Here is a 57175-nt window from a genome sequence, read left to right as displayed (position 1 = left end):
ACCGGCACGGCCTGGTCGCGGGGGCGACCGGAACGGGAAAGACCAAAACTCTCCAGCTCATCGCCGAACAGCTGTCCGCGAACGGCGTGCCCGTCTTCCTCGCCGACGTCAAAGGCGACGTCTCGGGCATCTCCGCCCCCGGCACGGACGACGACCGGGTGCGCGGGCGCGCCGCGGAAGTGGGCCAGGAGTGGGCCCCGGCGGCCTTCCCCGCCGAGTTCTACGCCCTGGGCGGGCTGAGCCCCGGCATTCCGCTGCGGGCGACGGTCACCGACTTCGGGCCCGTCCTGCTGGCGAAGGTCCTCGGGCTGAACCGCACCCAGGAGCAGTCCCTGGGCCTGATCTTCCACTACGCCGACGCCAAGGGCCTGGAGCTGGTCGACCTCAAGGACCTGCGGGCCGTCGTCGCCTTCCTCACCTCCGACGAGGGCCGCCCGGAGCTCACGGACATCGGCGGGCTCTCCGCCCAGACGGCCGGCGTCATCCTGCGCTCGCTGACGGCCTTCGAGCAGCAGGGTGCCGGGCCCTTCTTCGGCGAGCCCGAGTTCGACACCCAGGAGCTGCTGCGCACCGCGCCCGACGGCCGCGGCCTGGTGTCGGTGCTCGAGCTGCCCGCCGTCCAGGACAAGCCGCAGCTGTTCTCCACGTTCCTGATGTGGCTGCTCGCCGACCTCTTCCACGGCCTTCCGGAGGTCGGGGATGTCGCGAAGCCCAAGCTGGTCTTCTTCTTCGACGAGGCGCACCTGCTCTTCGCCGGTGCCTCGAAGGCGTTCCTGGAGTCGGTCACCCAGACCGTGCGGCTGATCCGTTCGAAGGGCGTGGGCATCTTCTTCGTCACCCAGACGCCCAAGGACGTCCCGTCCGACGTCCTGGGCCAGCTCGGCAACCGGGTGCAGCACGCGCTGCGCGCCTTCACACCGGACGACGCGAAGGCGCTCAAGGCCACGGTCAAGACCTTCCCGGCCTCGCCGTACGACCTCGAGGAGCTGCTGACGAACCTGGGCACGGGCGAGGCGGTGGTGACGGTCCTGAGCGAGCGGGGCGCGCCCACGCCGGTCGCGGCGACGCGGCTGCGGGCGCCGTGCTCGCTGATGGGGCCGGTCGACGCGGCGGCCATGGACGCGGCCGTACGGGCGTCCGGGCTGTACGAACGTTACGCACAGGCTGTGGACCGCGAGTCGGCCTACGAGAAGCTGGCCCGGCCCGCGGCGCAGGAGGCACCCGCGCCCGCCCGGGCCCCGGCGGAGCAGCCGGAGAAGGAGGAGCCCTCGCTCGTGGAGCAGGTCGTGGGCAGCGGCATGTTCACGTCCCTGGCCCGTTCGGTGGGCACCCAGATCGGCCGCGAGATCACCCGCTCGCTCTTCGGCACGACGCGCCGGCGCCGGCGGTGAGCGCCCGGCGGGCTATTCGGCGATCTCGGTGCGCTCCCACCACTCGTAGACGGGCAGCCGCCCCACCTCGGTGTCCTGGTGCCGCGAGGTGACCTTGAAGTGCTCGTACCCGCCCCGGAACCGAATCTTCAGCTCGACTCCGGGAGGCGTGATCGGCACGATGCGCTCGGGCAGATCGTCCGGGCCGCCTTCGAGGACTGCTTTGGTGCCTGTCATGGCGACAGTCTCGCGGTGGTGCGTGCCGACGGCCCGACGACGCGCCGGATTCACGCTTTCCTGTCGGCCCCGGCGGCCTTGGCCGCTTTGGCGGCGCGTTTCGCCTCCTGCTTATATGCCCGTACTTTCTCCAGGGATTCGGGCCCGGTGATGTCGGCCACCGACCGGTGGGAGCCCTCTTCGCCGTACGGGCCGGCCGCCTCGCGCCAGCCTTTCGGCGTCACGCCGAACTGCTTGCCCAGCAGGGCCAGGAAGATCTGGGACTTCTGCTTGCCGAATCCGGGCAGGGCGTTGAGCCGTTCCAGCAGTTCCCCGCCATCCTCGACGTCGCGCCAGACGGCGCTCGCGTCGCCGTCGTAATGCTCGACGAGGTACTGGCACAACTGCTGCACCCGGGTGGCCATGGAGCCCGGATAGCGGTGCACGGCGGGCTTTTCCGAGAACAGCGCGACGAACGCCTCGGGGTCGTATTCCGCGATCTCGTGCGCGTCCAGGTCGTCGCGGCCCAGGCGCTGGGCGACGGTGTACGGGCCGGTGAAGGCCCATTCCATCGGGATCTGCTGGTCCAGCAGCATTCCGGTCAGGGCCGCGAGCGGGCTGTGCGTCAGCAGCGCGTCGGCCTCGGTCTGCTGGGCGAGCCGGAGAGGACGGTCCATAGGCCGATGGTCTCCCCGGCCGGCCCCGCCCGCCACGCGTCCGCCCGCGGCTTTCAGGTGATGCCGGCGATCCGCTCCGCCAAGGCCTTGGGATCGGCCAGCCATTCGGCCTGGATCTCGAGGGCGAAGGGGTCGGGGAAGATGTCCTGCTCGCCTGCCTGCAGGCCGTCGAGCGTCGCCCGGGCCACCTCGTCGGGGGTCGCCCGGGGAAAATCGCCGAAGGTCGGCTCGTGGCCGATCACGTAGTCCATCATCGCGGTGTCCACCGGGCCGGGGAAGACGGCGTGGACGCTGATGCCGCGCGGCGCGAGGTCCTGCCGGACGGCCTGGGTCATGGAGAGCAGGGCCGCCTTCGACGCCGGATAGCCGCCGAGGGCGGGCGTCCCGCCGAACGCGCCGACGCTGATGACGTTGACGACCGCGCCGCCGCCGTTCGCCTCCACGACCGGCGCGAACGCGCGCATGACCCGCAGCGTGCCCAGGACATTGGTGCTCAGCACCTGCTCGACGAGGCCGAAGTCCATGTCGAGCAGGTGCCCCACGCCGTGCGTGGCCGCGTTGTTGACCAGGACCGTCACGTCGGGGGCCGCTTCGGCCGCCGCGGTGACGGTCTCCGGGTCCATGAGGTCCAGCGCCAGCGGAATCACCCGTCCGGGCTCCTCGGCGGCCAGCCGCTCCAGCTCCGCCGGGCGGCGCACGGCGGCGTAGACGCGGGCCGCGCCCCGTTCCAGGAACCCGGTGAGCAGCGCGCGCCCGATGCCGCGGTTGGCACCGGTCACGAGCACGACAGAACCCTCGATCCGCATGGTGGTTCCCTTCCGCGGCGGTGGACCGTTTCTCCCCCTCAGGGGGATTTCACCTGACCCCTACCCCTTTCGCGCGGCGGTCGCCGGGCGCGGCGCGTCCCGCCCGGTCAGGGCCGGGTGCCGATGACGACGGTGGCGTCCAGCTCGTCGCAGGAGACCACGCGCGTGGTCAGGCCGCTGCGGGTGAAGGCCTCTATGGTCCGCGACGCCTGGCGCTCGCTCGTCTCGATCAGCAGATGGCCGCCCGGGGCCAGCCACGCCGGTGCCGCCTCGGTCACGCGCCGCTGGACGGCCAGGCCGTCCGCGCCGCCGTCGAGCGCCACCTGCGGCTCGTGGTCGCGGGCCTCGGGCGGCAGCAGCCCGATGGCCTCGGTGGGGACGTAGGGGGCGTTGGCGACCAGCACGTCGACGCGGCCGCGCAGCGTGGCGGGCAGCGGGTCGTAGAGGTCGCCCTCGTACACCCGGCCCCCGGCGGCGGCGACGTTGCGGCGCGCGCACCGCACCGCGGCGGGGTCGATGTCGGCGGCGTGCAGTTCGATGCGGCCCAGGGCGGCGGCGAGCGCGGTGCCCACCGCGCCCGAGCCGCAGCACAGGTCGAGGACCACGGCCTCCGGCGCGGCGGGGTCCCGGCGGGCGAGGCCGGCGGCCTGGCGGGCCAGGAACTCGGTGCGGCGGCGGGGGACGAAGACCCCGGGGTCCACGGCTATGCGCAGGTCGCAGAACTCCGCCCAGCCGACGACGTGTTCGAGGGGCAGGCCGGCCACGCGCCGGTCCACCATCGCGGCGAGTTCGGCGGGCGTACGGGCGGTGGACAGCAGCACACGGGCCTCGTCCTCGGCGAAGACACAACCGACGGCGCGCAGCCGGGTGACGACGGCGGAGCGCAGGAGGGAAGAAGAGAAGACAGACACAGGGAAAGACCTTTCGGGAAGCCACTGGGGCTCCCTCCGGTCACCTATGCCGGATCGACCACATGGCCGCAGAAGGGGAGCACCCGACCGAATACAGCGGTAATGGGTCCCACCTCCTTAGCTACGCCCACTGTTGGGACCGGTCACATTACCTGATCGTTCACGCCGGCGATCAAGGCGCCACAAGGAAGAGGCAAGGCGGTGCAAGGGGGACGCAAGCGAGGGTCAAGACCGGGGGCGGGAGCGGGCCAGCAAAACGTCAGACGGTCCGCAAGGGGGCGGCCTTACGTTCGGGGCGAGCCGATCTCATCCCCCCAATGGAGTTCCCATGCCCGCAGCGGTCCCCTCGTTCGGCGTGATATCCGGCGCCCAGGTGCAGGAAGTCCTGACCGGACAGGAAAGGAAGATCGTCGAGCTGGTCGAGTCCGCCTACCGGCTGCACGGCGCCGGCGACACGGTCAATCCGCCGTCGTACTTCCTGCGCTTTCCCGACCGGCCGACCTCCCGCATCATCGCGCTGCCCGCGTCCCTGGGCGGGCAGTCGCCGGTGGACGGCCTGAAGTGGATCTCCAGTTTCCCGGAGAACGTGAAGGCGGGGATTCCGCGCGCCTCGGCCGTGCTGATCCTCAACGACCACGAGAGCGGATATCCCCTGGCGTGCCTGGAGAGTTCCGTCATCAGCGCCGCCCGCACGGCGGCCTCGGCGGCGCTCGCCGCCGACTGGCTGAGCCGTGACCGGGACCGGCCCAAGCGGATCGGATTCATCGGCAGCGGTCTGATCGCGCGCTACATCCACACCTATCTGGCCGGCACCGGCTGGTCCTTCGACGAACTCGGCGTGTTCGACCTTTCCGCCGAATCCGCCGACGGTTTCCGCGGCTATCTCGAGACGTCCGCCGACGGCGGCCGGATCACTGTCCACCGCAACGCGGAGAGCCTGATCCGCTCCTCGGACCTCGTCGTGTTCGCGACCGTCGCCGGAACCCCGCACGTCACCGACCCGGCCTGGTTCGCGCACCACCCGCTCGTGCTGCACGTGTCCCTGCGCGACCTCTCCCCGGAGATCGTGCTGGACTCCGTCAACATCCTCGACGACGTCGAGCACTGCATGAAGGCCGACACCTCGCCGCACCTGGCCGAACAGCAGGTCGGCAACCGCGACTTCGTGGACGGGACGCTCTGCGACGTCATGAACGGCACCGTGGAGATCCCGGCGGACCGGACCGTCGTCTTCTCGCCCTTCGGCCTCGGAGTGCTGGACCTCGCCGTCGGCAAGCACGTCTACGACGAGACGCTGCGCGCCGGCCGGCTGAACGTCGTCGACGACTTCTTCTCGGAGCTGCGCCGGCACGGATAGCCGCCATTCGGACCCACAAGCCGTTTCGAATGGAGGTTTCCGTGCCGATCGTCTCCCGTCCCGACGACTTCAACGTCGAGGACCTCTACGTGGACCTGCGACCCGCGTTCGCGTCCCCGCTGTACCTCAAGTGCGAGGGGTTCAACTTCGCCGGGTCCGTCAAGCTGAAGGCCGCGACCGAGATCGTGGACGCGGCCGAGCGGGACGGCCTGCTGGCGCCCGACTCCGTCATCGTGGAGTCCTCCTCGGGGAACCTCGGCGTGGCGCTGAGCATGATCGCGGCCAGTCGGGGCTACCGCTTCCTGTGCGTGACCGACACCCGCTGCAACCTGGCGACGCGGCAGCTGATGGAGGCGCTCGGGGCCCGGGTGCACACCGTCACCGAGCCCGACCCCGAGGGCGGGTTCCTCGGCGCCCGGCTGGCGTACGTACGGCAGTTGTGCGAATCCGACAGCCGCTACGTCTGGATGAACCAGTACACCAACCCCAGCAACTGGAAGGCGCACTACCGGCGCACCGGGCCGGCCGTCGCGCAGCGGTTCCCGGAGCTGGACGTGCTGTTCGTGGGCGCCGGCACCACCGGCACGCTCATGGGCTGCGCCCGCTACTTCCGCGAGACGCGGCCGGAGGTCACGGTCGTCGCCGTCGACTCCGTCGGCTCGGTCTCCTTCGGTGGCCCGCCCGGACCGCGCATGATCCCCGGGCTCGGCGCGGGAGTGCGGCCGCAGATGCTCGACGAGTCCTACGTGGACGACGTGGTGCTCGTGCCGGAGGTCGACACGGTCCGCGCCTGCCACCGGCTGGCCTCCCAGGGCTATCTGTTCGGCGGCTCCACCGGGACCGTCGTCAGTGGCGCCGTGCGCTGGCTGGCCGAGCACCGCCCGGGCGGCGCCACCACGGCGGTGGCCATCGCGCCCGACCTCGGCGAGCGCTATCTCGACTCGGTGTACCAGCCCAGCTGGGTGCGGGAGATCTACGGCCCGGGCGCGCTGGAGGAGTCGCCGCTCCCGGAGCGGGTCGCCGCGGCCCGCGCGGCCGGGTGAGCCCGGCCGGCGAAGCGCCCGGCGGAGCCCTGTCCCCGCACGTTCCCGACCTACAAACCAGAAAGCCGAGTGTCCGCGATGTCTGATGCGCTCTCCAGCCCGCCGTGGCCCCGGCGCACGCTCCACGAGCTGGTCGCCGAACAGGCGGACCGCACCCCCGACCGGGTCGCGGTGCGCTGCGGCGACCGCTCGCTGACCTACCGGGACCTGGCCGCGGCCGGCCGCCGGGCCGCCGCCCGTCTGGCGGCCCGCGGGGTGGGGCCGGGGCACACGGTCGCGGTGATGGTCGACCGTTCCGTGGAGCTGCCGGTCGCCCTGCTGGCGGTGCTCGCCTCCGGCGCCGCGTTCGTGCCCGTCGACCCCGGCTACCCCCGGGAGCGGCAGGCGCACATGCTGGCCGACTCCGGGGCCACGACCACGCTCACGGTCGGCCGGCTCGCCGACCGGGCCGGCACGGCGGACGTCGTGGTGCTGGACGCACCGGACGAGGACGACGCGACGGCCGCCGCCGACGTGCTGCCTGCCGTCGCGTCCGGTGACCTCGCCTACATCATGTACACCTCCGGCTCCACCGGCCGCCCCAAGGGCGTGGCCGTGGACCACGGTTGCCTGGTCAAGGGCGTGCTGACGATGGGCGCCGCGGTGCGGCCCGAGCCGGGCGACGTCTGGCTGTCGGTGACCTCCGCCTCGTTCGACCCCGTCCTCATCGAACTGTTCCTGCCGCTGGTCCACGGCTCCACCATCGTGATCGCCTCCGAGCAGCAGGTGCTCGACGGCGAGGCGCTGCACGAGGTGCTGGCCGCGAGCGGGGCGAGCGTGCTCCAGGCCACGCCGCTGACCTGGCGGATGCTGCTGGACGCCGGATGGGCCGGCGGCCTGCGGGTGGGGCTGTGCGGCGGCGAGACGCTCGCGCCCTCGCTCGCGGCGCAACTTGCCGAGCGCTGCGGGCAGGTGTGGAACATCTACGGGCCCACCGAGACGACCGTCTGGTCCACCGCCCACCTCGTCACCGGCGACGAGCGGGACACCGTTCCCGTCGGGCGCCCGCTGCCGGACACCACCGTCCACGTCCTGGACGCGGAGCGGCGTGCGGTCGCGGCGGGGGAGAGCGGCGAGGTGTGGATCGGCGGCGGCGGGGTGACGCGCGGCTACCACGGCCGGCCCGAGCTGACCGACGAGTGCTTCGTGGCCGACCCCTTCGGCCCACCCGGAGCCAGGCTCTACCGCACCGGCGACCTCGGGCGGCTCCGCGAGGACGGCGCGCTCGAACTGCTGGGCAGGGCCGACCACCAGGTGAAGATCCGCGGTCACCGCGTCGAACTCGGCGAGATCGAGAACTGGTTGCAGGAGCACCCCTCCGTGGCGGGTGCGGCGGTGGTGCCGCAGCCGGACGGCGAGGAGCAGCGCCTGGTGGCGTACGTGCGCCCCGGCCGGGAGCACCTCTTCGACGAGGCGGAGCTACGGGCCCACGCGGCGCTGCGGCTGCCGCGGCACATGGTGCCCGGCACGTTCGTCCGGGTCGACGTCTGGCCGCGCACCCCCAGCGGCAAGATCGACCGGCGGGCGCTGCCGGTGCCCGCCGCCCCGGCCGCGGAAGCCGCCGCGCCCGCCGCCACGGCCTGGGACGACGAGCTGACGGCCGCGCTGGCCGGCATCTGGCAGGACGTGCTGGGCGCCGCGCCGGACGGCGAGGAGGCCAACTTCTTCGGCCTGGGCGGGCATTCGCTGCAGGTCATGCAGATGGTCAAGCGCATCCGGGCCGCCTTCGGGGTCCGCATGAACGCGGCACGGCTGATGCAGGCCCCCACGCTCGGCGAGCAGGCCGCCCTGCTGAGGGCCGCCGTCACGGCTGCCGGCACCCCGGACCCCGTACCGGCCGCCGAGCGGTAGCGGACCCCCCACCCCCCACGCCCGTACGACCGCCGCCGAAAGGTGACTGACCAATGGAAACGGACCAGGCGCTCTCCCCGCTGCCCGCGATCCAGCGCCCGATGTGGCTCGCCTGCGCGATGGCGCCGGACGTGCCCGTCTACAACGAGGCCGAGTCCTTCCGGCTGACCGGGCCGCTGGACCGGGACGCGCTGGCCGGGGCGCTGGACGAGCTGTACCGGCGCCACCCGGCGCTGCGCACGGTCATGGTGGAGGGCGAGGACCACCTGCCCCGGGTGGCGACGCTGCCGGACGGTCCCTTCCCGCTGGAGGAGGTGGACGTACGGGCCCCGGGCCGTTCCCTTAAGGAGGCCCGCGGCCTCGGTGAGCGGGCCGCGCAGGAGGCCGTGAGCCGCACCTTCGACCTTGCCGCCGGGCCGCCGGCGCGGGCGTGCCTGGTCCGCTGCGCGGACGAGGAGTGGATCCTCGTCCTGGCCCTGCACCACCTGGTGTCCGACGGCGACAGCTTCCGGGTGCTCCTCGACGAGCTGGGCGAGCTCTACGCGGGCACCCCCCTGCCCGCCCCCGAGGGCGATCCCCTCACGGCCCAGCGCTCCCTGGAGGTCCCGGCCGCGGACCCGTCGGCCCAGGAGGACCTGGCGTACTGGCGCGAGCAGCTGGCCGGCCTGCCCGACCGGCTGACGATCCCCACCGACCGGCCGCTGTCCGCCTACCCCGACGACCTCGGGCGGCGGCACGACCTGCCCCTGGACGGGGACTGGTTCGCGGGCGTACGGGCCACCGCCTCGGCCCTGCACGCCTCGCCGTTCGCCGTGGTGGCCGCGGCCGTCTCGGCCGTCCTGGCGCGGCTGGCCCGCACCGACGACGTGGTGCTCGGCACCACGGTCAACATGCGCTCCGAGGCCGAGGCCGAGGACCTGGTCGGCTACTTCATGAAGACCGTGCCGCTGCGGCTGCGCGTCGAGGAGGGCGGCCCGGCGGCGGAGCTCGTGCGCCGCGCCCAGGCGACGGTCCTGGACGCCATGACGCACACCGCGGTGGAGTACGACGAGATCGTCTCCGCGCTCGGCCGGCCCGGCGCCGGGCACGCGCAGCTGTTCCAGGTCGCGCTCGAACTCCACTACGAGGCAGGGGATCTGGACCTGCCGGGCCTCGCGGCCACCCGGCTGCCGCTGCACCCCGGGACGTCCAAGTCCGACTTCACCTTCCACTTCAACGCCGCCGCCGGCGTGCCGAGCTTCGTGGAGTACCGCACCGAGCTGTACGACGCCTCGACCGCCCGCAACCTCGCCGACGCCGTCGTCGTCCTGCTGGAGCAGCTGTGCGCCGGTGCGGACCGCCCCCTGTCGCAGCTGGCGCTCGGCGAGGGGCCCGACGCGGCGCTCGTGCGGCAGTGGGAGAGCGGGCCCGCCCTCGCGGCGGGCGGGCTCGTGCCGCTGCCCGACGCGGTGCGCGACCGCGCCGCGCTGCATCCCGAGCGGCCGGCCGTGGTGCACGGCGACGACGTCCTCAGCTACGAGGGGCTCGTCCGCCAGGCCGATCTGGTCGGCGCCGCCCTCGCGGACGCCGGGGTGGCGCCCGGGGAGGTCGTCGGCGTGTCCATGCGCCGCTCCGCCGCGCAGACCGCCGCGCTGTTCGGGACCTGGTCGGCCGGCGCGGTGTGCGCGGCGCTCGACCCGGACCTGCCGGAGGACCGGCTGCGCCGCATGATGGGCACGGTCGGCATCCGCACGGTCCTCGTCGACGCGGACACCGGGCGCCTGCCCGCCTTCGCCGATGTGCGCCGGGTCCCCGCGGACCTCGTCGCGGCACCGGCCGACGGGCCCGCCGCGGCGGTCGCCAAGGTGACCCCCGACGACATCGCGTACCTCATCTTCACCTCGGGCACCAGCGGCGCCCCCAAGCCCGTCGCCGTGCGCCACCTGAGCCTGACGGCCTTCGGGCAGGCCATGGACCGGCTGGTCTACGACCGGCTGCCCGGGCACGCCCGGGTGGCGGTCAACGCGCCGTTCTCCTTCGACGCCTCGTGGCAGGGCACCATGCAGCTGCGTGCGGGCCACACCGTCCACCCGGTGCCCGACGCGGTGCGCGCCGACCCCGAGGCCATGGTCCGCTTCCTGCGCGAGAACGCGATCGACGCGCTCGACGGCACCCCCACCCACATGGCCGCCCTGGTGGACGCGGGCCTGCTCGACCCCCGCGAGCACCTGCCCCGGGTGCTGGTGGTGGGCGGCGAGGCCGTCCCGCCCGGCCTGTGGCGCGAGCTCGCCTGCTCGGACGTCCACGCGGTCAACGTCTACGGGCCGACCGAGTTCACCGTCAATGCCACCGGCTGGCCCATCGAGGACGCCGACGCGCAACCGGTCATCGGCCGCCCGCTGGCCGGGGTGACCGCACAGATCCTCGACGCGGCGCTGCGCCCGGTGCCGGTCGGCTTCCCCGGCGAGCTGTACCTGTCCGGTGCCCAGCTGGCCGTCGGCTACGCCGGCCAGCCGGAGCGCACGGCCGAACGGTTCTCCGAGGCGCCGGACGGCACCCGCCGGTACGCCACCGGCGACGTGGTGCGCCGGCGCGGCGACGGCACGCTGGAGTTCCTCGGCCGCCGCGACGAGCAGGTCAAGCTGCGCGGCTACCGCATCGAGCCGGCGGAGATCGCCGGCGTGCTGCGGGAGGCACCCGGCGTGAGCGACGCCGCCGTGGTCGTCCTCGGCCAGGGCACCCCCTCGGCCGTCCTGCACGCCGCCCTCGTCCTGGCCGACCCGGCGCCGCCCACCGCCGCGATCCGCGCCCACGCGGCCGGCCGGCTGCCCGGCTACATGGTCCCCGCCTCCTTCTCAGTCCTGCCCCAACTCCCGCGCACCGCGAGCGGAAAGCTCGACACGGCCCGCATCGCGGCCCACGCGGCCGCCACGCGCACCGGCGACGCGGAGCGGCGGGAGGTCGTCCGCCCGTCGACGCCCGGCCGGCGCCGTATGGCGGACCTGTGGTCCCGGCTGCTGGAGCGCGACGACATCGGCGAGGACGACGACTTCTTCGCCCTCGGCGGCAACTCGCTCCTCGCGAGCCGGCTCGTACGGCAGGTGGAGGCGGAGTTCGGCACCCGGCTGCCGCTGCAGACCGTCTTCGGCCGCCGCACGCTGGCGGCGATGGCCGACGCCCTCACCCCGGTGGACACCACGGCAGGACCCCACGACGCGTCGGACGACGCCCTGGTGGTGCCGCTGTCGGCGAGCGCGGAACGCACGGGCGAGGCCACGGCGGCCACGGCGCCGCTGGTCGTCCTGCACCCGCTCGGTGGACAGCTCTTCCCCTACGAGCCCCTGCTGCGGCTGCTCCCCCCGGAGCTGCCCGTGTGGGGCGTCCGCTCGCCCGCCGTGGCCGGCGCGGGCCCGGAGCCGGCCGACGTGGCGGCACTGGCCGTGCGGTACGCCGACGAGCTGACGCGGCGGCTGCCCGTACGACGCCTCGCGCTGTTCGGCTGGTCGCTGGGCGGCCTGGTCGCCCTCGCCGTGGCCGCGGAGCTGGAGGCCCGCGGCGTCGCGATCGACTTCGTCGAGCTGTGGGACATCTGCGTGGACGCCGAAGAGCCGCCCGGCGACCGGGAGTCGGTACGGATGGCGCTGCGCGCCACCTACGGCCCCGACACCGAACGGGACCACCCCGGGGCCCACGCCGCCGTCCTGGACCTGGTGCCGCACGGCACGCACGTGGACGAGGAGCTGCTGGCGGCGCTGCGGGAGCGGGCCCGGCCGATGGGTACGGACGCGGACGCGGCCGCCTTCCCCGGCGCCTTCCACCTGCTGCGCCACCAGAGCGAGATGTTCCGCGCCTGGGTGCCGGCCCCCGTCCGCGCGCCCCTGCACGCCGTCTACGCCGAGCCCAGCCTGCTCGACGGCAGCGTCGTGCGCACCGACTGGCGGCGCTTCACCTCCGAGCCGTGCACCGAGGCCACGGTGGCGGCCGACCACTACGCCATGATGCGCCCCGACGCCGTCGCCGAACCGGCGCGGGGCCTGCTCACCCGCCTTGCCGCCCGACCCCCCTTCAGTGAGTGAGGACCCCATGCAGCAATCCACGCCCGCCCGGCGCCACGTGCTGTCCCTGACCGATCTGACCGACGACGAGCTGTACGCGCTGGTGCGCCGCTCGTGCGACTTCGCGCGCGACGCGGTCCCGCTGACCGGGCAGCTCGCCGGCAAGGTGGTGGGCACGTACTTCCGCACCACCTCCACCCGCACCCGCACCGCGTTCTCCGTCGCGGCGCTGCGCCTGGGCGCGCAGGTCGTGGCCTACGGCCCGGGCGACCTGCAGGAGAACACCGGCGAGAGCGCCGACGACACCGGCCGGGTGCTCGGCCTGATGCTGGACGGCCTGGTCGCCCGCACCTCGGCGAGCGCCGGGGAGCTGCGTGCGATCGCCGCGTGGGACACCATGTCCGTCGTCAACGCGATGACCGAGGACGAGCACCCCACGCAGGGCGTCACCGACCTGTCGGCCATGCTCGAGGCCTTCGGCAAGCTGGAGGGCCTGCGCGTCCTGTACGTCGGCGAGGGCAACAACACCGCCGCCGCGCTGGCCCTGGCGCTGACCCGCTACGCCGGCGCCGAGCTGCACCTGCGCACGCCTGCCGGCTACGGCCTGCCCGAGGACACGATGCGCCGGGCACGGGAGTACGCCGCCGAGCACGGCGCCCTCATCGAGGAGCGGCACGACATGGACGACCTGCCGGAGGCGGACGTCGTCTACACCGCCCGCTGGCAGACCACCGGAACCTCCAAGGCCGACCCCGAGTGGCGCACGGTGTTCGCCCCGTTCCAGGTGAACGCGGCGCTCATGGAGCGCTGCCCGTCGGCCACCTTCATGCACGACCTGCCCGCGCACCGGGGCGAGGAGGTGACCGCCGAGGTCCTCGACGGGGACCGCAGCATCGCCTTCCGGCAGGCCGCCCACAAGCTGTACGGCGCGATGGCGGTACTGGAGTGGTGCCTGGCCTGATCACAACACCCGCCCCGTTCACCCTTCTTCACCACCCCCACTTTCGCCAAGGAGCGACCCCATGTACCTGACCATGCTCAAGTCCAAGATCCACCGCGCCACCGTCACGCAGGCCGACCTCCACTACGTCGGTTCCCTCACCCTCGACGGCGACCTGATGGACGCCGCCGGCCTGCTGGCGGGCGAGAAGGTCGACATCGTCGACATCAACAACGGCAACCGCCTGTCGACCTACATCATCGAGGGCCCGCGCGGCTCGGGCATCGTCGGCATCAACGGCGCCGCGGCCCGCCTGATCAACACCGGCGACCTGGTGATCATCATCGCCTACCGCATGGCCCCCGAGGGCGAGGCCCACAAGGCCGTGCCCCAGGTGGTGTTCGTCGACGAGCACAACCGGATCACGTCGATGGGCGGCGACCCGGCCGACACCGGCGAGGTGGCCGGCGTGCGCCGCGGCGACGAGGTCCACGCCGGCGCGTAAGGCACGGCCGTACGCACCTCGGGCGACCGGTCACCGCGCCGGTCGCCAGGGCCGTCCGGGCCGGTCGCCGGGGCCGCCCGGCCCACCGCCGAGGGCCGCTGCCGCGGCGGCCGTATACCACTGGTGACGTTTTTACCCTTTCCGTGGTAGACGGTTGAACCATTCGGATGTCCGTTATAGGTCATGTACAGGGAGAACATCCCTGGGGTGACCGAGCGGAACGTGGATGAGGTGCCGAATGGGCAGCTTGGCGGAAATTTCGTGCTGGCAACAGACGCGGCCCGCTGACGGCGGGCAGGAGCCGAGCCGTGAGCAGAGCGAGGACACCATGGAATTCCGCGTTCTGGGGAGCGTTTCGGCATTATTCGGCCGCCAGTCGCTGGACGTGGGGGCGCCGAAGCAACGCGCCGTCCTGGCCCTGCTGTTGATGAACCCGCGCCGCGTGGTCTCCCTCGACGACATCGTGCGCCGCGTCTGGGGCTCCTCCCCGCCCGACCGGGCCACGGCCACCCTGCAGTCCTACGTCTCCCGCCTGCGCAAGAAGCTGGCGGCGGGACGGCGGGCCGGCGACGGCGACATCCTGCGCTACCGGGCACCCGGATACGTCCTCGCCGTCGACGACCAGCAGGTCGACGCCTTCCGCTTCGCCGAGGCGGTACGGGAGGGCCAACGGCTCCTGGGCAAGGGGGCCTTCGAGGCGGCACGGCGGCGCTTCGGCGAAGCCCTCGCCATGTGGCGGGGCGCGCCCTACGAGGACCTGGCCGACTACGACTTCGCCCGCGACGAGTCGGCCCGCCTGGTGCAGATGCAGATGGCCGCCGTGGAGGGCCGGGCCGAGGCGGGGCTGGCGCTGGGGCTGCACGAGTGCGTGGTCCAGGAGCTCGACCACGAGGTGCGCACCAACCCCCTGCGGGAGCGCCTCATCGGACAGTTCATGCGCGCGCTGTACTGGTCCGGGCGCCAGGTGGACGCGCTGGCCGTGTACGAGCGCACCCGTGCCCGCCTCGACGAGGACCTGGGCGTGGAGGTCAGCAAGGAACTGCAGGACCTGCACCGCGACATCCTGCGCCAGGAGCTGACGCCGGCGGTGCCCCCTGCGGCCGCCGCGCCCCCCGAGCCCGCCGCGCCCGCCCGGCCCGCCGCGACGTCGTGCGGCACACCGGCCCCCCGGGCGACCGCCCGGCGCCGGCCCGGGGACCTCATCCTGATGCGCCCCGCGGCCCGCGAGAAGCCCGCCGGCTGCGGGCCCTTCGTCGGGCGCGGCGAGGAGCTGGACCGGCTGGCCGCCGCGGCCCGCGCCGCGAAGGAGGGCCAGGGCCAACTGGCGCTGCTGCTCGGTGAACCCGGCATCGGAAAGACACGTTTACTCACCGAGTTCGGCAGAACAGTCGCAGGGGACGGCTGCGACGTCCTGTGGGCGAACTGCTTCCAGGGTGACGAGACACCGCCGTACTGGCCGTGGACACAGCTCCTGCGCCGGCTGTCCGCGGCCCGCCCCGAGGGCTTCCGCCGCGCCGCCCACCGCTTCGACTCCGTGATCGGTCCCCTGATGACGGGCTGCGAGGCGGACCCCGACCCGGCCGACGCGCCGTTCCGCACGTACGACGCGGTGTGCCAGATCGTGCTGGAGATGGCCGCCGAACGGCCCCTGGTGCTCTTCCTGGAGGACCTGCACTGGGCCGACGCCGCCTCCCTCTCCCTGCTGCGGCTGCTGGCCAGCGGGCTGCGGGGCGCCCCCGTCCTGGTCGTCGCCACCAGCCGCGAGTCGGACTCCGAGCTCGGCGGTGAACTGCGCCGCACCCTGGGCCTGCTGCTGCGCGAACCGCTCGTACAGGCCATCCAGTTGGGCGGCCTGCAGCCGGCCGCCGTGATCGAGCTGATGCGGGCCTCGGAGGACGGCCACCGGCTGCCGGGGAGCGCCGCGGAGCTGCGCACCCGGACCGGCGGCAACCCCTTCTTCCTCACCCAACTGCTGCGCACCGGGGACGCCGCGGTGCCGCTGGCCGTCCGCGAGGTCGTACGGCAGCGGCTGGACTCCCTGGGCGCGGAGACCGCCGAGGTGGTGCGGGTGTGCGCCGTCGCCGGCGAGGGTGTCACCGCCGACCTGCTGGACGCGGTCCTGCCGCCCGGAACGCCCGTGGGGCACCGGCTGGAGGCCGCCCTGGGCTCGGGCCTGCTCCGGGAGGCACCCCGCAGCCCCGGCGCGTACGAATGCGCCCCGCCGCTGGTCCGCGAGGCCCTGTGCGAGGGCCTGGGGGTCATGGAACGCGCCCGCGTCCACGGCCGGGTCGCCCACGCGCGGCGGCAGACGAGGGACGTGAGCTGACGGCCGCGGCGGCGCACGTGCGGACCCGGGGCCGGAATCCGCCCGGGGAGCGACCCCGATTCCGACCGGCCGCCACGGTTGAATGGGACGGAGGGCGACGAGAGTTGTGACCTGCCCGGCAGGGTGACATTCTTCCGTCCATGCCGAACGGCCCCGCCCCCGACCATGCCGCGATCCTGGGGGAGGTGAAGGCCGTGAGGCGTGCGGGCATCGTGCGGCTGCGCGAGCTGGACCTGCCCCTGCTCTCCCGCCTCGCCTCCGGCCGGGAGCCGGGCCCCGGCGCCCCCGCGGTGGAACGATTACTCACCACCGCCGTGTCCCGGCTGGACGGCGGCACCCTCCGGGACGCCGCCGCCTACAGCCTCGGCCTCGCCCAGGGCACCCGCGACTGGTCCGCCGCCGGCCGGCGCCGCCGGGCCGCCGAGGTGTACGGAGTGAGCGTCGAGCGGTTCCGCAAGCACCACGAGCCCATGGTGCTCGGACAGGTGGCCGAACAGGTGGCGCACGCGGCCGCCGAGGCACCGCACGGGGACGCACGCCCCGCGCCCCTGATCGGGGGGACGCACCGCGAGCTGCGCCCCGGCCCGTACCGGCTGACGCTGCACGTCCATCCCGTCGACCTCCTCAGGGACGTCGACGTCATCGTGTCGCCGGCCAACGTCTACTTCGCGCTCCCCGAGCCGTACAAGTCGTCGATATCGGCGTCACTGCGGCGGGCCGGGGCGCTGCGCGGCCCCACCGGGGAGCTCATCGAGGACCGCGTCCACGACGAACTGCGGGCGTGGGCCGTCCGCCACGGCGCCGCGGGCCGGCCCGTCCAGCCCGGGACCGTGGCGGTCACGGGACCGGGCGCGCTGAGCGCCCAGGGCGTACGGCGGATCCACCACGCGGCGGTGGCGGTGCCCCGGGCGGGCACGAACGACTACGACGTCCTGCCGGCCGACGTCACCCGCGCCGTCACCCGGTCGTTCGCCCTGCTCGCGGAGGAGTCCCCGCGCTTCGCACCGCCCCTGCGGTCGGTGTGCCTGCCGCTGCTGGGCGCCGGCCGGGGCGGCCTGGCCCCCGAGGTGAGCTTCGCGGCGGTGTGGGCGGCCGTGGAGGCCGAGTTGGCGCGGGGCGCCGAGTGGGAGGTGCACCTGGTGGTGCGGGAGCCCGCGAGTGCCGAAGTGATCGTGCGGATGCTGGAAGGAGGACGGGCGTGAATCCTCAGGGGCCGTACGACCCGTACGAGGTGCTGGCGGCGGCCGCCGCCGAGTGGGACGCCGTCGAGCCGCTGCTCTCCGCGCAGGCGCGGCAGGCGCTGGCCGCCGCCCTGCGGCGGCTGCGCGGGACCCCGGCCGGGCGGGAGGCGGCCGCCCGCGACGCGGCACGGCTGCTGACCGACGCGATGCCGGACGCCGAGGGCGGGCGGCTCGTCGCCACCGCGCCGCAGGCGGCCTCCTCCGCGGGGTTCCGGGCCGAGGATCTGGCCGCGCTGGTGCTGGACCGCACCCGCATGGTCGGCCCGGTGCTCGGGCCCGTGCGCGAACGCCTGCTGTCCGTACCGGCGTTGTCGGACGACGTGGTGATCCGGCAGGGCGGCGACCCGTACGCCGCCGGGCTGATCCGGCTGACCGGCGAGGGCGGCGCGGTGCGGCTGCCGCGGTTCCAGTTCTCCGAGGACGCGCTGCCCTGGCTGGTGCTGCTGGAGGTCAACGAGCTGCTCGACGCGGGCGAGGACCCTTGGGGCGTGGCCGACTGGTGGCTGTCGGACAACGCCTGGCTGGCGGCGCCCCCGGCGTCCCTCCTCGGCACGGGCCGGGACCACGAGCTGGTGGCCGTGGCGCACGCGCTGACGGACGGGGAGTGACGCGGTGCCCAACACGCAGCCCCCGGCCGCCCCGCCGGGCACGCCCGCCAAGGTGACCCTCCCCGCAGGCACCCCGCTGTTCCGGGTGCACCGCGGCGAGTGGCCCGCGACGTCCTTCAACCCGGCGCCGACCGGCCGGCTCTACGGCGGCGGGCGCTTCGACGCGACGGAGGACGACGGCTACGCCTTCCTCTACGCGGGCCTCACGACGGCGTCCGCGGTGTGCGAGACGCTGCTGCGGTCCATACCGTTCGACTCCGCGGGGCCGCGTACCGTGCCCCGGGCGGCGGTGCGGGGCAGGCGGCTGGCCTTCCTGCGGCTGACCGCCGACGTGGACGTCGTCTCGCTGATGTCGGGGCGGGACCTGGCGGCGATCGCGCAGGACTCCTGGCTCGTCCAGGCCGAACCCCACGACTACCCCTTCACCCGCACCTGGGGGCACTGGATCCGCCGCCACACCGACCCGTGGGCCCAGGGCTTCGTCTGGCCGTCGAAGCGGGAGCCCGCGGACCGGGTGACGGTCCTCTTCGGCGACCGCTGCCCGCCGGACGTCGTCGAGGAGAGCGGCACCCCGCCGGTCGACTTCTCCACACCCGGGGGACAGGAGTGGCTCGACACCGTCCTCGGCCTCTACTACGCACAGGTGGGCCCCGCGTGACGCACGACGACCCCGGCCGCCCGCAGCGGCTCCTGCGGCTCGCCCGCGCCGCCGTCGCCGGCTACGAGGAGCTCCGTACGCCGGAGGCCCTCGACACCGCCCTGCGCAGCCTGCGCGAGGCCCTCGACGGCCAGGACCCGGAGGGCCCGGACGCGGCCCTGGTGCACGAGTTGATCGGCGACCTGTCGTACGAGCGCTACGAACTCGGCGGCCGGCCCCAGGACATCGACGCCTGCGTCGACCACTACCGGGAGGCCCTGCGCTCCGCGCCGCCCGGCAGTGACCTGCCCCTGCTGCGCTTCGCGCTCGGCAACGCGCTCATGGACCGCGGCCGCGCCGCCGCGGACCGCGACCAGCTCGCCCAGGCGCTGGACATGTTCGGCCTGGCCCTGGCCGGGGCCGGGGCGGAGGAGGGCGAGGAACCCGGCTGGTGCCGGCACGCCCGGGTGCGCGGCGTCTTCGTCCGCGCCCTGCTGTGGTGGCACTTCGACGACCAGACCCAGCCCGGCCCCGCCGAGGCCGAACTGAAGCCGATCCTGGCCGGGCCCGACGCCCTCGACCACCTCACGCCCCAGCTCCTGGACGCCTTCGGACGGCTGCTGTACGAGCGGGCCGCCCAGCGCGACGATGACGCGGGCCGCGACCGTGCCATCAGCCTGCTGCGGGAGGCCGTCGGGCGCTGGGAGGAGGAGCACGACGGCCCTATCGGTCCTGCCGCGCTGCAACTCGCCTTGCTGGAGCAGGCCCGCTACCGGCAGGACAAGGACACCGGCCGGCTCCCGGTCGCGGCCGAGGCCGCCGCGCTGGCCCGGGACGGCGGCCTCGGCCCGGATGCCCGGGGCATGGCCGTGATGGTGCTGGCCTGGGCGCGCGGCGAAATGGTGCAGTGCGGCACGGCCGAGGAGGACGAGGGCCTCCAGGAGCTGTCCCGGGAGGCGCGCGACGCCTACATGGAGCTCGCCCGGGCCGTGCAGGAAGGCCGTGCCTCCCCCAATCTCGACGACTCGCAATTCGGTGCCCTCGAAAACGACCTGGCCGGCGGGCCCCGGCTCACGGAGAGCCTGCACCAGTTCTTCGCGCAGTGGGAGGCCCTGGAACCGGGCAGCCGGGAGCACGGCAACTTTGCCGGCCACCTGCTCGCCAACCTCCCGATGCTCGACCCGCACGGCACCCACGTCACCGCGCGGCAGCGCCAGGCCCTCACCGAGGCGGCCCTGGCGGTCAATCAGGACAACGCCACCTGGCAGGCGGCCATCCGCAGCGTGGCCGCCGCGCAGCGGATCCAGAGCGAGGCGGCGGGCGACGGCACCGGCCTCGACCAGGCGCTCCGGCAACTGGACGAGGCCCGCGCGCTCACTGGCGAGCATGCCGAGCTGCGCGACGGCACCGACATGTTCCGCTGGTTCGCCTCCTTCACGCGCGGCCAGCTCCACGACGGCAGGGACGACCTCGACTCCGCCGTCGACGACTGGGAGCGGATGCGGGACAGCCCCGTCCTCACCCCGTACATGCGGCGCATGATGGACGGCCAGAACGCCGGCCTGCAGGCGCACCGCGCGCATCAGCAGGGCGACCTGCCCGGGGTCGACCGGGGCCTGGCCGTCCTGCGGGAGCTGCACGCCTCGCTCCCGGACGACGACACCTCCCGCATCGAGGTGTGGACCATGCTGGAGAGCCTGCACGTCAAGCGGGCCGACCTCGCCCGCCGGCTGGGCGCGGCGCCCGCCGCGCCGCTCACCGGCCGGCCCACCACCGCGGAGCTGCGCCGGCAGGCCGCCGCGCTGCCGCGCGACCACCACGCCTGGGTGCTCGGCTCCAGCGGCATCTCCCTCTACCAACAGGCCGGGCAGAGCGGTGACGTGCGCCGGCTGGACGAGGCGATGGCCTTGGTGCAGGACGCGCTGGAGCTGGCCGAGGACGGCAGCGACGACTGGCTGCGGTACGCCTACGTCCTCGGGGCCGGCCACTGCGCCCGCGCTTCGGTGCTGCCGCACGAGCGCCGGCGCTCCCTCGACACCGGGATCGGGTGGCTGGAGAAGGCCCACCGCCTGGCGGCCGGCCCCGGGCACCGGCTGTGGGCGGTGCTGGGCGTGACGCTGGGCAAGGCCTACCGCGAGCGCGGCGGCGGGGGCGGCGAGGACCGGCGCCGCGGCCGGCACGTCGGTCTGGACGCCCTGCGCGGGCACGCGTGGGCGGTGCTGCTGCAGTCCGGCACCGGGCACGCCGCCGAGGCCGCGGCCCAGGCCACCGAGACAGCGCTGGAGGTCGCCGGGTGGTGCCTGGCGGACGGGGCTCCCGAGGAGGCCGTGGCCGCCCTGGACGCCTGCCGGGGGCTGGTGCTGCACGCCGCGACGACCTCCCGCTCGGTGCCCGACCTGCTGACCGCCGCCGGCCGGGGCGAGCTGGCCGAGCGCTGGCGCGCGGCGGGCGGCGAGAGCGCGCCCGGCGCGGCCGCCTGGGACGGCGACGCCGCCGCGGGCGTGCCGAGCGAGCTGCGCCGCGCGGTCCTGGCCGCCCTCACCGGGTTGGACGGAGCCGCCGCGGGGCTGCTCGAGCCGCCGGAACCGGAGGGGATCGGCGAGGCCCTGCGCTCGGTGCGGGCCGACGTGCTCGCCTATCTGATGCCCGGGCAGGAGGGCCGGGGCGGCTGGGCGGTGCTGGTCGACGCCGGGGGCGGCGTCCACTCCCTGCCGCTGCCCGCGCTGCGCGAGGAGGCCCCGGCCCTGGCGGAGTACGCGGCCGTGCCGGGCGCCGGGGTGCGGGACATGGGCCCGGCCTGGACCGGCGCCGCCCCGCGGGTCTCCCTGCGCAAGCGGCTCGACCGGCTGTGCGGCTGGGCCTGGTACGCGGCGGTCAAGCCCCTGCTGGAGACCATCGGACGGCCGCCCAGCGGGCGCCGGCCCCGCCTGGTGCTCGTCCCCATGGGTGCGCTGGGCGTGGTGCCCTGGCACGCCGCCTGGTCGCCCGGTGACGCGGAGGGATCCGCCCGTACCTATGCCGTGCAGGAGGCGGAGATCTCGTACGCCGCCTCGGCCCGGCTGCTGTGCGAGGTGGCGGCCCGGCCCGCCGTCACCCACGGCGGCGCCGCGCTGGTGGTCGGCAATCCCACCGGGGACCTGACGTACGCGGGCGAGGAGGCCGCGGCCGTGCACGGGGCCTTCTACCGGCAGGGCGGCTTCCTCGGGCCCGGCCGGGCGGGCACGGCCGACGTCCTGGGCTGGCTGCGCGATCCGGGCAACGCCGGGGGAGTGCTGCACCTGGCCTGCCACGGCATGGTCGCCCCCAACAGCCAGCGCAGCGCCTATCTGAAGCTGTACGACGGGGAGTTGTCGGCCGAGGAGCTGACCGAGGCGACGGACGGCGGCGACCGGGGCCAGCTCGAGCTGGTGGTGCTGGCGGCCTGTCGCAGCCATGTCTCCGGGCGCGGCCACAACGAGGCGTACAGTCTGGCGACGGCGTTCCTGGTGGCCGGGGCCCGGTCCGTGCTGGGCTCGCTGTGGCCGGTGCCCGACGACGCCACGTCCGTGCTGATGTTCATGGCCCACCACTACCTGCGCCGCGAGGGCGAGCCGCCCGGGCGGGCGCTGCACCGGGCCCAGCTGTGGATGCTGGACCCGGCGCGGCGGGTGCCGGACGACATGCCCGCCGCCCTGCGGCAGCGGGCGGCCGTCATCGACCCCGACGACCTGGCGTCATGGGCGGGCTTCACGCACCTGGGCCGCTGAGCGGGGGGATCACCGTGCGCACGGGCACGGTGAGCACCGCCCACTGGCCGGGGGCGGTGCGCCGGGACGCCACGGCGTCGCGGTGCCCGGCCGTGCCGGGTGCGGCCAGGTGGAGCACGCCGTCGGCGGCCGGGCCGTGGTCGGCGGCCCGGAAGCCGGCGGCCGGGTCCCAGGCCGGCAGCCGGAAGGGCACGGTGTTCAGCTCCCCTTCGGCCACGATCAGCTTCAGCCAGTCGCGCACGAAGGCGCCGGGGACCTCGTCCCGGGAGGCGGGCAGGGACAGCTCCACCGGCTGTTCCCCGTCGAAGGCGTGGCCGGTGCCGCCGGGGCCGATGAAGTGGCCCTCGTAGAGGGCGGTGTCGCAGCCGTGGCTGTCGGTGAGGTCGAGCAGGACCGCCCACAGGGGGCGGCGCGAGCGGTTGCGGATGCGGATGGACACCTCCGGCCGCCGCCAGGCGCCGGGGCGTCCGGTGTAGTGGCAGACGATCTCGCCGTGGCCGTCGGGCGTCAGGGGGGAGGCGTCCCCGTACGGCGTCCAGGGGGCGATCTCCACGCGGACCTGTCCGGCGAGGGGCGAGCCGGGGTTGTCCAGGTCGCGCAGCTGGTGCCAGCGGGCGAGGTGGACCAGGCAGCGGGCGACGCGGCGGGCGTCGTCGGGGCCGGTCAGCGGCAGGTCGGGCACGGCCGCCGAGCCGTCCCTGCGCATGACCCGCGCCCGCCCGGCCCCGGCCGCCACCCGCAGCAGCATGCCGTGCTCCCCGCCTGGTCCCAGGAGCGGCGAGGGCCTTCCCCGGGGGCCCGCGGTGGCCAGCGCTTCCGTCACGAGCGGCGCGTCCGGGCCCTCCAGGCGCACCGAGACCGGCGGCAGGGCCAGGGACGACAGGGCCACCGCGTAGGTCCTGGCCGGGTCCGGCTCCCACGCCCCGGGGTCGACTAGCGTGCGCTCCGCGCGCACCGACCGGGCGCGGACGAGGGGGGAGGGCGGGGCCGGGTCGGTGTCGTCCGTGACGGTGAACTCCGTGGCCAGTGCCGGGCCTTCGCCTCCGCGCAGTCCGTGCACGCTCCCGCAGTCGACCTCCCAGCCCTCCCGGCCGTGGCGCAGCAGGTGCGGGGCGGGCGCCCGCACCAGTCCGCCGAGGACCGGGGTGTCGGCGACGCCCCCGGGTTCGGCGGGGAAGAGCACCGGGTGCTGGTGCTCGCGCTCGCTCTGCACCCGGCCGTGGGCGCCGGCGAGCACCTCCCGGTACGTCGCCGTGGGCGGGGCGGCGCGCAGGGCGTCGAGCAGGGCGCGGGTGAAGATTCCGTGCCGCCTGTCGTCGAAGTCCCGTTCGTAGGCGACCTGGTCGAGCCGGCTGCCGGCCAGGAGCACGTGCCGGGGAGGGTGGGACGGCCCGGCCGCGTCCTTGACGGCCGCGGACCACTCGGCGAGGGGCGGGGCGTAGCGGGCCGCGGCTCCCGGTTCGCGGGTCCCGCCGCCGGAGAAGCAGCAGTCGAGGACGGCGGCCACGTGGGCGCCGCGGGCGGCGACGGCGTCGAGCAGTGCCCCGAGGCGCTTGTCCGGTAACGCCTCGTCGGCGCAGACGATCGCCTGGCACCGTCCGGTGGCCTCGATCAGGAGGTCTTCCGGTCTGTTCACGGCGTATTCGGTGCCGTGGCCCGAGAACCAGAACAGGGCGGTGTCGCCGGGCCCCGCCTGTCCCAGGTGCCAGGTGATCGCGTCGGCGACCGCCCCGGCCGTCGCCCCGCCGTCCGTCAACTCCTTGATGGCGGGCGGCGTCCCCAGCCGCTCGCGCAGCCAACCTCGCGCCGCCGCGATGTCGTTGAGGCATCCGGCGAGCGGTGGAAGCGAGGGCCGGGCATAGTCGTTGATGCCCACCAGAAGTGCGTAGACCGTTCCCATGCGGCAGAGTCTGGCAGGCACGTCAGGGCGCCACCGGGTTGCCTTCGGGGCTTTCTCCGGGCGCAATCCGGTTCCGGCACCCACGGTGGCCGATCTTTCGCCATACTGGCGATCCGTCAACGACCACTGTGGTCACCTGATTACCTTCTGCATCACGCGTACCCATGACATCGGGGGAACCATGGGATCCATCGAGCGACCGCGCCGGGTGGTCCGCCCGGCCTTCGGCGCCACCGGCCCGAAGAGCCCCGCGACCGCGCGCACCACGGCTCCGGCCGCCGCCCCGCGCCCGGCGCGCGAGCGCTACGGACCGCGCGGCCAGGGGCTGCGCGACGCGGTGCGCCGGCTGGACGCGCGCCTCGACGCCGCCGCCTTCCGGGAGCTGACCGGCCGCATCCGCGACGAGTACGCCGACGCGTTCGGCGACGTACCGATCGGCTTCGTCGCCCAGTGCCACCTCGGCCCGCCCTACGTGGACCACAGGCTGAGCCTCCTGCACGAGATCATCGACCACTTCGCCCCCGGGCAGCCCATGCCGGACCCCTTCTCGGGGGCGCGGATGCTGGTGCGCACGGGCAATTACGCATACGTCGAGGTGTACGCGAGCGGCACGCTCCTGCCCGTGCTCGAGGACGGCACCGTCGTCCGGCCCTGACGGCCGCGAACGGCATCACACCGCGCTCTCCCCGGAGCGCCACGCACTGACGAACGGAACGAGGAAGGGGGAGACATGTCCGAAGTGGACCATGTCCTGCGCTCCCAGGTGGACCGGGTCAATCGGCTCGTGGTGCAGCTGCAGGAGCAGGTCGGCGCCGTGTCCGGGCAGGTCAACGCCGTAGGAGCCGCCACCCAGCAGGCGCGCGGCGAACTCCAGCAGCTGCGGGACGAGTTCCTCGCCTTCGCGCAACAGACGAAGCTGACGGCCAACGTCCAGCTGGCCCAGACGCGCGTCGGCGTCGTACAGGACAAGATCCAGCACGAGTTCGGCCACCACAAGAAGGTCCGCCGCACGGCCGTGGGCATGCTCCAGGCGTTCGACACCGGGCTGGTCTCGGAGGAGGTCGTCCGCAACGTCAGCGACGAGCTGATGATCCAGTCGCCGCGGTACTGGCTCGCCCCCGCCCTGGTGGCGCTCGCCGCCTGGTCGGCGGACGACCGCTCGCTGTGCGATCGCGCGGTGGAGGAGGCGTTCCGCCGCTCCCCGGCGCGTACGTCGCTGCTCTTCGCGCTGGTCCTGCGCCGGCAGGGCCGGCAGGAGACGTCCGTGCGCTGGCTGCGGCACTACCTCCGCGCGCAGAACCCGGCCGAGCTCGGCCGCGAGTTCGCGGTGATCCTGGAGTCGATCTCCCAGGGCGCCTTCGGCGGCGCGGGCCGGGAGCTGCTGCGCACGACGCTGGCCCAGTGGCGCGAGGCGCTGCTCGACGACGAGTCGGCCGACGACGCACAGGTGGCCCGCTGGCGGGCCGAGGTCGAATCGCTGCGGGGGCCGTCGGCCCAGCAGGAGTTCCCGCGGCTGGCGGCCGTCTCCCCGCAGTGGGCGCAGCTGGACGCCGCGCTCGGCGCCGCCCGGGCCCAGCGGGCACTCCTCGACAAGTACAGCGCCATGCTGGCCCGCGAGGACCGTCCGTCGCAGCGGCTGGAGGACGCCGTCGACGACATCCTGGACCGGCTGGTCTCGGAGTACGACACCGAGGAGCTGCCGCACCGCCGCGAACTGGCCTACCAGGAAGCGGTGATCTCCCACGGCGGGGACGAGGACGCGGCCCGCAAGGCCGCGGACCTCGACCACGCGGCCCTGGAGGAGACCCTGGACTACCTCACCATCCAGACGACCTCCGCCCTGACCCCGGCGGCGATCGGCGCCTCCCCGGCCACGCAGCGGCTGTCCGTCGCGGCCTGCGCCGACTGGTTCGCCCAGGCGCATGCGGGCTTCAGCCGTGACTACCAGGCGTCGGTGCCGGCCGACGTGCAGGCCCACTTCGCCACCCAGCACTCGCTGGGCGCCCAGACGTTCAACCTGCCGCCGTGGACCGGGTCGTTCACCACGCCCCCGGACCAGCTGGAGCACTCCCTGGTGGCCCACTGGGACCACCACACCGCCGTGCTGATCGCATCGCTGTCCTACCCGCTGAAGAGGAAGCTGATCGGCCCCGCGGCGGTGTCCGGGGCCGTGCTCCTGCTCTTCATGGGGCTCAGCGCCTGGTTCGCGATCATCGCGGCGCTGATCGTCTTCGGCATCTGGGGCGGCGTCCTCTACCAGAGGGCCGAACGGGCCCGGAAGCACCAGCACAACGTCCGCGTCACCCTCGAGGCCGCCAAGCACGACTCGGTCCTGCACCTGCGGGGCGCCTACGCCGAGCTGCGGGACTGGCAGAGCCGCTACCAGGAGGCGGACGCCCTGATGCCGAAGGCACGGGAGCTGATCAAGGAACTGGCGACCGCGCAGCACGCCGCGTCGCCGTACGACGGCCGCGTCGTGAGCGGCACCGCGGAGGGAAGCGCATGACGACGGACGGGAACGGGCAGGGCATCGGAGCGGTGCGGCGCCCCTCGGCGGGCAACCCATGGTCCGCACCGGTGAAGCCGGCCGCCGAACAGGTCACCTCCCGGCTGCGCCGGCTGGTGGCGGACCTCCCGGACTGGGAGCCCCTGCCTCCGGGGGAGATCGTGGTCCGCCGCCCGGGAAGCGGACTGTGACGTTCCTGTGGGGCGGCGGGGGCGGCGCCTACGACGTGTGGGCCGGCCACCTGGAGCGATGGGCGACGGGCGCACCCGGCATCGAAGCGGCCGCCCTCCCCGCGCTTAGGGCGGAGGACTTCCCCCCGGACGCCTGGGAGCGGCTCATGCGCCGGATCGGCGACGCCCTCCAGACGCGCCTGCAGTCCTGGGCCGACGCGCTCACGGCGGCGCTGTCGGCGTGCGGCGACGAGTTCTCGGCCGGCAAGGCGCTGGCCCAGGCCCGTACCGGCCTGCACGCCGTACGGGCCCTCGCCGCCCACCCGGGCCTGCCGGAGGAGGTGCGCGCGGGCCTGACCGACGTGGTGGACCGCCAGATCCGCACCCTCCAGCACGACCAGGAACGCGACGCACGGGAGCACTACGACCCGCGCCGCGGCGAGGCGCGCCTGCGTACCCTGCGCGACAACCCGCTGACCGCGGTCGTCGACGGGCCGCAGGCGGCGGCCGGCGGACAGGGCGGCGGCGTGCGCACCTCCGGATGGGACCACGACCCCACGACGCCCGCGCGTCGCCGCGTCATCACCAACCTCTGAAGTCAGCGAAGGCCAGCCAGCAGATGTCGAACTATTCCGAGTGCCGGGACGACCTGGACAACTACCTGATCGCACGCGTCCCGGTGATCGCGCTGCGCACCATCGAGCAGCAGCGGGCGCTGCGCCTGGTGAAGGAAGTGGCGATGCAGCCACGCCGGTCCGGCATGCCGTTCTGGATCTACACGCGCGCCACCGGCCTGCGGGAGCTGCGGTCCAACAGCACCGTGCAGGACGACCGTTCGCTCGTCGGCGCGATGGAGTACGCGGCCGCGCAGTTCACCAGTCGCCCCAACGCCACGCTGGTCCTCGTCGACCCCGACGACCTCGAGCAGGACACGGAGTTCACCCGCTACGTCGCCGAGCTGGCCCGGCTCGCCGACGCCAACGCCGGCAGCGTCGTGCTGATCACCGACAAGCCCATCTGGAGCGGACTCCAGCGCCTGGGCATGAGCATGGCCCTGGACCTGCCGAACGCCGACGAGATGTACGCGACCATCCGCGGCTTCCTCGACGACCACGAGGGCGTCGTGCCCATCTCCTGGAGCGAGGCCGACGCCCGGCGGGCCGCCGAGTTCCTGCTCGGGGTGACGGAGGGCGAGGCTGTCAACCTGCTGGCCACGCTGGTGGCGAAGGGCGCGGTGCGCCAGGAGGACATCCTGCGGCTGGCCCGCTCCAAGGACCGCATCTTCAGCGACCTCACCGGCCTGGAGAAGGTCGACCTCAAGGAGTCCGACTACACGGTCGGGGGCCTGACGAACCTGCGCGACTGGCTGCGGCGCAAGCACGAACTCATGCACGCCGACCTGCGGGGCACGAACCTGCGCCCGCCGCGCGGCGTGCTCCTGGTCGGCGTGCCCGGCTGCGGCAAGTCGCTCTCGGCCAAGGCCATCGCCTCGCAGTGGCGGCTGCCGCTGTACCGGCTCGACATGGCCTCCATCCACGGCAAGTACCTGGGCGAGTCCGAGGGCCGGCTCCGGGAGGCGCTGCAGACCGCCGACCGCGTCGCCCCCTGCATCCTGTGGATCGACGAGATCGAGAAGGGGCTGGCGGGCCAGGGCGACCACTCGGGCGTCCAGCAGCGGGTCATCGGCCAGTTCCTGTTCTGGCTCCAGGAGTCCGGCTCCCGCGCCTTCGTCGTCGCCACGGCCAACGACGTGCGCAGCCTGCCGCCGGAGCTGCTGCGCAAGGGCCGGTTCGACGAGCTGTTCTTCGTCGACCTGCCCGACGCCCGGGACCGCAAGGAGATCATCGAGCTCTACTACCGCCGCTACGTCGGCACCGAGCCGTCCCCGGACCAGACCGACCAGCTCGTGGACCTCTCCGACGGCTTCGCGGGAGCGGACATCGAGGCGGCCCTCCACGAGGTCGGGGCCGAGGTGCACCTCAATGGAGGGGTGTCGGCGCTGAAGCCGTCGTTCGTCCTCGACAAGTTCGCCAACACCGCCCCGCTGATCCGCACCAACCCCGAGCAGATCGAGGACATCCGCGCCTGGGGCCGCGAGCGTGCCATTCCCGCCGGCCGCACGGCGACCTCCTCCGCCGCCGCCCAGGGCGCGGCGGCGCCGTCCCGGCGCATCGTCTTCATGGGGGACTGACGCCGTGATGGGCGACTGACGTCGTGATGGGGGACTGACGTCTTCAGGGGCGTACTGGCGTCACAAACGCCTCGTTCGCACTCTGGCGTCCCGTCCCCCTCCGCCGTACCTTGAACCGCGGTGGGCCCGCCCACTCGAACGACTTGCCCTGCCCTCGTCCGATGCGTTCAGACAAGAGGTGAGTCTTGTTCCCCCGCCGCAGACGCGTCCCCCGATTACGTCGCTCAGCCGTCGTCGCCCTGCTGTTCGGTGTCCTGGCCGCCCTCGCCGCCGGGCCGGCGGGGGCGTTACCGGGCGCCGCGCAGCGAGGCCGGCCGCCGCTGGTGCAGCCGGTCGACCCGCAGCGTTGGCGCAACCCCGACGACATGACGTGGGCGGAGTACCGCCCCGTCCCCGGCACCGACTGGGCCAATCCGGCCGTCAAGCCCACGAAGCGCATGTTCAAGGGCGCCCTGGTGCTCCTGGACTACCCCGACGAGGAGTTCTCGGTCAGCAGGCCGCCGGGCTCGAGCATCTTCGGCAATCCGCTGCCCGCCGCCTCGGGTGTCCCCCGCGAGCGGCTGCCGGGGTTCTACCAGGACTTCCTGAACAAGCCCGGCACCCTCAACCACGGCCACACCATCAACGAGTACTGGATGGAGGACTCCGGCGGCCGCGTCGGCGTCGACCTGGCCGCCTTCGGCGTCTACCGCATGCCGTTCAAGTCCTATCAGTACGGCATCGAGCCCGACATGAACCCCGGCGCCTGCCCGGTCGGCGACGTCTGCGGCAAGAACATCCGCGCCGACGGCAAGGCGGCGTGGGTCGCCGACGTGGGGGCCGACAAGGCCGGGCAGTTCGACTTCGTCTTCTACCTGACCGCCGGGGTGGACGAGTCCTCCGCCTGGCAGGAGTTCGGGCAGATGAAGTTCGCGACCGCACAGGACGTGCCGGCCGCCTGGGGCCCGCCGTCCCCCATCCCCTCCGGGGGCAACGCCGCCAGGACCCGCTACGTGCCGTGGACGTCCTGGCAGGCGGCCGCCCGCATCTGGCCGAACGCCGCGAACGGCTCGTCCACCCAGGCCGAGAGCTCCGGCATGGCCACGTTCGCCCATGAACTCAGCCACATCCTGGGCATCGGGGACAACTACAACAACCCCTACGGCACGCCCTTGAGCCGCGCCTACACCGGCATCTGGGGCATGCTCTCGCGCGGCTCGTTCAACGGCCCCGGAGGCCCGCACACCCGCTGGCAGGTCCCCGCGGCCGCCGGCGGCTCGATGGGCGCCCAGCACGTCCTGCGCGACAAGCTCAAACTCGGCATCGTCGACGACAAGAACGTCCTGCGCCTGGACCGCGACGCGCTCAAGGGCTCCGGCCTCGTCGTCGCCCGCGTGACCGCCCGCTCGGCGCCCCCGGGCGAGAAGGGACTGGCCGGCGTCAACATCACCATGGGCCGCGACCTGTCCCCGGCCTGCGACCGGACGACCGACCCGCTGTGCGACGGCGGCGGCTACGAGAACTACACGCTCGAGGTCGTCGACCGCATGGGCATGGACTCCTTCACCCCGGACAACGGCGTGCTGATCGGCAAGACCAAGAACGCGGACCGGGCCCCGTTCGCCTGGGTGATCGACGCGCACCCCGAGGACATCGGCCTGACGGACTTCAAGCGCCCCGACGGCACCCCGCAGAAGATCACCATGGGGGACTACCGGCAGCTCAGCGACGCGCTCTTCCACGCGGGCGCCGACTCCGGCAGCTCGTACGAGTACGTCGACCGGGCCAACCGGCTGCACTTCTACGTCCTCGACGTACGCCGCGACGCCACCGGAGTGCTCTCCTACAGCGTCGGCGTCAAGTCGTTGGACGGCGCGGGGCCGCAGCGGCGCGGGCTCGCCCTCGGCCGGGGCACCGCGAAGGGCCAGCCCGCCGGCCGGGCCCTGTGCACCTTCGCGCTCGCCAACACCGGGCAGAACGCCCCGCCCGGCCGGGGCGGCCACCCCGGGACCGTCGCCCCGGACCTGTCCTCCGACGTCTACCGCCTGTCGGCCACGGCCTCCGGGCGCGGCTGGTCCGCCTGGCTGCCCAGCAGGCTCACGGCCGCCGCGGCCGGCGCCACGGTCCCGGTCGACGTCGCCGTGAGCGCGAAACCGGGCGCGGAGCGAAGCGGCAAGATCACGCTCACCGCGCGCTCGGAGAGCGACCCGTCCAGGACGGCCGAGGCCACCTGCACGCTGAAGAAGTAGGCCGGCCGCCGGGCCCCCGCCGGGGCCCGGCGCCGGTCAGGTCACGATGGTCGGCAGCCGGTCCTGTATGTGGTCGATCAGCGCCTCCGCCGAACGGTCGAGCTCGGCCCGTACGGCGGGGAGCCATCGCGACCCGGCCGACTCCACGGACTCCAGGGCCACCACGGTGCGCTCCAGCAGCTCCGTACGCCGCACGGGAGCGACCCGTATGTCGCAGCGCTCCTCCTCGATGCAGGTCACCGGCACGAGCGCCACGGCCTGGGTGGCGCTGGCCATGCGCTGCACCAGCGACCAGTCGTCCGAGCGGGCCACCACCCTCGGCCTGATGCCGAGGCGGGCCAGGTGCCGGCCGACCATGAGGTCGCAGGCGGAACCGCGCCGGGGCAGCACCCACGGCACGTCCGCGTAGCTGCGGATGTGCGCCATCGGGTCGCCCGCCGCGGCGAAGGCCCGGGGCAGCACCAGACCGAAGGGCTCGCGCCACAGTTCGCGCACGGTCAGCCGGGGGTCCAGAGACTGGTCCACGTCGAGGATCTCGCCGAGGGTGAGCACCATGTCCAGTTCGGCGTGCTCCACCTGGCTGGCCGCCCCGCGCGGGTCCACTTCCAGCAGTTCCACCTGGAATTGGTTCTGTCCCCGCAGTCGCTCCGCGGCCGGCAGCACACAGCCGGTGAGCGCCGAGGGGAAGGCCCCTATGCTCACCGACCGGCGGGGCGCCTGGGCGATGCCGTTCCTGATGTTGACCATGCCTCGTTCCCACTGGTGTGTGATCTTTTCGGCGAGTTCCGCCACCGCCTCCCCGGTGTCGGTCAACCGGCCGCCCCGGCCGCTGCGTTCGAAGAGAGGCATCCCGCATTCCTCCCCGAGTCCCTTGATGCGCTGGGACACCGAGGAGGGTGCCAGGTGCATGGCCTGCGCCACCGCGTGCACGGAACCGAGTCGGCGCAGCTCCCGCAGTGTCCGCAGAGCGGAAATACTGGTCATGCTCTATGCCTCTTCCGTCATACCTATTTCCGGTGGCGCGACGGTAGCAGCGGGGGCGGGGCGGAACAGTCGTCTTCGCGTCAGTTCTTGTCGGGTCTCATCGAGGCTGCCTGCCGACTGTCGGCAACAGGCCCTCGTATTCGGGTTTCTGCTTCCAAGCCGGCTCCGGTGGCCGGTAGTCGGGCCGGGGGCAGTGCGCGGAATGCGTACCCGCCGCCCGGTCGTGCAGATATCGGGGACAGTTCTCGAAGACCTCCCGGATCCGTACCCGCAGGACCGCCTCGGCCCCGGGGTGCGCGGCGAGGGAATCCGCGTCGGTGAGCACCTCGCCGTCGCCGTTCGCCCGCAGTTTCGCGGGCAGTTCGGGGAAGAGGAAGAGCAGCCCCACCCCGGGCGCCGCCACGGCATTGCCCAGGGTGCGGTACATGCCGTTCCCGTCGTAACTGGGAATCTCCAGCGTCCGGGAATCGGGCACCCGGAGGAATCCGGGCAGCCCTCCCTTGTACGAGCACTCCGGGCGGCCCGCGGGATCCACCGTGGCCAGATAGACCGCGTCGGCGCCACGGACCCACTCGATGTGTTCGTCCATGAGGTGAGCCGTCACATAGCGCTCGGCGATGTGCGTCGCCAGCGCTTCGGTGCCCAGCTGCCGCTGCAGCCGGCGGCTGCCCTCGTGGTAGAAGGAGTCGGCTTCCACGCTCACACCGCGCTGGGTTTGCGGGAGGCCAGTTCCTTCGCCACCGACCAGTAGAAGGCCGGGTAGCTGCGCACCACATAGGCGCCGCGGCGCTGCACCTCGTCGTGCCGGTCGCGCAGCCGGTTGATCGGTACGGACATCGCCGCGTGGTGCTCGACGTGGAAGTTGTTGCCGTTGGTGTACCAGGAGCTGATCCTGCTGCCCTTGATGGAACGGGTGTTGCGCAGGACGTCCAGGCTGTCGGTCTCGCACAGCAGATGCTCGGGCAGCTCCACGAGGAAGTGCAGCGGCTGCCCCACGAGCATCGGCAGCACCCACAGGGTGAGCACGAGCGGCCACTCGCCCAGGGCGCACAGCACGGCGGCCGCCGCGATCAGGACGCCCATCATCCGGTACTCGCCGATCACCGCCCGCTGGGCCTTCGGCGAGATCTGCCCGAACGCGTACGACCAGGTGCCCCGGTAGGCCCGCCAGATCTCCACGGCGGTCCGGGCGAGCCGCACCACGTCGAAGAGCCCGCGCAGCATGCCCTTCCATGTGACGCCCTGGCGGGTGTCGAAGCCGAAGAATTCGGTGTCCTCGGGGGTTCCGAGATTGCGGTGGTGCTGCAAGTGCCGTACGCGGTAATGGGAGTAGGACACGAGCATCGGGGCTCCCAGCACCACGCCCACCCAGCGGTGGGGGCCGGGGCGGCGGAACGCCGAGTGGTGCAGGGCCTGGTGCTGCAGTTCGACCGCGTGCGTGTACACGGCCGCCAGTACCAGGACCCCGGCCACCACGGCGGGCCAGGAATCCCGTGTGGCCAGGAACGCGCCGCCCGCCACGAGCGCCGCGCACAGGGCCAGTTTGCCGATGAACACACGCTCGTCCCGGGCGGAGACCCGGCCTCGCCTGAACAGCGGATCGGCCCCGCTGCCGGTGTGCTCCACGGTGGGGGTGGCCATGCTTAGCGCACGCCCTTCATCTGCTGCCATATGCGGTTGTAGTAGGCGTTGGCGACCCGGATGCGGGTGACGACGCCGAGGCTGATCTCGCGCAGCAGTTCCGGAGAGCGGTCCACCAGGGGCACGAACACGCCGTCGAACCATTCGGCGCCGTGGTCGGCGTCCACGTGGACGTGGATGCGCTGGTATTCGATGACGTCCTCGGGGACCCCGAGCCGTGTGCAGCCGTCGACCATCGCCTGGAAGCGCGGCGAGGCGCTCTGCTCCAGTACGCCCATCGCACCGAGTGCGCGCGGCACGAGGTGGCGGTGGATTCCGTACATGAGCAGCAGGCAGGCGTTCTCGTACACCTCGGTGGAGTGCAGTTCGGACATGGCGACGGAGCGCTCGGCGAGCTGCTTGCGCATGTACTGGGCGGAGTGCTCGAACATCCGCGTGTGCATCTGGTCGAGCTTGCCCTCGCCCATCTCGTCCCAGTAGTTCTCCGCGATGGTGAGCTTGGTGACGCCCGCGGTGCCGATCTGCACCATGGCCATCAGGTCGTCGAACTTGCTGTCGACGAGCTCCTCGGCCATGAAGAACAGGGCGATCTCGCTGAGGGTGGCCTCCTCGGCGAGGTACCGGCAGAACTCCGGCTGGACGTGGCGCTCGGCGACGTCCAGGAACCAGGTGCGGAACTCCGCTGCGGTCTTCGGCAGTTGTGCCTCGTCCACCTGGGAGTCCTCCCAGCGGAGCCAGGCCTCCTCGACGGCGGCGAGCTGGGGGTCGGCGTTCAGCCGCGGGACGTCGAGGAACGTCTCGGGGCCGCCCATGTAGGCGAGGTAGTGGTCGTGCAGCCGGCGCAGCAGGGCCAGCCTCGTGGGGAGGTCCGGTGCCTGCCCGTCCTGCGGGAAGGCGGCCGTGACATCGGCCTCCGTGATGGTCCGGCCGGCAGCCAGGCTCTCCGACGTCATCGTGGACATGAAGATCTCCTCGGTCGTCTGCACAGGTCAACACCCTGATCGGCGGAGCCGGGCGGGCGCTGGGTGATCACCCTCGCCCGCCCGGATGCCGTAGCCAACGAATGTTCGAAGAGACCGATAGCTCGATGGGGGATTGCCCCGGATGCCCGACCTTGCCCGTTCCGGTCTCTGAGACGGGCCCAGGGGATTCGGCTCTGCCGAAACGATGGTCGGGCGGGTTCAGAGCCGTCTGCTCAGGACGGCGATGAAGGTGTCCCGGTACCCCTCGCTCTCCCCGTCGGCCGGGACCACGGGGGTCACTCCGTGCATCGTCCGCACGTCGTCGTTGAAGAGGAACCCGCCGGGCGGGGCCATCTCCACGCTGACGATCCGCTTGCCGTGCCGCCCGTCGGGCAGCGCCTCGTACAGCGAACTCGTCCCGCCCGTGATGCCCTTGCGGTCGATCACCACGGTGAAGACGTAGTCGACGCCGTCGTGGTGCACGCCCTCGGGCGTGGGCTTGCCGGCCGCATCGGGCCGGGCGAGTATCCGGTTCTGGAAGACCTGGGCGTACCAGGTCTGCGGCCCCCGGTCCTCGGTCTCGTCCAGCTGCCGTGCGCACCAGGAGAGCAGGGTGTGGGCGACGGGGCCGTGGGCGACCCGGTCGGAGAAGGGCTCGAAGAGCCGCGGCACCCCGCCGTTGAGGCGGTTGATCTCCTTGGCCTGCTCGTAGGCCTTGTGGGGCAGCAGGCGCACCTCGTCGGCGGTGCAGTCGAACTCGGAGTAGCGCCGCAGCCGGTAGTCGCCGCCGTCCGCCATGAAGGGGTCCCGCGCGAGGTCCTCCCAGGACGCGGTGAAGGCGTCCCACTCGGCGGTGCCGGTGACGGGCGTGCCGAGGGCGGTGTCGATGTCCCCGGCGGCCCAGCCCACGTCGCGCAGCCCGCTCACGACCGGGTTCGCGAGGCCTGGCGCCTCTGTGCGGTGTTCCTGAACGCTCATGGCTATCCCTTCGTCGCCGACTGCGGTCGCGCCGCCGGATCGTGTGTCTGGTGCTCCTGCTGAGGTGGTGAGCTACGGGAGAAGCGGCGCCCCAGGGCGCGGACGGCGTCCTGCCGGACGACGGCGACGACACCGGCGAGGATGAGCACGCCGCCCGCCCCTTCGGCGGCCGTCGGCACCTCGTCCTGGACGAGCCAGGCGGTGGCGACGCCCACGACCGGCACCAGCAGCGACAGCGACCCCACGCGCGCGGCCGGGTACGTCTTCAGCAGCGACGCCCAGATGCCGAAGGCGACGATCGTGGAGAGCACCACGGTGAAGGCCAGGGAGCCGATGCCCTGCCAGGTGAGGTGGGTGAGCGCGTGGGCGTCGCGCGAGGGCCCCTCGAAGACGAGGGAGAGCAGGGCCAGGGGCACGGGGGCTGCCAGCGCCGACCAGATGGTCAGCTTGAAGCCGCTGTCGGGCTGGGCGATCCGCGTGGTGATGTTGGCCGCCGCCCAGCAGGCGCCTGCGGCGATGACGACCAGCAGCGCCCCGGCCGGCGACGATCCGGAACCGAGCGCGATGACCGCGAGCCCGGCCACGCCGGCCAGCACGCCGGTCACCGGGATCCGCCCCGGCTTCTCGTGCAGCACCAGATAGGCGAAGAGCACGGTGAACGCGGCCTGTCCCTGCAGCACGAGCGAGGCGAGCCCCGGCGGCACCCCGAGGTTCATGCCGACGAAGAGCAGCCCGAACTGGCCGGCCCCCTGGAAGAGCCCGACGAGGGCGACCAGCTTCCAGGGAGCGCCCGGCGCCCCGATGAAGAACACCGCGGGAAGGGCCACGAACGTGAAGCGCAGGGCGGCGAAGAGCAGTGGTGGGAAGGACTCGAGGCCCGTATCGATCACCACGAAGTTCGCACCCCAGATGACCACGACGAACAACCCGAGGAGCGTATGGCGTCGGGACATGCTTCGTTCCTCTCTTCCGACGGCACGCTCAGTCTCGAAGCGGCCCGGCCGCAGCCCAAGGACTGTTCGAGAACTCCGCACACCGAGGTCGGAGGGGGTGCCGGCCTCTAGAGGGAGACGAGGGCCAGGGCGAGGGCGGAGCCGGCGAAGACGACGGTGTGGCGGACGTTCTGCAGGACGCGGGTCCAGGCGGGGAAGGCGCCCTCGGCGGCCTCGAGGAAGGCGGGGACGTCGATGCGCAGGAGCTCGGCGTCGCCCTTGCGGCGGAAGGCGGCCCGGACGGACTTCACGGCGCCGAGCTGGCTCTGCAGGATGGCGATGTTCGCCAGGAGCGCGATCGAGGAGAAGACCCAGGTCACGGTGGTGCCCCAGGGGTTGCCGGCCAGGTTGAGGGCGGCGGCGGTGAGCATGGCGGCGGCGAAGCTCCCGGGCGCCCACCACTCGTGGCCGCTCGCGTCGAAGCGCAGCCCGTTCTCCTCCAGGACGGCCGGGCGCACGCCCTGGCGCTCTAGCTCGGCGACGGCCGCGGCCTTGGCGGCGACGCCGAAGCGGTGGCGCAGCTGGGGGATGCTCGCGAAGGCGGCGGCGACGAGGATCTGGGCGACGGCGGCGAGCGTGTTCACGGGGCTTCTCCTTCTCGGGGCCGGTGGGGTTCCACCAGGGACTTGCACTTAGTTCAAGTCCCTGCGTGAAGAACTGTAGAGGCCGACTTGAACACTGTGTAAGTGGCCTCTTGAACTTTGTACAAGAAGGGTCCGCGGTGACCTATCGTGAGCGCATGCCACGCGACACGCTGACCCGGGAACAGATCGTCAGGACCGCCGTCGAGCTCCTCGACGCGGACGGCCTGGAGGGCCTCAACATGCGCAGCCTCGGCCAGCGCCTGAACTCGGCCGCCACCGCCGTCTACTGGCACGTCAAGAACAAGGACAACCTGGTCACGCTCGCCGGCGACCAGGTCTGGGGCGAGGTCCGGCTGCCGGACCTCGACGCCGTCGACTGGCGCACCGCGGCCACCGCCATGGCCACCGACCTGTACGCGATGTTCGCCCGGCACCCCTGGCTCGTGCAGGCCTTCGCGACCCACCTCTTCCACGGCACCGGCAAGGCCCGCCACGACGACCACAACCTCGCCGTCTACGAGAAGGCTGGCTTCACCGCCCCCCAGGCCGACCTGGCCGCCGCCTCCGTCTTCACCTACGTCCTCGGCAACGCCTCCGGCGCGGCCGCCACCGCCTCGCTGACCCGCCGGATCGAGCGCGAGGGCGGCGACGCGCAGGAGGTCTTCGCCGCCACGATGAAGGAGGCCGCCGAGACCGCCTCCCCCTTCCCGCGCCTGCGGGCCCGCATCGACTCCGCCGGCTACGCCGAGGCCCCGGACGACACCTTCGGCTTCGGCCTCCAGTGCCTCCTCGACGGGCTGGAGGGGCGCCTAGTGTGATCGGGCTCACGCGGGGCGAGGCGGTCGTGACGCCGCGACGCCGGTCGCGGCGCCGCGAGAAGGCCCCGGGAACGCCGAAGGCCCCGGCCGGTTTCCCGGTCGGGGCCTTCGGTTCGTGCCCGGTGAGGCACTGGCGGAGGAACGAGAGGTCCCCCCAACACGCATTCCCCAATGTTCGTACGGGCGTCCGGCTCGGGCCGTGCCCATCCTGGCCTGGGGTGGGGTGGGGCGTCGAGCCGGTGGCGGACGGTGATGGACGTGGCTGAATGAGACCAGAATGCCGGGTCATACTTTCTTGACGACAATGGCGTCCGGGACGAGCTTCTCCAGGTCGTCGACATCCGAGGTAAAGACGGTGACCTGGCCCTTCTGCTGTCGCGCGATGACGGCGAGTACGGCGTCGATCGCGTACTTGTGGCCGTGCAGCTTGGCGTCAGCCAGGAGCCGGCGCGCCTGGCGGGCCTCGTCCTTCCCGATGTTGACGACCTGGAGCCGGGACAGTACCCAGTCCCAGCGCTGTTCGGTCGTTCTGCTGTCGTATGCCTCGACCAGCGTCATCGGGGACGTCACCACCTCTGCCTCTCCTCGCGCCGCAAGGTCGAGCCAGGCGATCATCTGCCGGTCACCGCGTACGGCGAGGGACAGGGCTTCGCAGTCGAGTACGAAGACACGCATTGGCCTCTGCCTGTGCTCAGTGGCCCGCTTCTTCACGCAGCCTCTCCGGTGTGCTTTCCGGAGGCGCGGCGCCGCTCGTGCTCGGCGTCGAGCTCCTCCAGCTCCGCGACGGCTGCCGCACGCTCGTTCTCGGTGACGGGACCGTGTTCTTCCTGCAGCCAGTCGACCAGCTCCCGCAGCCGATCCCGGTCGCGCTTGAAGCGCAGTGCCTCGGCGACGTACGCCGACAGGCCCCGTTCTGCCGCCTCCGCACGAATCTCGTCCAGGAGATCCTCGGGAATCGTCACCGTTACCTTCTTTGTTGCCATACAAGCGACCATACTCTTGGTGTCCCACTCCATACCAGTGGTCACGTGACCGACGATTCGGCGGTCAGGCGGCCGTGGCGGGGCGTGGGCTGCCGTGGAAGACCTGGCTGATGTGCCAGAAGCGGTGGGCCTCCGCGACAGGCTGGGCACCCGGCTGAGGTCCGATGAGTGGGCGGTCGGCGAGCGCTATGACGTGTTCGCGGGCGGCGGGGCTGCGGCCGACGAAGCGCTGCGAGACCAGGATGCGGTGGCCTTCACCGATGCCGAGAGCTCCCTTGTCGAAGAGTTTGTGGTGCAGCGAGCACAGACACAGGCCGTTGGCGAGGTCGTCCGGACCGTCGAACGCCCACCAGCGCACGTGCGCGGCCTCCAGCCCGACCGGCACCGCGCCGATCCTGCCGTCGTAGCCGCAGAAGGCGCACTGGTACTCGTAGGCCGTCAGGACCTGCTCACGCATCCGCGGGTCCCGTTGCCTGCGCACGGCTGGGAGTTGTCCGGTCTCCGCGGGCTCCGGCTCCAGGCCGACGGATTCGCACAGTTCGGCGTGGAGCGAGGGTGGGAAGTGCAGGTCGAGCAGGGTTCGTGTCATCCGGCCGAGCAGCGACGGCTCGCGCCTGAGCGCCGCCCGGAGTTCCGGTGTCAATCGCCCCACTGCCCTTGCTGCCCGCAGCTCCCGCACCCCGCTGCCGGGGCTGCCCAATCCGCGGTCCGTGCGAACCTCCCACACGCCGTCACTCACCAGATGGTGGAACGGGTAGGCGGGCGTCGTCCTGTTGGACGGACCGTACTCCTCCAGCAGCTGTCCCAGATCCTTCTCCACCGCGCTGTACGGCAGTTCTCCGTCGGCATCCTTCTGGAACCGACCGAGGGCGTAGAGGAGTAGCAGGGGCTTGTGTGGTGCGCGTGTCCCGCTCCTGCTCCACTGCCTTAGCTTTGCGGTGCGCTCCAGCCAGTCCATGAGTGGCGATGATAATGGTGCCTGTCGATGGCGCGGGTCGGCCGGCGCCGGTGGTGAGGCTGGGGTCGCCGGGGCGATGCCGAGCAGTTCCGCTCCGTGGATCACGATGGCGAACCTGGGTTGGCCTAGAGGTTCGTGATGGGCAACCAGTTCTTGCTGATGGTTTGTACGTCGACCACGTCGGGGTAGCGATCTGCGAGGTACTCCTGTTCCATCTCCTCGCCGGTCTGGCGGTTGCGCACGACCTTGACGCCGCCCATCTTCATCTTCTTCAGGGTGCCGATGGTCTCGCCTGTGATGAGCGCATTGAAGGCCTTGATCGCCTGCGCCGACTGCTGGACGCTGTCTCTGCTGACGACACCCTTGTTCACGTTGAGCATGGTGTTCGTGTACACGGCCCGGGGGTCCTTGCCGACATAGTCGCGACTCGCGTCACCGATGTTCCTGAAGAAGAGCTCGGCGATGGGCTCAGGCCACTTCTCCAGGATGATTTGGTGGCTGATGAGCAGTCCCGTGCCGCTGGCGTGGCACTCGCGCCCTTTCGCGAGCATGTAGAGGATCCAGCGTTCCGAGATGGGCCAGGACGTCATGAGGGCGGGAATCTCGTCAGCGTTGAGCTTCCCTGTGGACCAACGGGTCCAGTGCAGGCCCGCGGCTCGATTGCGTAGGATCTTCAGTGCCGCACCGTAATAGTTGGCGTTGTTCTGTGCCATGCCGGATGCCTGGGCCACGTAGTCGCCCGTGGTGCGCACGCGGCCTCCGTCGATGGCGGCGAAGGCATCCGGATCGAGGTCGTATGTGACCTGCGCGGTCACGGAGATTCCCGTGTCGATGATGGCCTGTGCCCGATGCTGTCCATCGATCAGACAACCGTGCAGGTCCAGGGCGAAGCCTTGATGGGTTGTGCGGAATTGTCCGGTCCGCAGGATCTCCCGAAACTTCTCGACGTTGTAGCCGCGCAATGGAACGCGGTTACAGACCCTGTTCTTTATCCAGTCGGTGCAGATGTCCGGCGTGACCGTCATCGTCTCGATGCGCATCGTATGGAATCCCCCTCGGTTCCATGGAGCGTGCGGCTGTCCTCGCTCCCGTCCGTTGTCTGTTGTGCAGCTTTGCAGATCTGTGTCGAACCCGGGGGTGAGCTAACCGGAATGTGGCGGATCTTGCCTGAAAATGACCACTCTTTTATTTCTTTGATCGCTTCCTCGATTGTCATGCCTGCATGCCATGAAGCAGGCGCAGCAATGGCGTAGTTGCCTGATAATCCCTGTGCATGATGCGGGAGGGTTGAAGAGGAGAAAGTGGAGTAGAAGGGAAGGTTTGCTCCTTATCACCCGTTTCGATGCTGTGAGGCTGGCTGGGATGGCTTCAGCTGTGTCACTGCGCATACGCCATGCGCAGTGGACTGACCGTGCATCGCACCCCTAGCGTTCTGGACGTCAGCAGAGGTGCGGACAAAGGAGCAGTGTGCGATGGGGTTAAACGAGCGAGACCCGCTGATCACCCGTACGGAAATCGCGACCCAAGCAGGGGTCGCCCGCCCGACCGTCACCACCTGGGAGAAGCGGCACGGTGACTTCCCCACCCCGGTGCGATCCGGTGGGGCCGAGTGCTTTCACCTTTCCCAGGTACTGGATTGGCTGGGGGCGCGCGCTGTCCCGCGAGGCCAGCTGCGACCCGGCGAAGCGGTGGGGACGACGTACCGGGACCGGATCCAGGGTCGGCAGGGTTTCCAGCAGTACCGGACGCCGCGCGAGGCCGAAGCGCGCGGCGCGGAAGGAAGCGCGGCCATCAGCAAGGCGCTCGTGAACGAGCTCATGAGCTCGCATGCGGACCGTGTGCGCGGGTCGGCCTCGATGCTGGATTTCCTCAGCCTTCTGCTCTCGCTCGTGTTTCTCCGGGAGACCGTTCCCGCCGGGTGGCGAGAGGTGGAGGGTGCTGCGAAGAAGGGAACGGGCCTGGAACACATGGCAGGGCTGCTCGCTTGCATCGGCTGCGTCGCTGACAAGGAGCTGCGCCGGTACGGGGTGCCTCCGGGGATGCAGGAGAGCCTGATGCGGCTCGAACCCCGTTCCTACAGGGACCTTGTGGGAGTTGTGAGGATCGCGGCGAAGCTGCCTAGAGGGGCGTTCCGCCTCATCCTCGACCAGTACGAGGATCACGCCGGCCTGCGGAGCGAAGAGTTCTTCACCCCGCGGGGAGTTGTACAGCTGGCCACTGAACTAGTCCTGGGAACGGGGCAGGAGGTTGCATCCATCTACGACCCGTACATGCGAGGCGGGGAGATGCTGGTTGCCGCGGCGATGCGGCACGGCTCCGACGGGCTCGGAACCACACTGCACGGCGAAAGCCCGCGGAGAGACACGTTGCGGTTCGCCGGGATGAACATCGCGCTGCACGGCTCACCGGCGGTCCTTCGCAGTACCCGGGCCATGCCGTGGACATCCGACGGGGCTCGCTCCGGCTTCGCCGACGTGGTGCTAACGAATCCGCCGTTCAACATGAGCGACACCGCGGGGGCGGGGCGAAGGGACGGCACCTGGGAGTTCGGCGCGCCTCCCCAAGGCAACGACAACCTGGCCTGGGTGCAGCACGTGATGAACGCGCTCAAACCAGCTGGACGGGCCATCATGGTGATGCCGGTGAAGGCGGGCAACTCGGTCAACACCGCCGAACGGGAGATCCGGCGGAACCTGATCGAGCGGGGCGCGATCGAGTGTGTTGTGGCCTTGCCGCCCCGGCTGTTCTCCACCACCCCGGTGCCGGTGTCGCTCTGGTGTCTCCGTCGCATTGAGACGCCGCGTCCCGAGGTGCTCTTGGTGGATGCCCGACACCTCGGGACCGGAAGGGGCAGGCGGAACGTGGTCGGCAACGACGGACTCGGTGCCGTCCTGGAGGTCGTGCGACCGTGGCTGTTAGGGGCGGCGCCTGGGTCGGCCGCAGACGGCGAGCCGGGTCCCCATACGACCGTGGTGCCACGGGAGGCGTTTGCCGAGTCCGGGTATTCCTTGAGTCCCATGGACCATGTTCCGGGGGCCCGGCCGGACGGGCCGCCCGCACGCGAGGAATTGATCCAGACCCACGGGGTGGCCGCCCGCCTCGGCGACCTGGTGCACTCGGCGGACGCAGACGTCGCTGACCTCGCCTGGGACCGGCTCATGGGCGCGCGGGGCGTCACGGACCCGTTGCCGCCGGGCTGGACGGAAGTACGGCTTGCTGAGCTGTGCGAGATCCAGCCGGGCCCTTCCTACACCCGTCTCGGCAAGGGCGACCGTTCGCCGTCTGGGGAAGTACCTGTGGTCTTCCCCAGACAGTTAGAGGAAGGGAGGATTCTGCTTCTTGAGGAGGAGAAGGTTTCCCGAGAGAAGGCCCAGGAGCTCGTCAACTTCAGGCTGGCGGGCGGAGACATCCTCTGCGTCAGGACGGGAGAGCTTCGTCCACCCGTGCTGGTGGGGGCGGAGCAGAGTGGATGGCTTCTCAGTACCAACCTGGTCCGGTTGCGCGTGCGTGAGAACGCTGGGGTGGAGCCGGGGTATCTCGTAGACCACCTCTCGCTGCCGCACAGCATGCAGTGGATGCGAGACCGCGCGGAGGCCACTGCCGCTCCTTCCCTCAACCGTGACGCCCTCGGCCACCTTCCGGTCCGTTTTCCGTCAGTAACGGAGCAGCGGGAGATCGTCCGCGTGAGCACGCTTTTGCGTAGGCAGGCCATGCTGCACCGCGAGTACGCGGACTCCCTCGTCCGGGCCCGGGCGGAGCTCCTGAGGCACCTGATGCTCGGGTCCTCCACCGGATGAGTCTCCCCCCCCGTCCACCCCTGCTTCCCGACTGAGGAAAGGACCCCTCCGTGGTTGCACATCCGCTCCCGTCGCGTTCCCGCGTCTGGCTCTTATGGCTGGGAATCGCCACCCTACTTTCCGTCGTGATCGCCCTCGTTGTGGCCCTGATCAAAGTGCGGGCCCGGGACGACGCGGCCGATGTGATCCTGTCAGCCGGTGCCGCGTTCGCGACGACCTTTGGCCTGTGTCTGGCGGTGCCGGCCGCCGTCCGGGAACTGAAGGGTCTCGGCGACTGACGTCTGATTGGAACGATCCCGCCCGTGACTAAGGCCCAGACCGTTTCCACGGTCCGGGCCTTTCGCCTAGCGGAGGATACGAGATTCGAACTCGTGAGAGGTTGCCCCCAACACGCTTCCCAAACCCGTTGGCGCCTTGCAGGGCCACGTGTAGGGGCGCTCTCTAGTCGTTCGGACTGTACCGCGCAACGATGATGGCTACCGCGGGTCAGATGCGATTACTTCTTCGTGCTGGCACCTGGCAGCTTCGATACTTCACGACGCAAGTTCTCTGCGAAGCGCTGAGTGCGCACGGTGTCACGGGTGAGCATGCCTGACGGATCTTCGAGTTTCGCTGCCGCATCCACAGCCGGGAGTAGATGCTGAACAAGGTCCTCTGCCGCACCTGGGTTCCAAACAGTATCGAGGATCTTCTTGCATTCGCGATCGGCCAGCCTGGCGCCTTGTGGAAGATTCCCTGAGCCGATCAGATAGATCTTGATTGCCATCAGGAGTTGATACTTTGCAGGCGTGTAGGATCGGTCAATTCTCTTGTTTCTAAAGAGCCACTCGATCCTGTATGAAGCGGCTGCACTCGTATAGTATGCGAGTGTACTTTGATTGCCCTGGAAGAGATCTTCGTGTCTGGTTTCCTTGAGTTCCTTATAATACCGGCCGGCGCGTGATGGCTCATTCAAGAACATCGAGGCGAAGGTTCGAGTGAGGAGTGACCTGGTGACAATCCGCGTCTTCTCGATGGACTGCTGAGAGCTGTACTGGCGCGAGCGCCTCTCGTAGTACAGTCGTTCACCATCAGGGAAAGACTGGAATAGGCCCTCAAGCTCCTTATGGAATACCTCTCGCGCCTGAAGATCCTCATCGGTCACGGCGGTTTGCCTGTTGGTTGCCGTTGTGATTCCCGTGATCACATCTTCTTCTCGTGACTGGATAATCTTTACATTTACGTTGATTCCGTCGGTTAGATTCGCCTTCTCATCGAATAGCACATGGCAGGTCTGGCAACCGTTTACGATCTGGAAGTCCCGGATGTGTATGTCGTCACCCGCCAGCGTCATTTCCCGGGTGACGATTGTGATTCCGTTGTTAAGGACGGCGAAGCGGTCCCGCCTGTTTGGGTCCCTCACGGTTTGCTGGATCTCGACATTGACCGGATTGTAGTCTTGGAAGTCGCGTACGTTTTCGAAAAATAGAGTCTTTCGGATACCTCCCCCGGGGTCCGTGATAATGTCCGCCAGTGTCTTGGCGGGAATTACTCCGAGAAATGCCTGCTCGACGCCCGGAATCTTCGGAAGGGTGATCCGCTTCGGCATGGAGAATTCGGCGGAGACCGCGGCAGTGGCGCGCTGATGCAACTCGCGGAGCTCTCGGGCGCCAATGGCGGATACATCCACTTCGCTAAAGAAGTTGGTCTCGTCTAGGCGCTTTGCTGCCGATTTCCGCTTAGCGTTCAGCATCGCGTCGCCCAAGATGCCCGTCGATGCGTATCGAACCGAAAGGGCGGGAAGGCCGCGAGAAAGCTTTCCAATGTCGGCATAAATTGCATCGATGCATTCGCGAAGGTTGTGGATCTCGGGAGATGCTGGATAGCCTAGAATGTCGGCCGTGAATAGCTCCGTGAGATTGTCTGCTAGTTCAGTGAAGACTTTGGCTTCGAACCCCTGGCTTGTTTTTGCTTGAACGATAATAAATCGAACGTCTAAGGACTTGGCCTGCGAGACCGCCGCCCTCACGTCAGCGGCATCCAGGAGTAGATCGCCGTTAATGATGATGCCGGCAACGTCCACTCCGAGATCCCCGCCTGCACCCATTCTGAATTCTTCAGGGTCGAACTCGTCTTCGAAGAAGCTGCTGAGTACGCAGAATCCGGCGAAATCTTCAAAAGCCTCTGAGGTGTCCAGATTGCGGAGGCCGCGTTCCTGCTGGAACTGTTTAACGAGTCCCTCGGTGATGCGATCCAAGATCAGATTCCTGTCTGGTCAGTTCTGCCGCTGTTGGAGGGATGGACCCCGACTTCTATGATCCACCAACGTATGCCGGTGTGGGGGCGGAACGGGAGTTGTACGAGAGACGCTGCCCCTGGGGGCTTTAAGTGAACCAAGATCACGGCAAGGGCTTCATCGGAGGCGGGGACGCCGGCGACCAGGCTCAGGGTCGACGGCTGTGGAGACCACCACGGGGCCGTGAGCTTCCGTGACTTGGGCGGTCTGTGGACCTGCCCCGCTTGTGGTGCGAGTGGGCCCCCGATCTTGGAGGCTTGCCCCATGGTGGCTGCCTAAAGCCGTGGAGCCGGCCGCCTCAGCCCTAGAGGGTTTCTCCCTGGTCCGCCCCTGGCGGCCGGCGGTTGGGCCGGGCGGAGGCGGGAGTCGGGCCTGGCCGCCGGGGCGCGCCTCGCCGTGCTTGCGTGGCGGGGGCGTTGAACCAAGTAGAGAAAGTTGCAACTCACTCCTCGGTGGTGTCGATGAGGGCTAAGCGGTCCAGCGCAACGACGAGTTGAGCGGCGGTGATCCAGCGGATGGCGGGTGAAGGGGATGCCCGTGGCGTCGATGGCTACCGGTTGGGGACCTGGGCGGTGGAGGGCGCCGTGGACTCCTGCGCGGGTCCAGGACTGGACGCGGAGAACGACGTGGCGTCGTCTGAGGTGGGGGTAGAGCTTTGGGTCAGGAGTTCGGGGCGTCGGATGCCTCCCCCGACGGTCAGAGAACTCCCCGGTCATCATGGTCGGCGGACTTTCCGCAGACCTGGCAGAGCGCGTTGGCCATGGCAAGCCGCTGGCGCAGGGCGTGAACCGCGCCCGAAGTTAGGCTTTCCCCTTCCCCAGGGTGGAGGGGATCTGGCGCCACAGAGCACCCTTAGTATCCCGGTCGTAGGGTCGCTCGTCGGCGTACGCCGCACGGCCGCGTCGCTCCACGACGTGCACCTTCGCGGGGGATTCCCCGGTCCACTGCGTGATGCAAGGAACGGTGCTCTTCAGCGTCTCGGGCATCCCGCGCATCGCCCCCGGAATCGGCCGGTCCAGGCCTGGCTCGGGCACTTGGTCGAGAACGTCGCCAAGCTGTACGTCTCCGAGAGCACGTGCGACGGGTACGAGGTCGATGTGCGTGTCCACCGCACACTGGCCGGGTCGCTCTCGGGAGAGGCGGTGCGGCGTGGATGCGTCCCCACCAACGCCGCTGAGATCGCCAACGCGCCGCGACTCGAAGAGGAGGACATCGAGCCCTACGTGATCGAAGAGTCCCTGGGACCGCACTGGGGGACGTGGACCTGGACGCGGGGGATGTTCGCATCCGCAGGAACCGGCTGCGGCCCTGGTACGCGCACGGCTGCGGTGGCGTCTCTGCGGCCGGAAGTCGGGCTACTGTCCGTGGCGGCGGCAGACTCGTAGTGAGCACAAGAGCACCAAATCCCGCGCCGGCGGGGCACGGTCGGCGCCCGATCCGCTGATTAAGATCCGTGTCCGGCATCGGGAGACGCAGGGAGGGCAAGGGATACGTCTTCGCCTCGCCGACGGGTGGGCCGCCGGGCTGATTAGTGATGCACGTCACACCGCTGTGGTCGTCCTGCTGATCCTCGGCGTCCCGGATGCGGAGGTCGACGCGACCATGGGGGGCGGGAGGGGTGGCCTGGATGCGGGCCTGGTGCGGGCATGCCACCGGCCCGGTGCTCCGGAAGGTGGCCGGCCAGGTCGGCGGAGCGCTCTGGGGGCCGCTGGGGGCGAACTGAAGACCGACTGAGGTGGAAAGTTAAGGCAGGGAACGCCGAAGGGCCCCGCCGCGAACGGTGGGGCCCTTCGGTTTGTGCCCGGTGAGGCACTGGCGGAGGATACGAGATTCGAACTCGTGAGGGGTTGCCCCCAACACGCTTTCCAAGCGTGCGCCCTAGGCCTCTAGGCGAATCCTCCGCCGCAAACAATACAAGACGTCGAGGGGTGCTCGCGAACGCCTTCTCCGGAGGTGGGGGAGGCGGCGCGAGCACCGCCCCGGATCGGCTAGGGTGGGGGTAAGCCCCTCACGTGGCGCTATCTCACCCAACTCCCCCAGGGCCGGAAGGCAGCAAGGGTAAGTGGGCTCTGGCGGGTACGTGGGGGGCCCTTGTGTTTCCGGGCGGGTTTCCGGGGCCGGCGGGAGGCCGGGATCTGTGACCGAGGCCACTTGTCAGTGGGGCCCGATATCGTCGTAGGCGTGTCGTCCCTCGCGCTCTACCGCCGCTACCGCCCCGAGTCCTTCGCCGAGGTCATCGGGCAGGAGCATGTCACCACCCCGTTGCAGCAGGCGCTGCGCAACAACCGGGTCAATCACGCCTACCTGTTCAGCGGGCCGCGAGGCTGCGGCAAGACGACCAGCGCGCGCATCCTCGCGCGCTGCCTGAACTGCGAGAAGGGGCCGACGCCCACCCCCTGCGGGGAGTGCCAGTCCTGCCAGGACCTCGCACGCAACGGCCGCGGCTCGATCGACGTCATCGAGATCGACGCCGCCTCCCACGGTGGTGTGGACGACGCCCGTGAGCTGCGCGAGAAGGCCTTCTTCGGGCCCGCCTCCAGCCGCTACAAGATCTACATCATCGACGAGGCGCACATGGTCACCTCGGCGGGCTTCAACGCCCTGCTGAAGGTGGTCGAGGAGCCGCCGGAGCACCTCAAGTTCATCTTCGCGACCACCGAGCCCGAGAAGGTCATCGGGACGATCCGCTCGCGCACCCACCACTACCCCTTCCGCCTGGTGCCCCCGGGCACCCTGCGCGAGTACCTGGGCCAGGTGTGCGAGCAGGAGGCCATCCCCGTCGAGGACGGGGTGCTGCCGCTGGTCGTGCGGGCCGGCGCGGGGTCCGTGCGTGACTCGATGTCCGTGATGGACCAGCTGCTCGCGGGCGCCACCGAGGTCGGTGTGACGTATGCCATGGCGACGTCCCTCCTCGGCTACACGGACGGCTCGCTGCTCGACGCCGTCGTCGACGCCTTCGCGGCGGGCGACGGCGCCGCCGCCTTCGAGGTCGTCGACCGCGTCATCGAGGGCGGCAACGACCCCCGGCGCTTCGTGGCCGACCTGCTGGAGCGGCTGCGCGACCTGGTGATCCTCGCCGCCGTGCCGGACGCCGCCGAGAAGGGGCTCATCGACGCCCCCGTCGACGTCGTGGAGCGCATGCAGGCCCAGGCCTCCGTCTTCGGCCCCGGGGAGCTCAGCCGGGCCGCCGACCTCGTCAACGAGGGCCTGACGGAGATGCGCGGCGCCACCTCGCCCCGGCTCCAGCTGGAGCTGATCTGCGCCCGCGTGCTGCTGCCCGCCGCCTTCGACGACGAGCGCTCCGTACGGGCCCGCCTCGACCGGCTCGAGCGCGGCGGATTCGCCGCCGCGGCCCCCGCGGGCGCTCCGGCCATGGGGTACGTACCGGGGCCCGAGGCCCACGCGCCCGGCGGAGCCGGTGCAGGCCTGCCCGCGGGCCTCTCCGGGCCCGCCGCGGCCCGTGCGGCGGTCACGCCCGCCCCGGCGCCCGCGCCCGCTCCCGTCGCCGCGCAGGCACCTCCTGCCCCCGTGGCCCCGCAGGCCCCCGCCGCGCCGCAGGAGGCGCCGCCCGCCGAGGCCGGCTCCCGGCCCGGTGCCTGGCCCTCCGCGGCCGCCCCCGCGGCTCCGGCCGCCGCCCCCGCGCCCCAGGCGGGCGCCTGGCCCACGGCCGCCAAGCCCGCCGCCTCCGCCCCCGCCGCGGCCCCCCAGGCCGGTGCCTGGCCCACCGCCGCCACGGCACCGCAGGCCCCGGCCCCCGCGCCCGCCGCCGCCCCGCACGCGGGCGGCCCGTCCGCCGCCCCGCAGGGCGACGCGACGCAGGCCCGGCAGATGTGGCCGAACATCCTGGAGGCGGTCAAGGGCCGCCGACGTTTCACGTGGATCCTGCTCAGCCAGAACGCCCAGGTCGCCGGCTTCGACGGCACCACCCTGCAGGTCGGCTTCTCCAACCCCGGAGCCCGCGACAGCTTCACCAACAGCGGCAGCGAGGACGTCCTGCGGCAGGCCCTGGGCGACCTCGGCGTGCAGTGGAAGACCGAAATGATCGTCGACCCCTCCGCGGGCGGCAATCCCGGCGGCGGTGGCTTCGGCGGCGGTGCCCCCGCGGCCGCCTCCTACGCCCCGCCGGCCTACTCCCCTCCGGCCCCCGCGGCCGCCCCCCGGCCCGCCACGCCCCCCGCCCCCGGTCCGGAGCAGCGCCCGGCGCCGTCCGCACCCCCGGCCGGGCCCCCGCAGCAGCACCGCGAGCCGGAGCCGCCGCCGGTCGCCCCGGAGGACGACGTACCCGCCGAGGACGACCCCGACCTCGTCGACAGCGCCCTCACCGGCCATGACCTGATCGTCCGCGAACTGGGCGCGACGGTCATCGAAGAGATCGCCAACGAGTAGCGGGCCGGTGCCGGACGGGGGAGCGCCTCCTACGCTCCAGGGCGCTCCCTTTCTCGTTCCTGCGGCGTAGGGCGCGCCGCGCGGGGAGCACGTAGGCTCGGGCTACCGAAGCAAATAGTTGTCGACAGCCAGGAGCGAATCCGTGATCCCCGGTGGTGGCCAGCCCAACATGCAGCAGCTGCTCCAGCAGGCCCAGAAGATGCAGCAGGACCTCGCCGCGGCCCAGGAAGAGCTGGCCCGCACGCTCGTCGACGGCTCGGCCGGCGGCGGCCTGGTGAAGGCCACCGTCACCGGCGCCGGCGAGCTGCAGGGCCTGGTCATCGACCCCAAGGCCGTGGACCCCGAGGACACCGAGACGCTCGCGGACCTCGTCCTCGCCGCCGTGCGCGACGCCAACGCCAGCGCCCAGCAGCTGCAGCAGCAGAAGCTCGGCCCGCTCGCCCAGGGCCTGGGCGGCGGCATCCCCGGCCTGCCGTTCTGACCCGCGGCTGAGCCCCCGACAATCGCAGAAGGAGAACCCGATCCGTGTATGAAGGCGTAGTCCAGGACCTCATCGACGAACTGGGCAGGCTGCCCGGCGTCGGGCCCAAGAGCGCCCAGCGGATCGCGTTCCACATCCTCCAGGCCGAGCCGGCCGACGTCCGCCGGCTCGCCCACGCGCTGACCGAGGTGAAGGCCAAGGTCCGGTTCTGCGCGGTCTGCGGCAACGTGGCGCAGGAGGAGCGGTGCCGGGTCTGCCAGGACCCGCGCCGCGACCCCGCCGTCATCTGCGTCGTGGAGGAGCCCAAGGACGTCGTCGCCATTGAACGGACGCGAGAGTTCCGCGGCCGGTACCACGTGCTCGGCGGGGCCATCAGCCCCATCGAGGGCGTCGGCCCGGACGACCTGCGCATCCGTGAGCTGCTGGCGCGGCTCGCGGACGGCACGGTCACCGAGTTGATCCTGGCCACCGACCCCAACCTCGAGGGCGAGGCCACGGCCACGTACCTCGCGCGCATGGTGAAGCCGATGGGGATGAAGGTCACACGGCTGGCCAGTGGTCTGCCTGTTGGTGGAGATCTTGAATATGCCGACGAGGTCACGCTCGGGCGTGCCTTCGAAGGGAGACGACTTCTCGATGTCTGACGCAACGCTGCACGACGCCAAGCGCGACCCGGGCGACTTCGCCGTATCGGTCGCCGACTCGATCGAGAGTTTCATCGTGGCCGTCGCCGAGGTTTCCCGCGGCGACGCGGCCGACAGCGCCGTGCCCTTCCTGCTGCTGGAGGTCTCGCAGCTCCTCCTCACCGGCGGCCGGCTCGGCGCGCACGAGGACTTCCTGCCGGACGAGCGCTACGAGCCGGACGTCGGCCCCGAGCCGGACGTCGACGAGCTGCGCGAGCGGTTCGCGGCCATGCTCGACCCGGTGGACGTCTACTCCGAGGTCTTCGACCCCTACGTCCCGCGCAGCGCGCCCGTCGCGTCGCGCATCTCCGACGACCTCGCCGACATCATCACCGACCTGCGGCACGGCATGGCCCACTACCGCGACGGCCGGGTCAGCGAGGCCCTGTGGTGGTGGCAGTTCTCCTACCTCTCCAACTGGGGCCCCACCGCCTCCGCCTGCCTGCGCGCCCTGCAGTCCCTCGTCGCGCACGTACGGCTCGACCAGCCGCTGGACGAGCTCGACGGGCTCGACACGGACGCGGTGGCCGACGAGCAGCTGGCCGAGGAGGCCGGGCGGGTCATGGCGGCGGAGATCGGCGGTCCGCTGGGGCTCAGGTCCCTGGGGAGCTGACCCCCCGGCCGCGGGCCGATTCCGTTCCGCTGTCGTCGAGCCCGGCGTCTTCTTCGACGTCCGTCTCCTCAGCGGCTTCGGCATCGGCCCGGGACCGCGCCTCCTCGGCTTCGGCCTCGCGGCGCTTCTGCGCCAGCTCGGCCGCCTTCTTCTCCGAATACAGCCGCATGTCCGCCTCGGCCTTGCGGTCGTACATCATCGCTGCCTCCCAGAGCCGCCCTCCTTCCACTGTCGGTGCCCGGCGCCGAACGCGCGACGGCGTGCGGTCGCTCGCGCCCGGCTCGCGGGGTGATTTGTGCTCTTACCGCGAACACGATGCGTGATCGTGTCTAACCTGCGTGTGAGACGCGGCCGGCGGGGAATGGCCGGAGGGGAGAAACATGTCGGGCGACAGGCAAGCGCAGACCAGGTCGGCGACCATGCGGATGTTCGGCAGTCAGCTGATGGGCTGGCGCAAGCGGGCGGGGGTGAGCCGGGAGCAACTGGCCCAGGAGGCCGGGTACTCGGTGGAGTTGGTGAAGTCGGTGGAGCAGGGGCGGCGGAGGCCGCAGCTCCAACTCATCGATGCCGCCGAGTTGTTGTGCGACGCGGGTGGGCTGTTGCGGAGTGCGGCTGAGCACATCGTGCAGAGCAAGTTCCCGGACTGGTTCGAGGAGTACGCGCAGTACGAGGCGGAGTGCGCCTCGCTCGGCATTTACCAGAACCATGTGATTCCCGGGCTGTTCCAGACCGAGGAATACGCGCGGGCGGTGTTCCGGAGTGGACGACCGCTGCTCGACGACGATGAGATCGAGCGGCGATTGGCGGCCCGCATGGAACGCCAGCAGTTGCTTCACCGGACGCCGCCTGCGGTGATCAGCGCTGTTCTCGAACAGGTCACGCTCGAGAGGTGGATCGGGGGCAGGGAGGTGCTTCGCGGCCAGTTGCGGCATTTGCTTGAGCTGGCACAGCTCCGCAATATCGACCTTCAGGTCATGCCGACTCGGAGCGAGACCCACGCGGGCCTCGCAGGATCCATGTACGTGCTGGAGGCCCAGGAGCAGCAGCGCATCGTGTACTTCGAGGGGCAGAAGGGCAGCGTGATGCTCTCCGAGCCGAGGGACGTCTCGGACCTGAATATGCGCTATGCCATCCTGCGCTCACAGGCGTTCACCCCGAATGACTCGGCGAGACTGCTGGAGAAGGTGCTTGGAGAACTATGAAACTGCGATGGTTCAAGTCCAGTTACAGCGACGAGGGTGGTGAGGCCTGCGTCGAAGTTGCCTTTGCTTGGCGGAAGTCCAGCCGCAGCGGCGGCGAAGGGGGCGACTGCGTCGAGGTCGCCGCCTGCCCCGGCACCGTCCACATACGTGACTCGAAGCTCGACCCCCGAGCTCCGAGACTCGGCGTAACCCCCGCCGCCTGGGCGGCATTTCTGAGGTTCGCTCCGAGCTCCGAGACCCGAGCGCTGCTTTCAAGGAATGGGCGGTAGGAGCTATCTCCCACCCACCCACCCCCAAGTCGCCTTTACCACAAGCGGCATGACTTTGCGTGATCGGGTTGCGACGCGGCGTACCGACGCCCTAGCGTGCGAGCAACAAACAACCCCGGCCGGTGCTGACAACACCGAACCGGGGTCTGACCTCCGAGATCGAATGCGAGTCGATCCGTGGCTGTTGCCAACCTTAGTGCTGCCCTGCCCGCCCCCGCACACCCCATGGCCAATCCCGGCTTCGGCAAGCGCAACGCGCCCGACCAGGCCCCGCCCACCGGCGACGACTTCGCACACCTGCCCAGGCGTGAGGCGGCCATCGCCGCGTTCATCGACCGGCTGCCCGAAGGGGCGGCGATGGACGCGAAGACGCTGGCCAAAGTCCTGCCGGACTACGGCCAACTGGCGTGCCGGACGGCGCTGGGGCGCCTGAAGGATGCCGGGCACGTGTTCTATCGCCAGGTGGCTGCCGTCACAGAGCGCGGCGTGCGCTGGGTGACGCGGACGTTCTTCTCCCGGACCGCCCGCTCGGGGGAGTGGTGGAAGCGGTTCGAGCGCGGCGAGGTGCCCGCGGAGGGCGCCCCCGAGCCGGAACCCGAGCCCGTACCCGCCGCTGCCCCGCGCGCCTCACGCGCGTACCGCGCCCTCGCCTCCCTCGGGCGTACGGACCCCCGGCTGACACTCTCGGCCGCCGAGTGCGCCCATCTCGAACCCCTCGCGGCGGAGTGGCTGAGCCGCCACATCACCACGGAACAGCTGGTGGCGGCGGTCACGGCCGGGCTGCCGTCGCAGATCCACAGCCCGGCCGGCTTCGTACGCAAGCGACTGGAGACCAAAATGCCGCCTCTGCCCCCGCGGCCCGTACCGGCCTACAACGACCACTCCGCGCCGCCCTCGTATGTGGGTACGGGCATGCAGGCGTGCATCTGCTGCAGCAATGTGGATATCGCCACTGCCATGGGGGACGGAGAGTGCGCGAAGTGTGCGCAGGTTCCCCCGGACATCCCGGAGACCTTTCTGTCCGAGGACCCCTGGGGCGACGGGCAGGACGACTGGTCAGCCCTGCCGCCCGAGGAGGTCACACGGCGCGTCGACGTCCTCCGCGCTGCGGCGGGCATCGCCCGTAAGGCGCGTACATGACCGCGCCGCCCTTGGTGAGGGCACCATGGAGGGGAGGAGGCGACGCCATGATCCCGATGCCCGCCCGCCATGAGATCTCCGTAGAGGACTTCGAGGAGCTCGACCGCGGGGCGCCGGAGACCGTCCGGCTTGAGTTCATCAACGGAAAGGTAGAGGTCAAGCCGGTGCCGGACGGTAACCACGGCGAGATCGCCATGTGGCTGCTGGAGCAGTGCATGCAGCAGCGACCGGATCTTCGCCTCTACCTTGAGCAGGGGCTGAAGGTGGAGACGTACCGCAGGGGCCGGGCGCGCCCGGACGGCTCCCTCACGCCCCGGAAGCACTTCGCCGGCCAGGGAGAGTGGGCCGACCCCAGGGGCGTGCTGATGACGGTCGAGATCACCTCGCGCGATTCCGACACCGATCGTCGAGACCGGTGGGAGAAGCGTGACGGGTACGCAGCTGTGGGCATCCCCGTGTATCTCCTCGTCGACCGCGAGCGGTGCGTGGTCACCGTGCACACGGAGCCGAAGAAGGGCGAGTACCGCAGCATCATCGTGCGGTCCTTCGGCGAGAGCGTCGAGCTCCCCGACCCCGTCGGCATCGTGCTGGAGACCGAGGAGCTGAAGGAATTCGCCGACTGACGGCCTACGACCGGAAATCTCACCATGTGACACCGGCGTGGCCGGGTCGGGCCGCTCGTTAGACTCGGTCCCGACCGCATTACGCATATGTATAGCTGCGAGGAGCGCACGTGGGCCTTGTCGTGCAGAAGTACGGAGGCTCCTCCGTTGCCGATGCCGAAGGCATCAAGCGGGTCGCCAAGCGAGTCGTGGAAGCCAAGAAGAACGGCCACCAGGTGGTCGTCGTGGTTTCCGCGATGGGCGACACGACGGACGAGTTGATCGATCTCGCCGCGCAGGTTTCCCCGATTCCTGCCGGACGTGAGTTCGACATGCTGCTGACCGCCGGAGAGCGGATCTCCATGGCCCTGCTGGCGATGGCGATCAAAAACCTCGGTCACGAGGCGCAGTCGTTCACCGGCAGCCAGGCCGGAGTCATCACCGACTCGGTCCACAACAAAGCGCGCATCATCGACGTCACGCCGGGCCGCATCCAGCAGTCCGTGGACGCGGGCAACATCGCGATCGTGGCCGGCTTCCAGGGCGTGTCCCAGGACAAGAAGGACATCACCACCCTGGGCCGGGGCGGCAGCGACACCACCGCCGTCGCTCTGGCGGCGGCGCTGGACGCCGAGGTGTGCGAGATCTACACCGATGTCGACGGAGTCTTCACCGCCGACCCGCGGGTCGTGAAGAAGGCCCGCAAGATCGAGTGGATCTCGTTCGAGGACATGCTCGAGCTGGCCGCGTCCGGCTCGAAGGTGCTGCTGCACCGCTGCGTCGAGTACGCACGTCGTTACAACATCCCGATCCACGTCCGCTCGTCCTTCTCCGGGCTGCGCGGCACCTGGGTCAGCAACGAACCGCAAGGGGACCAGCCGATGGAGCAGGCGATCATCTCGGGTGTCGCGCACGACACGTCCGAGGCGAAGGTCACGGTCGTCGGGGTGCCGGACAAGCCGGGCGAGGCCGCGACGATCTTCCGGGCGATCTCGGACGCCGAGATCAACATCGACATGATCGTGCAGAACGTCTCGGCGGCCTCCACGGGCCTGACGGACATCTCCTTCACGCTGCCGAAGACCGAGGGCCGCAAGGCGATCGAGGCGCTGGAGAAGACGAAGTCCCGCGTGGGCTTCGACTCGCTGCGCTACGACGACCAGATCGCCAAGATCTCGCTGGTCGGCGCGGGCATGAAGACCAACCCGGGCGTCACCGCGACGTTCTTCGAGGCGCTGTCGAACGCCGGCGTGAACATCGAGCTGATCTCGACCTCCGAGATCCGCATCTCGGTCGTCACGCGCGCCGACGACGTGAACGAGGCCGTGCGGGCCGTCCACACCGCCTTCGGTCTGGACACCGAGAGCGACGAAGCGGTCGTGTACGGCGGCACCGGCCGATGACGGCCGCCCACCCGGAGGGCTTCGGCCCGCCCGCCGCCGGCGGGGGGCCGGGCCTGCCGGGTGGCCGCGGCTTCGGCGGCGGTACGGACGCCCGTACCGCCAGGCCCACCCTCGCCGTCGTC

Annotated in this window: 49 protein-coding genes, 1 tRNA gene and 1 other RNA gene (2 of these 51 only partly in view); 32 read left to right on the top strand and 19 right to left on the bottom strand. The window is 71.4% G+C overall.

Going from position 1 to position 57175, the window contains the following annotated elements:
* Positions 1 to 1391: the 3' portion of a helicase HerA-like domain-containing protein gene (locus AB0G59_RS17515; protein ID WP_360912472.1), read on the top strand. 178 nt of this gene lie to the left of the window's left edge; only the last 1391 of its 1569 coding nucleotides appear in the window; its start codon lies beyond the left edge, outside the window; its stop codon occupies positions 1389 to 1391.
* A 12-nt stretch (positions 1392 to 1403) separates the two neighbouring features.
* Here the strand turns inward: AB0G59_RS17515 and AB0G59_RS17510 are convergent, their stop codons facing one another.
* From AB0G59_RS17510 to AB0G59_RS17495, 4 genes are all read right to left on the bottom strand, one after another.
* Positions 1404 to 1607 (bottom strand): DUF5988 family protein, encoded by a 204-nt coding sequence (locus AB0G59_RS17510; protein ID WP_360912470.1) that lies wholly within the window; start codon positions 1605 to 1607, stop codon positions 1404 to 1406.
* A 50-nt stretch (positions 1608 to 1657) separates the two neighbouring features.
* Positions 1658 to 2263 carry an HhH-GPD-type base excision DNA repair protein gene (locus tag AB0G59_RS17505; protein WP_360912468.1) on the bottom strand — a complete coding sequence of 202 codons (606 nt, stop codon included), beginning with the start codon at positions 2261 to 2263 and terminating at the stop codon, positions 1658 to 1660.
* Positions 2264 to 2316: 53 nt separating this feature from the next.
* Positions 2317 to 3069 carry an SDR family NAD(P)-dependent oxidoreductase gene (locus tag AB0G59_RS17500; RefSeq protein WP_360912466.1) on the bottom strand — a complete coding sequence of 251 codons (753 nt, stop codon included), beginning with the start codon at positions 3067 to 3069 and terminating at the stop codon, positions 2317 to 2319.
* Between the two features lie 107 nt (positions 3070 to 3176).
* Positions 3177 to 3980: a putative protein N(5)-glutamine methyltransferase gene (locus tag AB0G59_RS17495; RefSeq protein WP_360912464.1), complete on the bottom strand. Its 804-nt coding sequence runs from the start codon at positions 3978 to 3980 to the stop codon at positions 3177 to 3179.
* A gap of 328 nt (positions 3981 to 4308) precedes the next feature.
* Here AB0G59_RS17495 and sbnB point away from each other — a divergent pair, with 328 nt between their 5' ends.
* The 11 genes from sbnB (at position 4309) to AB0G59_RS17440 (ending at position 22307) form a co-directional block, all read left to right on the top strand.
* A complete protein-coding gene (gene sbnB, locus AB0G59_RS17490; protein ID WP_360912462.1) occupies positions 4309 to 5337 on the top strand; it encodes a 2,3-diaminopropionate biosynthesis protein SbnB in 1029 nt (342 codons plus the stop codon).
* Positions 5338 to 5378: 41 nt separating this feature from the next.
* Complete coding sequence (sbnA, locus tag AB0G59_RS17485) at positions 5379 to 6380, top strand: 2,3-diaminopropionate biosynthesis protein SbnA (protein ID WP_360912460.1); 1002 nt, start codon at positions 5379 to 5381, stop codon at positions 6378 to 6380.
* 78 nt (positions 6381 to 6458) lie between these two features.
* Positions 6459 to 8270, top strand: coding sequence for a non-ribosomal peptide synthetase (locus AB0G59_RS17480; protein ID WP_360912459.1), 1812 nt, complete (start codon positions 6459 to 6461; stop codon positions 8268 to 8270).
* A 53-nt stretch (positions 8271 to 8323) separates the two neighbouring features.
* Positions 8324 to 12325 carry an amino acid adenylation domain-containing protein gene (locus tag AB0G59_RS17475; RefSeq protein WP_360912458.1) on the top strand — a complete coding sequence of 1334 codons (4002 nt, stop codon included), beginning with the start codon at positions 8324 to 8326 and terminating at the stop codon, positions 12323 to 12325.
* A 7-nt stretch (positions 12326 to 12332) separates the two neighbouring features.
* Positions 12333 to 13265 (top strand): ornithine carbamoyltransferase, encoded by a 933-nt coding sequence (locus tag AB0G59_RS17470; protein ID WP_360912456.1) that lies wholly within the window; start codon positions 12333 to 12335, stop codon positions 13263 to 13265.
* 61 nt (positions 13266 to 13326) lie between these two features.
* Positions 13327 to 13749 carry an aspartate 1-decarboxylase gene (panD, locus tag AB0G59_RS17465; RefSeq protein ID WP_360912454.1) on the top strand — a complete coding sequence of 141 codons (423 nt, stop codon included), beginning with the start codon at positions 13327 to 13329 and terminating at the stop codon, positions 13747 to 13749.
* Positions 13750 to 14077: 328 nt separating this feature from the next.
* Positions 14078 to 16075, top strand: coding sequence for a BTAD domain-containing putative transcriptional regulator (locus AB0G59_RS17460; RefSeq protein ID WP_360912452.1), 1998 nt, complete (start codon positions 14078 to 14080; stop codon positions 16073 to 16075).
* 140 nt (positions 16076 to 16215) lie between these two features.
* The gene (locus tag AB0G59_RS17455) at positions 16216 to 17277 is read left to right on the top strand and encodes a hypothetical protein (protein WP_360912450.1); all 1062 of its coding nucleotides are present in this window, start codon (positions 16216 to 16218) and stop codon (positions 17275 to 17277) included.
* Positions 17274 to 17924 (top strand): hypothetical protein, encoded by a 651-nt coding sequence (locus AB0G59_RS17450; protein WP_360912449.1) that lies wholly within the window; start codon positions 17274 to 17276, stop codon positions 17922 to 17924. Before AB0G59_RS17455 ends, AB0G59_RS17450 begins: the two co-directional genes overlap by 4 nt.
* Before the next feature lie 4 nt (positions 17925 to 17928).
* On the top strand, positions 17929 to 18582 hold the full coding sequence (locus tag AB0G59_RS17445) for an RES family NAD+ phosphorylase (RefSeq protein WP_360912447.1): 654 nt from the start codon (positions 17929 to 17931) through the stop codon (positions 18580 to 18582).
* Positions 18579 to 22307: a CHAT domain-containing protein gene (locus AB0G59_RS17440; protein WP_360912445.1), complete on the top strand. Its 3729-nt coding sequence runs from the start codon at positions 18579 to 18581 to the stop codon at positions 22305 to 22307. Before AB0G59_RS17445 ends, AB0G59_RS17440 begins: the two co-directional genes overlap by 4 nt.
* On the opposite strand, the gene AB0G59_RS17435 is transcribed toward AB0G59_RS17440, so the two are convergent.
* Positions 22288 to 24207, bottom strand: a complete 1920-nt coding sequence (locus AB0G59_RS17435; RefSeq protein ID WP_360912443.1) for a caspase family protein — start codon at positions 24205 to 24207, stop codon at positions 22288 to 22290. The genes AB0G59_RS17440 and AB0G59_RS17435 overlap by 20 nt on opposite strands.
* A 181-nt stretch (positions 24208 to 24388) precedes the next feature.
* Between AB0G59_RS17435 and AB0G59_RS17430 the strand changes: the two genes are divergently transcribed.
* From AB0G59_RS17430 to AB0G59_RS17405, 6 genes are all read left to right on the top strand, one after another.
* The gene (locus AB0G59_RS17430) at positions 24389 to 24862 is read left to right on the top strand and encodes a hypothetical protein (RefSeq protein ID WP_360912441.1); all 474 of its coding nucleotides are present in this window, start codon (positions 24389 to 24391) and stop codon (positions 24860 to 24862) included.
* A 75-nt stretch (positions 24863 to 24937) separates the two neighbouring features.
* Positions 24938 to 26713 carry a hypothetical protein gene (locus tag AB0G59_RS17425; RefSeq protein ID WP_360912439.1) on the top strand — a complete coding sequence of 592 codons (1776 nt, stop codon included), beginning with the start codon at positions 24938 to 24940 and terminating at the stop codon, positions 26711 to 26713.
* Positions 26710 to 26904 (top strand): hypothetical protein, encoded by a 195-nt coding sequence (locus AB0G59_RS17420; RefSeq protein WP_360912437.1) that lies wholly within the window; start codon positions 26710 to 26712, stop codon positions 26902 to 26904. Before AB0G59_RS17425 ends, AB0G59_RS17420 begins: the two co-directional genes overlap by 4 nt.
* A complete protein-coding gene (locus AB0G59_RS17415) occupies positions 26901 to 27479 on the top strand; it encodes a hypothetical protein (protein ID WP_360912435.1) in 579 nt (192 codons plus the stop codon). Before AB0G59_RS17420 ends, AB0G59_RS17415 begins: the two co-directional genes overlap by 4 nt.
* Before the next feature lie 23 nt (positions 27480 to 27502).
* Positions 27503 to 29074, top strand: coding sequence for an AAA family ATPase (locus AB0G59_RS17410; protein ID WP_360912433.1), 1572 nt, complete (start codon positions 27503 to 27505; stop codon positions 29072 to 29074).
* A gap of 185 nt (positions 29075 to 29259) precedes the next feature.
* On the top strand, positions 29260 to 31302 hold the full coding sequence (locus AB0G59_RS17405; RefSeq protein WP_360912431.1) for a M6 family metalloprotease domain-containing protein: 2043 nt from the start codon (positions 29260 to 29262) through the stop codon (positions 31300 to 31302).
* A gap of 36 nt (positions 31303 to 31338) precedes the next feature.
* Here the strand turns inward: AB0G59_RS17405 and AB0G59_RS17400 are convergent, their stop codons facing one another.
* From AB0G59_RS17400 to AB0G59_RS17370, 7 genes are all read right to left on the bottom strand, one after another.
* Positions 31339 to 32286 (bottom strand): LysR family transcriptional regulator, encoded by a 948-nt coding sequence (locus AB0G59_RS17400; RefSeq protein ID WP_360912429.1) that lies wholly within the window; start codon positions 32284 to 32286, stop codon positions 31339 to 31341.
* A gap of 97 nt (positions 32287 to 32383) precedes the next feature.
* Entirely contained in the window at positions 32384 to 32989 is a 606-nt protein-coding gene (locus AB0G59_RS17395; RefSeq protein ID WP_360912427.1) for a pyridoxamine 5'-phosphate oxidase family protein, read from the bottom strand.
* The gene (locus AB0G59_RS17390; RefSeq protein ID WP_360912425.1) at positions 32986 to 33927 is read right to left on the bottom strand and encodes a fatty acid desaturase; all 942 of its coding nucleotides are present in this window, start codon (positions 33925 to 33927) and stop codon (positions 32986 to 32988) included. The genes AB0G59_RS17395 and AB0G59_RS17390 overlap by 4 nt, the downstream gene beginning before the upstream one ends.
* 2 nt (positions 33928 to 33929) lie before the next feature.
* Complete coding sequence (locus AB0G59_RS17385; protein WP_360912423.1) at positions 33930 to 34889, bottom strand: iron-containing redox enzyme family protein; 960 nt, start codon at positions 34887 to 34889, stop codon at positions 33930 to 33932.
* A 219-nt stretch (positions 34890 to 35108) separates the two neighbouring features.
* Positions 35109 to 35867, bottom strand: a complete 759-nt coding sequence (locus tag AB0G59_RS17380) for a 2OG-Fe dioxygenase family protein (protein WP_360912421.1) — start codon at positions 35865 to 35867, stop codon at positions 35109 to 35111.
* Between the two features lie 2 nt (positions 35868 to 35869).
* The gene (locus tag AB0G59_RS17375; protein ID WP_360912419.1) at positions 35870 to 36820 is read right to left on the bottom strand and encodes an EamA family transporter; all 951 of its coding nucleotides are present in this window, start codon (positions 36818 to 36820) and stop codon (positions 35870 to 35872) included.
* A 107-nt stretch (positions 36821 to 36927) separates the two neighbouring features.
* Positions 36928 to 37443 carry a hypothetical protein gene (locus AB0G59_RS17370; RefSeq protein WP_360912417.1) on the bottom strand — a complete coding sequence of 172 codons (516 nt, stop codon included), beginning with the start codon at positions 37441 to 37443 and terminating at the stop codon, positions 36928 to 36930.
* Between the two features lie 155 nt (positions 37444 to 37598).
* Here AB0G59_RS17370 and AB0G59_RS17365 point away from each other — a divergent pair, with 155 nt between their 5' ends.
* Positions 37599 to 38261 (top strand): TetR/AcrR family transcriptional regulator C-terminal domain-containing protein, encoded by a 663-nt coding sequence (locus tag AB0G59_RS17365; protein WP_360912415.1) that lies wholly within the window; start codon positions 37599 to 37601, stop codon positions 38259 to 38261.
* A 285-nt stretch (positions 38262 to 38546) separates the two neighbouring features.
* Here AB0G59_RS17365 and AB0G59_RS17360 read toward each other — a convergent pair whose 3' ends face one another.
* The 4 genes from AB0G59_RS17360 to AB0G59_RS17345 all read right to left on the bottom strand — a co-directional run bounded on the left by AB0G59_RS17360 (position 38547) and on the right by AB0G59_RS17345 (position 41242).
* Positions 38547 to 38972, bottom strand: coding sequence for a PIN domain-containing protein (locus AB0G59_RS17360; protein WP_360912413.1), 426 nt, complete (start codon positions 38970 to 38972; stop codon positions 38547 to 38549).
* Entirely contained in the window at positions 38969 to 39244 is a 276-nt protein-coding gene (locus AB0G59_RS17355; protein WP_360912411.1) for a CopG family transcriptional regulator, read from the bottom strand. Before AB0G59_RS17355 ends, AB0G59_RS17360 begins: the two co-directional genes overlap by 4 nt.
* A gap of 64 nt (positions 39245 to 39308) precedes the next feature.
* Positions 39309 to 40202 carry a phosphorothioated DNA-binding restriction endonuclease gene (locus tag AB0G59_RS17350; RefSeq protein ID WP_360912409.1) on the bottom strand — a complete coding sequence of 298 codons (894 nt, stop codon included), beginning with the start codon at positions 40200 to 40202 and terminating at the stop codon, positions 39309 to 39311.
* A 125-nt stretch (positions 40203 to 40327) separates the two neighbouring features.
* Complete coding sequence (locus tag AB0G59_RS17345) at positions 40328 to 41242, bottom strand: hypothetical protein (RefSeq protein ID WP_360912407.1); 915 nt, start codon at positions 41240 to 41242, stop codon at positions 40328 to 40330.
* Positions 41243 to 42007: 765 nt separating this feature from the next.
* Here AB0G59_RS17345 and AB0G59_RS17340 point away from each other — a divergent pair.
* Together AB0G59_RS17340 and AB0G59_RS17335 are read left to right on the top strand one after the other, a co-directional pair.
* A complete protein-coding gene (locus AB0G59_RS17340) occupies positions 42008 to 43999 on the top strand; it encodes an N-6 DNA methylase (protein ID WP_360912405.1) in 1992 nt (663 codons plus the stop codon).
* A gap of 125 nt (positions 44000 to 44124) precedes the next feature.
* Positions 44125 to 44277: a hypothetical protein gene (locus AB0G59_RS17335; protein ID WP_360912403.1), complete on the top strand. Its 153-nt coding sequence runs from the start codon at positions 44125 to 44127 to the stop codon at positions 44275 to 44277.
* A gap of 218 nt (positions 44278 to 44495) precedes the next feature.
* On the opposite strand, the gene AB0G59_RS17330 is transcribed toward AB0G59_RS17335, so the two are convergent.
* Both AB0G59_RS17330 and AB0G59_RS17325 read right to left on the bottom strand, forming a co-directional pair.
* Positions 44496 to 46235 (bottom strand): AIPR family protein, encoded by a 1740-nt coding sequence (locus AB0G59_RS17330; RefSeq protein WP_360912401.1) that lies wholly within the window; start codon positions 46233 to 46235, stop codon positions 44496 to 44498.
* Between the two features lie 1852 nt (positions 46236 to 48087).
* Positions 48088 to 48175: transfer RNA gene (locus tag AB0G59_RS17325), tRNA-Ser, on the bottom strand.
* 99 nt (positions 48176 to 48274) lie between these two features.
* On the opposite strand from AB0G59_RS17325, the gene ffs reads away from it, so the two are divergent.
* The 5 genes from ffs to AB0G59_RS17300 all read left to right on the top strand — a co-directional run bounded on the left by ffs (position 48275) and on the right by AB0G59_RS17300 (position 52437).
* Positions 48275 to 48369, top strand: an RNA gene (gene ffs, locus AB0G59_RS17320) — signal recognition particle sRNA small type.
* Between the two features lie 86 nt (positions 48370 to 48455).
* A complete protein-coding gene (locus tag AB0G59_RS17315) occupies positions 48456 to 50660 on the top strand; it encodes a DNA polymerase III subunit gamma and tau (RefSeq protein WP_360912399.1) in 2205 nt (734 codons plus the stop codon).
* A gap of 142 nt (positions 50661 to 50802) precedes the next feature.
* Entirely contained in the window at positions 50803 to 51141 is a 339-nt protein-coding gene (locus tag AB0G59_RS17310) for a YbaB/EbfC family nucleoid-associated protein (protein ID WP_360912397.1), read from the top strand.
* A gap of 44 nt (positions 51142 to 51185) precedes the next feature.
* Positions 51186 to 51785: a recombination mediator RecR gene (gene recR, locus AB0G59_RS17305; protein ID WP_071963900.1), complete on the top strand. Its 600-nt coding sequence runs from the start codon at positions 51186 to 51188 to the stop codon at positions 51783 to 51785.
* Positions 51778 to 52437, top strand: coding sequence for a DUF5063 domain-containing protein (locus AB0G59_RS17300; RefSeq protein ID WP_360912395.1), 660 nt, complete (start codon positions 51778 to 51780; stop codon positions 52435 to 52437). Before recR ends, AB0G59_RS17300 begins: the two co-directional genes overlap by 8 nt.
* Here the strand turns inward: AB0G59_RS17300 and AB0G59_RS17295 are convergent.
* The gene (locus AB0G59_RS17295; protein WP_360912393.1) at positions 52418 to 52636 is read right to left on the bottom strand and encodes a hypothetical protein; all 219 of its coding nucleotides are present in this window, start codon (positions 52634 to 52636) and stop codon (positions 52418 to 52420) included. The two genes, AB0G59_RS17300 and AB0G59_RS17295, sit on opposite strands and share 20 nt — an antisense overlap.
* 181 nt (positions 52637 to 52817) lie before the next feature.
* Here AB0G59_RS17295 and AB0G59_RS17290 point away from each other — a divergent pair, with 181 nt between their 5' ends.
* From AB0G59_RS17290 to AB0G59_RS17265, 6 genes are all read left to right on the top strand, one after another.
* Positions 52818 to 53639, top strand: coding sequence for a helix-turn-helix transcriptional regulator (locus AB0G59_RS17290; RefSeq protein WP_360912391.1), 822 nt, complete (start codon positions 52818 to 52820; stop codon positions 53637 to 53639).
* Positions 53636 to 53908: a DUF397 domain-containing protein gene (locus AB0G59_RS17285; protein WP_360912389.1), complete on the top strand. Its 273-nt coding sequence runs from the start codon at positions 53636 to 53638 to the stop codon at positions 53906 to 53908. The genes AB0G59_RS17290 and AB0G59_RS17285 overlap by 4 nt, the downstream gene beginning before the upstream one ends.
* Before the next feature lie 177 nt (positions 53909 to 54085).
* On the top strand, positions 54086 to 55048 hold the full coding sequence (locus tag AB0G59_RS17280) for a hypothetical protein (RefSeq protein ID WP_360912387.1): 963 nt from the start codon (positions 54086 to 54088) through the stop codon (positions 55046 to 55048).
* Between the two features lie 47 nt (positions 55049 to 55095).
* The gene (locus AB0G59_RS17275) at positions 55096 to 55671 is read left to right on the top strand and encodes a Uma2 family endonuclease (RefSeq protein ID WP_360912385.1); all 576 of its coding nucleotides are present in this window, start codon (positions 55096 to 55098) and stop codon (positions 55669 to 55671) included.
* A gap of 110 nt (positions 55672 to 55781) precedes the next feature.
* Positions 55782 to 57053, top strand: coding sequence for an aspartate kinase (locus tag AB0G59_RS17270; RefSeq protein ID WP_071963893.1), 1272 nt, complete (start codon positions 55782 to 55784; stop codon positions 57051 to 57053).
* On the top strand, positions 57050 to 57175 hold the 5' portion of the coding sequence (locus tag AB0G59_RS17265; protein WP_360912383.1) for an aspartate-semialdehyde dehydrogenase. 1029 nt of this gene lie beyond the right edge of the window; 126 of the gene's 1155 nt are visible here — the first part of the coding sequence; its start codon is at positions 57050 to 57052; its stop codon lies off the right edge, out of view. Before AB0G59_RS17270 ends, AB0G59_RS17265 begins: the two co-directional genes overlap by 4 nt.

It is taken from the genome of Streptomyces sp. NPDC021096 (assembly GCF_040641275.1).
GTDB lineage: Bacteria > Actinomycetota > Actinomycetes > Streptomycetales > Streptomycetaceae > Streptomyces.
Note: the sequence above shows the minus strand (reverse complement) of the source record. Positions and strands in the feature narration are given on the sequence as shown.

What these genes read in the sequence shown, in the direction of transcription:
- AB0G59_RS17510 (WP_360912470.1), bottom strand. Translation starts at nt 1,607, where the DNA reads ATGACAGGCACCAAAGCAGTCCTCGAAGGCGGCCCGGACGATCTGCCC.
- AB0G59_RS17505 (WP_360912468.1), bottom strand. Translation starts at nt 2,263, where the DNA reads ATGGACCGTCCTCTCCGGCTCGCCCAGCAGACCGAGGCCGACGCGCTG.
- AB0G59_RS17500 (WP_360912466.1), bottom strand. Translation starts at nt 3,069, where the DNA reads ATGCGGATCGAGGGTTCTGTCGTGCTCGTGACCGGTGCCAACCGCGGC.
- sbnB (WP_360912462.1), top strand. Translation starts at nt 4,309, where the DNA reads ATGCCCGCAGCGGTCCCCTCGTTCGGCGTGATATCCGGCGCCCAGGTG.
- AB0G59_RS17480 (WP_360912459.1), top strand. Translation starts at nt 6,459, where the DNA reads ATGTCTGATGCGCTCTCCAGCCCGCCGTGGCCCCGGCGCACGCTCCAC.
- AB0G59_RS17475 (WP_360912458.1), top strand. Translation starts at nt 8,324, where the DNA reads ATGGAAACGGACCAGGCGCTCTCCCCGCTGCCCGCGATCCAGCGCCCG.
- AB0G59_RS17470 (WP_360912456.1), top strand. Translation starts at nt 12,333, where the DNA reads ATGCAGCAATCCACGCCCGCCCGGCGCCACGTGCTGTCCCTGACCGAT.
- panD (WP_360912454.1), top strand. Translation starts at nt 13,327, where the DNA reads ATGTACCTGACCATGCTCAAGTCCAAGATCCACCGCGCCACCGTCACG.
- AB0G59_RS17460 (WP_360912452.1), top strand. Translation starts at nt 14,078, where the DNA reads ATGGAATTCCGCGTTCTGGGGAGCGTTTCGGCATTATTCGGCCGCCAG.
- AB0G59_RS17455 (WP_360912450.1), top strand. Translation starts at nt 16,216, where the DNA reads ATGCCGAACGGCCCCGCCCCCGACCATGCCGCGATCCTGGGGGAGGTG.
- AB0G59_RS17435 (WP_360912443.1), bottom strand. Translation starts at nt 24,207, where the DNA reads ATGGGAACGGTCTACGCACTTCTGGTGGGCATCAACGACTATGCCCGG.
- AB0G59_RS17430 (WP_360912441.1), top strand. Translation starts at nt 24,389, where the DNA reads ATGGGATCCATCGAGCGACCGCGCCGGGTGGTCCGCCCGGCCTTCGGC.
- AB0G59_RS17425 (WP_360912439.1), top strand. Translation starts at nt 24,938, where the DNA reads ATGTCCGAAGTGGACCATGTCCTGCGCTCCCAGGTGGACCGGGTCAAT.
- AB0G59_RS17420 (WP_360912437.1), top strand. Translation starts at nt 26,710, where the DNA reads ATGACGACGGACGGGAACGGGCAGGGCATCGGAGCGGTGCGGCGCCCC.
- AB0G59_RS17410 (WP_360912433.1), top strand. Translation starts at nt 27,503, where the DNA reads ATGTCGAACTATTCCGAGTGCCGGGACGACCTGGACAACTACCTGATC.
- AB0G59_RS17400 (WP_360912429.1), bottom strand. Translation starts at nt 32,286, where the DNA reads ATGACCAGTATTTCCGCTCTGCGGACACTGCGGGAGCTGCGCCGACTC.
- AB0G59_RS17390 (WP_360912425.1), bottom strand. Translation starts at nt 33,927, where the DNA reads ATGGCCACCCCCACCGTGGAGCACACCGGCAGCGGGGCCGATCCGCTG.
- AB0G59_RS17385 (WP_360912423.1), bottom strand. Translation starts at nt 34,889, where the DNA reads ATGTCCACGATGACGTCGGAGAGCCTGGCTGCCGGCCGGACCATCACG.
- AB0G59_RS17380 (WP_360912421.1), bottom strand. Translation starts at nt 35,867, where the DNA reads ATGAGCGTTCAGGAACACCGCACAGAGGCGCCAGGCCTCGCGAACCCG.
- AB0G59_RS17375 (WP_360912419.1), bottom strand. Translation starts at nt 36,820, where the DNA reads ATGTCCCGACGCCATACGCTCCTCGGGTTGTTCGTCGTGGTCATCTGG.
- AB0G59_RS17365 (WP_360912415.1), top strand. Translation starts at nt 37,599, where the DNA reads ATGCCACGCGACACGCTGACCCGGGAACAGATCGTCAGGACCGCCGTC.
- AB0G59_RS17355 (WP_360912411.1), bottom strand. Translation starts at nt 39,244, where the DNA reads ATGGCAACAAAGAAGGTAACGGTGACGATTCCCGAGGATCTCCTGGAC.
- AB0G59_RS17350 (WP_360912409.1), bottom strand. Translation starts at nt 40,202, where the DNA reads ATGGACTGGCTGGAGCGCACCGCAAAGCTAAGGCAGTGGAGCAGGAGC.
- AB0G59_RS17345 (WP_360912407.1), bottom strand. Translation starts at nt 41,242, where the DNA reads ATGCGCATCGAGACGATGACGGTCACGCCGGACATCTGCACCGACTGG.
- AB0G59_RS17300 (WP_360912395.1), top strand. Translation starts at nt 51,778, where the DNA reads ATGTCTGACGCAACGCTGCACGACGCCAAGCGCGACCCGGGCGACTTC.
- AB0G59_RS17295 (WP_360912393.1), bottom strand. Translation starts at nt 52,636, where the DNA reads ATGATGTACGACCGCAAGGCCGAGGCGGACATGCGGCTGTATTCGGAG.
- AB0G59_RS17290 (WP_360912391.1), top strand. Translation starts at nt 52,818, where the DNA reads ATGTCGGGCGACAGGCAAGCGCAGACCAGGTCGGCGACCATGCGGATG.
- AB0G59_RS17285 (WP_360912389.1), top strand. Translation starts at nt 53,636, where the DNA reads ATGAAACTGCGATGGTTCAAGTCCAGTTACAGCGACGAGGGTGGTGAG.
- AB0G59_RS17275 (WP_360912385.1), top strand. Translation starts at nt 55,096, where the DNA reads ATGATCCCGATGCCCGCCCGCCATGAGATCTCCGTAGAGGACTTCGAG.